Raw genomic sequence first — 56,073 nt, 5'->3', positions numbered from 1 at the left:
GCGACAGCCACAAGGATGATCCCATGACCGCGCTGCGGATCAGCGTGGAGGCCCAGCGGCAGGCCGCCCTGACCATCAGCGACCTGGCCGGCCGGCTGTGCGAAGGCCGCTGGATCGCCACCGGCGGAGGCGGCTACAACGTGGCCTCCGTGGTGCCGCGGTCCTGGGCGCTGCTGATGTCGGTGGCCGCCAACGGGCGGGTCCGTCCCGCCACCCCGCTGCCCGAGGCCTGGCGGGACTATGTGCTGGAAAAGCACGGAGTGAAAACCGGCGAGACGCTGGGCGACGGAGCTGACCTCTGGTGGCGGTCCTGGGAAGTGGGCTACGACCCGAACGACGAGATTGACCGGACCGTCATGGCCACCCGCAAGGAACTGTTCCCGCTGCACGGACTCGATCCGTGGTTCGACTAGCCGGTTGCTGGCCGGAGGCTGCCGGCGGGGCAACAGCGAAAATCTTTTCTTGACTGTTCGTTCTTGAATGATTATTCTCAAACCATGGGTCGTCCACGGATGTTTGAGGAAACGGGTGCAGTGGATGCCGCCGCGGCGGTGTTCCGGCAGCGGGGATATGCGTCTACCTCGGTAGACCATCTTGTCGAAGCAACGGGAGTGCATCGGGGCAGCCTGTATGGGGTCTTCGGGAGCAAGCACGGGCTGTTTCTGCGGGTTCTCGATGCGGTCGACCCGGCAAGCGGCTCGGATGAAAGTCTCGACGTGATCCTGGTCGGATTGCTCGAACTCGCCCCCACCGACCAGCGTGTCCGCGAGCGGATCGCGGGTCTTCTCGAAGCGCACGGCATTACCGGAGAGCAACTAGGCAGGCGCCTGCTGACCCGCGCAGGGCTGCACAAGGAGAAGGATTCGGCATGAGCAGCAACAAAGTCACCGTCACCCCCGGGTACCTCGTAATCGAGCCGGTCGGATTGAACAAGATGTGGTCATTCAAGCGCCGCCTGCGGTTTCCGCTTGAGCACGTCCGGGGAGCGACCTTCGATCCAGGTATGCGAGCCGAACCGAAGGGCTGGCGCGGTCCCGGTCTGGGCCTTCCCGGAAAGCTGTCCGGTACCTTCCACTCCGGCGGAAAAAAGCAGTTCTGGAATATCTCCGGATACGACCGCGCCGTCGTCATCACACTCGATCCGGCGGAGGGGTATGACCGTCTCGTGATCACGGTCGAAGACCCGCACCAGGTAGTGGACGCCATCAACAACGTGGTCGGCGTGCGCTAGAGCAGCAGAACTGCGCAAAGCATTCCCGAGGTCCCCGCCCCGTGCGGCCAGCCGGCGTTCCTCCGGGATGCTCCGGGGTCCGGATCCGCTAGGGTAAATGCCATGGTGTTTGACGATGTGTTTGCAGTAATCGCGGAAGGTACGCGGCGGGAAATCCTGGGCGCCCTGCGTACCGGCGACAAGTCCGTAGGGACGCTGGTGGAGGAGCTTGAGGTCAGCCAACCCACGGTTTCCAAACACCTCAAGGTGCTGCGTGAAGCCGGGCTCGTCTCCATGCGCGCCGAAGGCCAGCGCCGGTTCTACTCCCTGGAGACTGCTCCGCTGGAGGAAATGGTCCTGTGGCTGCGGGCCTTCGACCTCCCGTCCCTCACGGATACGACGCCGATCCTTGCCTCCGTTCCGGCCACGCCGCCGCGCGCCACGGCTGCTGCCGTTGCCGCCGGTGCGCTGGTGCCCGGTGCCGCCGAAACCCGGCCGCCGCTGCCTGCGGATGCGGGCGTGCAGAACCTCGGCCGTACCGTGGGCCGTGCAGCGGAACGGGCAGCGGACCTGTTCGGCCAGCTGCCCAAGTTCCGCCGCCGCCGGCCCTAGGGGCGAGGCCGCCGGACCATTGGGCCTGTCCTGTATCGCTTCGCCAGTGCCCGCGGGGCTAGCGTAGTCCTTAGCGGGGGAGCCCTACCTCTAAGGAGCACACATGGAACGTGTACTGACACGCGTACGCGACGACGTTTTCCGCCGCAATCCGGGTGAGACGGAATTCCATCAGGCAGTGGTGGAAGTATTCGATTCCCTCGCACCCGTGCTGCGCAAGCATCCCGAGTTCGCCGAAGCAGCGGTCCTCCAGCGGATCTGTGAACCTGAACGGCAGATCATCTTCCGGGTGCCCTGGGTGGATGACAAGGGCCAGGTGCAGATCAACCGGGGTTTCCGGGTGGAGTTCAATTCCGCGCTGGGCCCGTACAAGGGCGGACTGCGGTTCCACCCCTCGGTGTATCTGGGCATCATCAAGTTCCTCGGGTTCGAGCAGATCTTCAAGAACGCCTTGACCGGCATGCCCATCGGCGGCGGCAAGGGCGGCTCCGACTTTGATCCGCGTGGCAAATCCAATGCCGAGGTAATGCGCTTCTGCCAGTCCTTCATGACCGAGCTGTACCGGCACATCGGTGAGTACACGGACGTTCCCGCCGGGGACATCGGCGTCGGCGGCCGCGAAATCGGTTTCCTTTTCGGACAGTACAAACGGATCACGAACCGCTACGAATCGGGCGTCCTTACCGGCAAGGGCGTGAGCTGGGGCGGGTCACTGGTCCGTCCCGAGGCTACCGGCTACGGCGCGGTGATGTTTGTCGAGGAAATGCTCAAGACCAAGGGCATGAGCCTGGACGGGCAGCGCGTGATCGTCTCCGGCTCGGGCAACGTGGCCATCAACGCGATAGACAAGGCCCAGATGCTCGGTGCCACGGTGGTGGCCTGCTCGGATTCCTCGGGGTATGTCGTGGATGAAAAGGGCATCGATGTTCCGCTGCTGCGGCAGATCAAGGAAGTGGAGCGGGGAAGGATCGCGGAGTACGCCGAGCGCCGCGGACATTCCGTGAGCTACGTGGCGGACGGATCCATCTGGAACGCGGGTGCCGGCGTCGCACTTCCCTGCGCCACCCAGAATGAACTGGACGAAACGGACGCGCTGGCACTGATCAAGTCCGGGGTCCGGGCCGTGGCCGAGGGCGCGAACATGCCGTGCACCCCGGCGGCCATTGCTGCCTTCCAAAGCGCCGGTGTGCTGTTCGGTCCGGGCAAAGCCGCAAACGCGGGAGGCGTCGCAACCTCCGCCCTGGAGATGCAGCAGAATGCGAGCCGGGACTCCTGGTCCTTCGAGCATACGGAACGCCGGCTGAGCGAAATTATGGTCAATATCCATGAGCGGTGTGCCGGGACGGCCGAGGAATACGGTGCGCCCGGTGACTACGTGGTGGGTGCCAATATCAGCGGCTTCGTGAAGGTTGCCGATGCCATGCTTGCCCAGGGAGTGATCTAGGGCCGGCTTGCTCCGTCCCTGCCTGCGGCTGCCGAAAGAACTTCCACTATGGTTACTCCTGCCACTACAGTAGGGACCATACGGGGCCATCAGTGACGCACGTCGCAACAGGCCGGTAAGGCGATGTCCTTCAGCCACAGGTGCTCCCATTGGCTTGCTGCGGGGAGCAGCGGCAATGAGCAAAGGAACGGGACTAAATGGCAGACGAGGGAAACTTCTCGGATGTGCGGTTTCTGACGGTATCGGAAGTCGCCGGTGTTATGCGCGTCTCCAAGATGACCGTGTACCGCCTGGTGCATTCCGGCGAACTGCCGGCAGTCCGTTTCGGCCGGTCTTACCGTGTACCGGAATCGGCCGTTCAGAAGGTGCTGCGCGACGCCGTCATTGACCGCCGTTCGGACTCGGCCTAGCGCTGCTTCCGGTGGGCGGCGCCGATGAACAGTGCGGGAACGGCTGTTTCCGGCTGCAGTTGCCGGCTGTCAAATTCCACAGCGTCGAAGCTGTACCCTGTTAAGGAACGTTTTAATCGTCGCCAGTAACTACCGGCATTTAGCCCCTGCGCCCACGGCAGCAGGGGATGGAGGCCGGTGACTCCTAATAAGTTTGTGAGGACTCTGTGGGTTCAGTAATCAAGAAGCGCCGCAAGCGTATGGCCAAGAAGAAGCACCGCAAGCTGCTTCGCAAGACCCGTCACCAGCGTCGCAATAAGAAGTAGACCCTTCTCAGCGACCGCTGTAACGGTTCCGCGGCTGCAAATGCAGTCTCGGATCCGCTACGGCAGAGCCCGCCAGTCCTCACGGATAGGCGGGCTCCGGTTTTTAACGCGTGATGCGTAACGGTCAGCGGTCCCGGACCCAGGAGAATCCCCGCCACAGGCCGTAGCCGGCCCCTGCGACGGTGGCCGACTTCAGGCCCAGCGTCGCCGCCCTGCGGCCGGAGCGGAAGTCATACACGGGCCAGTTGCGGTCGCGGGCATGACGGCGAAGACGGGCATCCGGATTGATCGCCACCGGATGCCCCACCATGCTCAGCATCGGAACGTCGTTGTAGGAATCGCTGTACGCCCAGCAGCTCTGCAGGTCCAGGCCTTCCTTTTCCGCCAGCGCCCGGACGCCGGCCGCCTTGGCCGGTCCGTGGAGGAATTCGCCGACCAGGCGTCCGGTGTACATGCCGTCGGTGACCTCGCTGACGGTGCCGAGGGCGCCGGTGAGGTTGAGCCGGCTGGCGATGACGGAGGCAACTTCAATGGGAGTTCCAGTCACCAGCCAGACGGGCCGGCCGGATTCCATGTGCTGCTGGGTCAGCGCCCGCGTGCCGGGCCAGATCTTGGACACGATCATCTCGTCGTAGACTTCTTCGCCGAGCGTGCGGACATCCTCCGAGGAGAGTCCGGTGGCGAAAGCCAGTGCAGCATCCCGGACGGAGTGGACGTCTTTGAGGTTTTCCCCCTGCAGCATGAATCTCAGCTGCTTGCTCGCGAATCCGGCCGCTTCACGAATCGTGAAGACTTTTCGCTGGTACATTTTCCGGCCCACGTGGAACAGGCTCGCGCCCCGCATCAGCGTATTGTCGACGTCGAAAAAGGCGGCCTCGCCGGGTTTGCCCGCAGCATGAGTAGTTCCGGTGGCTCGGACTACAGTGGCTCGGGGCATGGTTCGAGTCTACGCAAAACCCGTACCGGGCGCGGTAATAGGACGATATGGGGCTATTTTGGAGGTATGAGCGAATCCGCCGGACCGCAAGTCGTCCTCCTTACCCGACCGGGATGCCACCTGTGTGAAGATGCCAGGCTGGTGCTCAAGCGCGTGGGGGAGGACCTTGGTGTTGCGTGGCAGGAACGCAGTGCCGAAGACGAACCGGAACTGGCCGCACGCTTCGGCGAGGAGATCCCTGTGCTGTTTATCGACGGAGTCCAGCGGGACTTCTGGACAATCGACGAATCACGGCTGCGGCGTCTGCTGGGAGCGTAATGGTACCCGACGAGATCCGTTCAAAGCCCACGGAGCTGGAGCGGGAAACCGAGAACGGCGAATCACCTGCCGGAACCCCGGCGGCAGGTGCCGCTGCCCAGCGGCATATACCGCCGGCGTCGTTGGCCCGCCTGCCCATATACCTCCGTGCGCTGACCGCCATGCTCAGTGACGGCAGAGAGCGGGTGTCCTCGGAGGAGCTTGCCGAAGCCGCCGGCGTGAATTCGCCCAAACTCCGGAAGGACCTGTCCTACCTGGGGTCGTACGGGACCCGGGGGGTGGGGTATGACGTCCTGTATCTCAGCGGACAGATTTCCGCCGCGCTTGGCCTGACCTTGAACTGGCGGGTGGCCATAGTCGGTGCAGGCAACCTGGGCCGGGCGCTGGCAGGCTATCCCGGTTTCGGCTCCCGGGGCTTCGAGGTGGTGGCACTGTTGGACGCCGACCCGATGGTGATCGGCCAGGAGGTGGGCTGGCTGAGGATCAGCCCGGCGGACTCGCTGGAGGATGTACTGGCAAAGACGAGGGCGAACATGGCTGTGCTCTCGGTGCCTGCCGAGGTGGCCCAGGACCTATGCGACCGACTCGTGGAGTGTGGCATAACCAGCATCCTGAACTTTGCCCCCGTGGTGCTCCAGGCGCCGGAGGATGTCCAGATCCGCAAGGTGGACATGGCAACCGAACTCCAGATCCTGGCGTACCACGCACAGCGTGCCCAGGCGTCGCAGATTGCCGCCCGGGCACGCCTGGCTCGCTAGGACCGATCTGCCCGGAGCAGCTCGGCCGGGATCTGATCCGTCTGGAAAGGCTCGTCCGGGACCGGCTCGTCCGGGACCGGTTCGCTTTCGTAGGTCCGCCGGCGGAACCACGGCGCTGCTCCCTTGGTAAAGGTGATGCCGGCTCCTGCCGCGGCGAGGGCTGCAGCCGCTGCCTGGGTCCCCGTTCCCGCATTGAGCGCATAGAAGAGGGCTGCTCCCGCAAGCAGTGCCGAGACGATCCGCGCCCAGCGGCGCTTGTCCCGGAGGGTAACCGCAAGCAGTAGTGCAATTCCGAGGATCACCAGGGCATACGCGATCTCGATGGCGGCGATGGTCCTGGCATAGTGGGTGCCGGTGACTCCGTATCGTTCGAGGAGCACCAGCATCGGCGGCAGCGACTCGGGTACGGCCATGCGGGAAACCGTAGAGAGAGTGCCGCCAAGATTGACCAGCCCGGAACCTGCGATCAAGGCACAAGCGGCAGCTATGGCAGGAACGGGATTGCCGGTGTTTGCCGGCAGATGACGCTGGACAGCGCGGACCAGCATAGTGGCGGCGCGTGCACTGATACGAACAGTAAATGCAATGATGCGGGCGACAGTGCGAACTACGACCCATACGAAGTGTGCCGTGCTGCGGGCCGCGATGAATACGGCGTGCGCGGTGGCTTGGGCGGAGACTGAAACGGCGTGGGCTGTGGTGCGGGTTCCGACGGCGGTGGCGTGCGCGGTCGTTTGGGCGGAGATGACGACGGCGTGGGCTGTGGTGCGGGTCCCGACGGCGGTGGCGTGTGCGGTGGCCTGGGCGGAGATAACGACGGCGTGCGCCACGGTCCGCGCAGCTTTCGATACGGCGTGCGCGACAGCTTGAGCGGAAACTGAAACGGCGTGCGCTGTGGTGCGGGCTGCGACGGCGGTGGCGTGTGCGGTGGCCTGGGCGGAGATAACGACGGCGTGCGCCACGGTCCGCGCAGCTTTCGATACGGCGTGTGCGGCGGCCTGGATCCAACTCCAGACGGTGCGGGTCGCTGTGCGGACCCAGTTGGTAACCCTGTTGGCTCCGGCATGAGCTGCGGCGGAGGTTGTGCGGGCTCCGGCCTGGACCCCTAGCGAGACGGCGTGCGCCCCGCTGCGTACCCGAACAGCGCCGGTGTGTGCTGCCGCTGTCGTCGCGGAAGCTCCGGCCTGGACCTGCAGCGAGACGGCATGCGCCCCGGATTGGACGTGATCGGACGTACGGTGAGCGAGACTGCGGACCCAGACATAGGTGCCCAGCGCCCCTGCACGGACCCAGGCGAAGACGCCGCGTGCCCCGCTGCCCAGCCAGGCGAAGGCACCTCGCAGTCCTGTCCCCAGCCAGGCGAAGGCACCTCGCAGTCCTGTCCCCAGCCAGGCGAAGGCACCTCGCAGCCCCGTCTGAAGCCAAAGGTAGGCGGCATGCCTGCTGCTGTCCGGCCCGGCGCCGGTAGCAGGCGCGCTGGCTTCGTCTGAACCGCCGGATGCTGTAGTACTCCCGGATATTGCCGGGGGATACGCCGGCGGTTCGGGAATCAAAATGCCGGCATTGCCCGGAGCACCGGCTGATGGGTGCAGATAGCGCAGCGGCAGACGCTTCTTCTGGTGTGGCGGGTTGGGAAGCAGTGCGGCCATGGTCCTCCCCTTCACGGCGGAACGGCATCCTCCGGCGCGCCCTGCGGAAGCAACCCATCGCCGGAAGAGAACACAACGCTACGCGGGCAAGACCGGCCTGTGACCCCTACTCCGCAGAACCCGGCCCGGCAGGGGAGAAGTCCCGGCGGATACCGCCGGGACTTCTCAGTAGGCCTGCTTAGTAGGGGTACAGCGGAGCCTTGCGGAAGTACGGATTGGACGGCTGCAGGTACAGCATCACAATGCCCGCAATTCCCAGCAGGCTGGAAGCCAGCGAGATCAGGCTCAGCGGTGAGGTGAAGTAGGCGCCGAGCATAGTGAAGATGCCAATCAGCGAGAAGGCGGCAAACACGGTGCCGAGGATACGCGCCCAGTTCTTGCCCCGCCGGACAAAGAGCGCGATCAGTACGTAGATTCCGAAGCTGATCAGGGCTACGACAATGCCGAAGGCAATAAGGAAGGTGGTCACGCTCCGTTCATCCAATCCGGCGTCGTTGAATGTCTGCTGCTCCTGGGACGTCAGCAGGGAGGGAAGGCTGAACGACGTGATCACGTTGTTGATAAGGCTCAACACACCTGCCGCGATGATCAGCCACGAACCGGTGACGACCTCGCGCGGAGGGGCGCCCTTTGCAGGGTTGACGGGCGGCGTCGGATATCCGTATCCGGAGCCAGAGGCCTGGCCGGAGGTGTAGGGGCCTGGAGCGTACTGGCCGTACTGGGGGACCGGTCGAGGCGCGGGATCAGCAGGGCCGCCGGGAGCCCCGGAACCACCGGGAGCCCCGGAACCTCCGGGAGCCCCGGAACCTCCGGGAGCCCCGGGGCCGCCGGGCACCGGGGGATTATTCGGGTAATTCGGGTCGCGGCCTGGCTCGGGAGTGTTCTCTGGTGTACTCATGTCCGCCTGCCTGCTGGTTGGTGGCTTGAAGAGGCTGGACGGGTGTGCCGTCGGCAGGAAATGGCCGGGGGCGCCCCCCGCAGCCAAGTAACCAGCGTAGCGCCGCAGGCTTCGGAGGGTGAGGGGTCCCGGAAAGATGGCTGCAAAAATACAGCCCCGGACCGAGAGGTCCGGGGCTGCCCTGTGGGGGGGAATGGGGAGGTTGCTAGGCAGCTACGAAGGCTGCGTCAACGTTGATGGTGACCTTGTCGCCTACCAGCACGCCGCCGGTTTCCAGCGCGGCGTTCCACGTCAGGCCGAAGTCCTTGCGGCTGATCACGGTGCTGGCGGAGAAGCCGGAGCGGGTGGCGCCGAAGGGGTCCACGGCCACACCGTTGAACTCGGCATCCATGACTACCGAGCGGGTGATGCCCTTGATCGTCAGGTCGCCGGTGACCTTGAAATCGGAGTCGGAGCCCTCGATGCCGGTGGAGGTGAAGGTCAGTTCCGGGAACTGCTCGACGTCGAAGAAGTCTGCGCCCTTGACATGGCCATCACGGTTCGCATCGTTGGAGTTGAAGGAATCAGCGGCAATTACGGCCGTGACCGTGGTTTCCGCCAGGGTTTCGCCGACTGTGAGGGTAGCCTCAACCTTGTCGAAGTTGCCGCGGACCTTGCTGATGCCGGCATGGCGGACGGTGAAGCCGACTTCGCTGTGGGAGGCGTCGAAATTCCAGGTTCCGGTGGTGAGGCCGCTGGGGATCATGGAGAGCTCCTTATGGTTGCTGTGCCGGCGGGAGGATCCCGGGCGGCATATTCATGCATTTGCATACAGTGTTGCACGGTTTGGTTAAAGGTTCAAGTGAAATGTGCGGCGAGATCCAATGATTTAGCCGCTGGCCCCAACTCTGCGAAACTGGGACACATGTCCCGCTCATCCATACACCTCGTGCGCCACGGTGAAGTCTTCAATCCCGACAAGGTTCTGTACGGCCGCCTCCCGGAGTTCCATCTGTCGGACCTGGGACGCCAGATGGCGGACCGGGTTGCGGAGCACTTCGTCGAACAACGCAGTCAGGGTGCCAATCTCGTCTACCTGGTCGCGTCTCCGCTGACCCGTGCCCAGGAAACGGCGGCGCCGCTGGCAGCTGCACTGAACCTCGAAATCGTCACTGATGAGCGGATCCTCGAAGCGGAGAACCGCTTTGAAGGTATGTCCCGCATCAAGAGCCAGCTGCGAAATCCGCGGTACTGGCCGCTCCTGCGCAATCCCATGCGTCCGTCCTGGGGTGAGCCGTATGCCAAGCAGGTGGCCCGCGTGATGTCCGCCGTCGACGACGCACGACTGCGCGCCGTGGAACTTGGCGGAGACAACGCCGAAGCTGTTCTGGTCAGCCACCAGCTGCCCATCTGGGTCACCCGGCTGGCAGCTGAGGGTAAAAAGCTCTGGCACGATCCCCGCCAGCGCGAGTGCACCCTCACCTCCGTCACCACCCTGGAGTTCGACGGCGCCGTGCTCACCGGCGTGCGCTACGCAGAGCCGAGCGAGGACCTCCTCCCCGGTGCAGCGAATGTTCCGGGAGCATAATAGAATTACTACGCGTTGTAGAAGTGGCTTCTCCCTGCCGCGATGAAAGCTGGAAATCCTTGAAGAACCGCCCACGCCCTGCTGAACCGGAGTCCTTAGGCCGCCGCTCCTTCCTCCGGCTCGGTGCCGGACTGGCCCTCGCCGTCCCCTTTGCCGCAACCGCTGCCGGCTGCTCCACGGATGACCCGCTGGCCGAGCAGGCAAACGCAGGAGACAACAAGAACTACATTGCCGGAGACGGCTCGGTGACCGAATACGATCCCTCCGAGCGCGGCGAAGCCGTGCAGCTCACGGGAACCCTGTTCGACGGCACCGAGGTGGCATCGTCCGACTGGGCCGGCGACGTCGTCGTGCTCAATTTCTGGTACGCCGCGTGCGCTCCCTGCCGGAAGGAAGCCCCGGACCTGGTGGAGCTGCATGATGACTTTGCCGGCGACGGCGCGCGCTTCTACGGCGTGAACATCCGGGACGAGAAGGCAACCGCCGAAGCGTTCGAACGGAACTTCAACATTCCGTACCCGAGCTTCCGGGACAAGGACGGCGGCGTGCTGCTGGCCATGACCAACTTCGTTCCGCCGTCGGCCGTACCCACAACCCTCGTGCTGGACAGGCAGGGCCGCGTGGCTGCCCGAATCCTCGGGCTGGCGGACAAAGGCACCTTGAAGGCCCTCATCACCGACGCGCTGGCAGCGTAGGGACAGTGTCCTTCCTCCCCGCCGTCGTGGCCCCGGTGGCCGAGTCCACTGCCAATACGTTTGCCGACACCGTGCTCAACGGCTCCGTGCTGCTGGCCATCCCGGTGGCGGCCCTGGCCGGGCTCGTATCCTTCCTTTCCCCCTGTGTGCTGCCCCTGGTGCCGGGCTACCTCGGTTACGTCACGGGACTGACCGGTGTTGACCTGCAGAAGCAGCGCCGGGGCCGGATGTTCGCGGGTATCGGCCTGTTCGTGCTGGGGTTCTCCGTGGTCTTCGTTGCGCTCGGCGCCGGAATCGGGCAGCTGGGCGCATGGCTGAAAGGTTCCGAACAGGCCTGGATCTCGCAGGCCCTCGGCCTCGTCGTGATCCTGCTCGGCATCGTTTTTATGGGCGGCATGAGCTGGTTCCAGCGGGACCGCAAGATCGAAGCCAAGCCTCCGGCCGGACTGTGGGGTGCCCCGGTGCTGGGCATCACCTTCGGCCTGGGCTGGGCGCCGTGCATCGGCCCCACACTCTCCGCCGTCCAACTGCTTTCCTTTTCCGGCAGCGACGCCAGCGCCGCCAAGGGCGCACTGCTGACCTTCGTGTACTGCCTCGGGCTGGGGCTGCCGTTCCTGCTCATCGCCATCGGGTTCCGCCGGGGAATGGGTGCCCTGGGCATCTTCCGCCGCCATCGGCTGGCACTGCAGCGTTTCGGCGGAGGCATGCTGATTGCCCTCGGCCTGCTGATGGTCAGCGGAGTCTGGAACCTGTGGATCAACCAGCTCCAAGGTTGGTTGGGTAACGTGACCCTGCCGATCTGATGCCGAAACCAGTGAAGAACACACGACCAATGAGAAAACTTTGACCCCGGAACCGGATGACGTGACAGACAAAGCAACTAAGCCCCGCCCGTCCAACCCCCGCCCCGCCAAGGGACGCCGGGACGACGTTGCGCTGCCCGCTCTGGGGCTGCTTGGCACGCTGCGCTGGGCCTGGAACCAGCTGACCAGCATGAAGACGGCGCTGTTCCTGCTGCTGCTGCTCGCCGTCGCCGCCGTGCCGGGATCACTGTTTCCGCAGCGCCCCGCCGATCCCTCGGTGGTGACGCAGTACCTCAAGGACAATCCCGAAACAGGACCGTGGCTGGACCGCTTCCAGCTCTTCGACGTGTACTCGTCCGTCTGGTTCTCGGCCATCTACCTGCTGCTGTTCATCTCACTGATCGGCTGCGTTATTCCCCGGGCAAAGGCGCACTACAAGGCCATGCGCTCCAAGCCGCCGCGCACGCCGAGCCGCCTTTCCCGGATGCCCGAATACGGCACGCTGGCAGTTCCGGCACACGCGTCGCTGAGCCCGGCGGACGCCGTGCGGGACGCCGCGAAGATCCTGCGCCGCCGCGGCTACCGTGTGGATATCAGGGATGTGGACAGTGACCGCCCCTCCGTCGGCGCCGAGCGCGGGTTCGCCAAGGAACTGGGCAACCTGGTCTTCCACACCAGCCTTATCGGTGTCCTGGCCTGCGTGGCCCTGGGCGGGCTGTTCGGCTACAGCGGGCAGAAGATCGTGGTGGAGGGGGAGTCCTTCGTCAACACCCTGGTCAGCTATGACACCTTCACTCCCGGCTCCAACTTCTCCGAAAGCCAGCTGAGCCCGTACTCGCTGACACTGGATAAATTCGACATTGAATTCGACCGCGAATCCGAAACCCACTACGGCCAGCCCCTGGACTTCACCGCCAATGTGACGGTGAAGGAAGACCCGGACGCCGAGCCGGAGGAACAGGTCCTGAAGGTCAACTCACCCCTGACCCTGGGCGGCACCCGGGTGTACCTGGTCGGCAACGGCTACGCCCCGGTAGTGACCGTGCGCGACGGCGAGGGCAACGTCGCCCTGGAAGGCCCGGTTGTAGCGGTGCCCACCGATGCCATGTACACCTCCCTCGCCGTGATCAAGGCGCCGGACGCCAAGCCCGACCAGCTGGGGTTCGTCGGATTCTTCCTGCCCACCGCCATGATCGACGACGCCGGGGTCAGCTACTCCGGTGATCCCGATCCGATCAACCCCCAGCTGAACCTCAACTCCTACTTCGGAGACCTGGGGCTGGACGAAGGCGTGCCCTCCAACGTCTATGTGCTGGAGACCGAAGACCTGACGCCGCTGAACAACCGCGACCTCGACGCCGGCGGCATTGTCCTGGGTGCCAACGAGACCTACGAACTGCCGGACGGCAAGGGCTCAATCACCTTCGACGGCCTCAAGCGGTACGCCGCACTGGACATCCACTACGACCCGGCGAAAACCGGTGTCCTCGTGTTTGCGGTGCTTGCCCTCTCCGGCCTCGCGGCGTCGCTGTTCCTGGCGCGCCGGCGGGTCTGGGTCCGGGCAGGCCAGCATCCGGACGGCCGGGTCATGGTTGAATACGGGCTCCTGGCCCGGGGCGAAGATCCCCGGCTCACCAGTGAAGCCGCTGCCCTCCGCGGGCTGTTTGCCGCGAAGTGGTTGGCACCTCAGGACCCGCAGGCACACAATGTTGGGCGGGTCAGCGTACCCGCAAACGCATCGGCGGACAGCAGCGCCGCAGAAGAACCACGTAAGGACCGGTAATGCCCTCCATCGATTACACCCTCGCCAGTTACAGCGAGCTCTTTATGCTGCTGGCGGCCTTTGCCTACACGATTGCCTTCCTGGCCTTCTCGTGGGACCTCGCCAAGAGCAGCAAAACCATCCGTGCGGTGGAGAGCCGGCTCGAAGAAAAGACCGCCGTACGGGAAACCGTCCCCGCCGGAGCCGGCAACGGCTCGGCCCGGGACTGGGACGCGGACGGCAGCCGGGAAGCACAGACCGCCGACAGCGCCATGGGCTACACGGGTCCGCGCCGCAACGCAGCACGGGTGGGTGTGGCCCTGACCGTGCTCGCCGCCGCTATCCACGCGGCGGGCGTCATCACCCGCGGCATGGCCGCCCACCGGGTTCCGTGGGGCAACATGTACGAGTTCTGCACCACCGGCGCCCTCGTTGTCGCCGTGGTGTTCCTGCTGGTGCTGACCCGCCGCGACCTCCGGTTCCTCGGCACCGTGGTGCTCGGCCTGGTGCTGGTTATGATGATGGCCGCCACCATCGGGTTCCCGACGCCGGTGGCCCACCTGGTTCCCGCGCTCCAGAGCTACTGGCTGATCATCCACGTCTCCGTGGCCGTGATCGCCTCGGCACTGTTCACCCTGACGTTCGCCATGTCCGTGCTGCAGCTCCTGCAGGCGGACCGGGAGACCCGGATCCGCTCCGGCCGCAAGGAACGGCTGCCGTTCATGCGCATCGTGCCCTCTGCACAGAGCCTGGAGAACCTGTCCTACCGGATCAACGCCGTGGCGTTCGTGCTGTGGACCTTCACCCTCATGGCCGGAGCAATCTGGGCCGAACAGGCCTGGGGCCGGTACTGGGGCTGGGACACCAAGGAAGTGTGGACCTTCGTCATCTGGGTGGTCTACGCCGGCTACCTGCACGCCCGTGCCACCCGCGGCTGGACGGGCACCCGTTCCGCCTGGCTTTCGATCGTCGGCTACCTCTGCGTGGTCTTCAACTTCACGATCGTAAACATGTTCTTCTCCGGTCTGCACAGCTACTCCGGCGTCTAAACCGCGGGGCAGAGCCGCCCGCAGCAGTACAAAGAAAAGACCCGTTCCGGAACCATCCGGAACGGGTCTTTTTACGGGCTGATCGGCTGCAGAGGCGGTGCGCCGGAAGCGGCAAGGCCCGCCGTTGAACAGGCCCCTACGTACCGGGCTTGTCGTCGTCGTTCTGTGTGCCGCGGCCTTCCTTCGCCCGCAGCTCGGCCTCACGGGCCCGCAGTTCGGCTTCCTTCTGTTCCTGGCGGCGCCGGATCTCCAGGTTGCGCAGGAACTCGGGATCGTCGTCGGGGGCCGATGGGCGCCGCGGCTCACGCGGGCCGGAACCTCCGTTGGAACCGCCGGAGGGGCGGCCGAACAGGAACCAGAGGAGCGCGCCCAGGACCGGAATCAGGATGATGGTGAACAGCCAGGACACTTTGGAGATGCTGCGCACCTCATCGGCGCGGGACATGATGCAGTCGATGACGGCGTAAATGATCACAGCAGCGACGATGATGACGCCGAACAAGACTAGACGGGGCATACGGACATTGTAGTGGAGCCCGCCACCGGCGGCGCCGGATGAACCGAAGGAACGCTCAGGACGCAGAGCGCCTAGAATGAAGGCGTGGCTTTCTGGAAATTTACTGCTCTCCGCCTGGGTTTGGTGGCCGTCTTCTTTGTGATCTGCATGCTGCTGCAGCTGGGGGTCCTGCTCTCGGCGCTTGCCGCCGCAGTTCTGGCCTGGTGCGTGACCTACCTCTTTGCCCGCGATATGCGGGACGAAGCAGCCCGTACCGTGCAGCGGCGCTTCACTGAGGAACGCGCACCCAAGCGCAACCGCGGCGAACTGGACGATTCGGCGGCCGAGGACACCCTGGTGGCCGAAAACCCGGACGTCCGGATCGACAACGACCGCCGCCGCGAGGCGTAGAGCGTCCGCGGGGCTTAGCCCGCCGGCGGAAGCTAGGCCAGCAGCCGCGTGATGACGAGCCCGGCGCCGTAGAGCACGCTGAAGCCGAGGTTGATCAATCCGGTGTGTTTCAGGACCGGGATCAGGCTGGAGCCCTTCTTGCCGGTGAGCATCAGCCCGCAGGGCAGGATGCACGCCGGAATGAGCAGCAGCACCAGCAGGATCCACGGGTAGCTGCCCGCGATGAAGAGCGGCAGCAGCAGCGCCAGGGCCAGCATCATCACGTAGCTGATCCGTGCTCCGCCGTCACCCAGCCGTACCGCGAGGGTCCGTTTTCCGGCCACCCGGTCTGTGGGAATATCGCGGACGTTGTTGGCCATCAGCAGGGCCATGGCGATTAGGCCGGTACCGACGGCGCCGAGCACCGCGGCCGTGTTGATTTCCAGCGCCTGCGTGTAGGTGGTGCCCAGTGTGGCCACCAGCCCGAAGAAGATAAAGACGAACACATCGCCCAGCCCCCGGTAGCCGTAGGGGTTCTTGCCTCCGGTGTACCCCCAGGCGGCCGCGACGCAGCCCACACCCACGAGGATCAGGAACGGCGTACCGGCCAGGAGCACCAGGGCCACTCCGGCCAGCATGGCCGCGGCGAAGCAGCCGAACGCCGCGTACTTGACCTGTTTCGGGGACGCCAGCCGGGCGCCGGTCAGCCGCAGCGGGCCCACCCGGTTGTCGTCGGTACCGCGGATGCCGTCGGAATAGTCATTGGCGTAGTTCACGCCTATCTGCAGCAGCACGGCGATCAGGGCCGCCAGGACGGCCCGGACGGGGTGGAAGTCCCCGAGATCGTAGGCGGCGGCGGATCCGATGATGACCGGCGCGATCGCCATCGGCAGCGTCCTGGGGCGGGCGCCTTCTAACCATTGGGCGGCTGTAGCCACGGTGTTGTTCCTTAGTTCTTGAGTTGAGACAGGTGGGGAAAACTGCGGTTCAGTGCTGCGCCGCGGCAAGCAGCCGCAGCAGGGTCATCCGGTCCGCCTTGCCGTTGGGCAGCAGGGGCAGGGATTCAAGCAGGAGGACCACCTTCGGGACCGCGGCGGCGCCGAGCCTGGAGCGGACGGCGTTGCGGACCAGTTCCGGATCCACGCTGCCGACGACGGCGGCGCCCACACGGGAGCCCCACTCGGCGTCGTCCAGGCCCAGCACAAACGCCTGTTCGACGCCGTCCACCGTCTCCACGGCTTCGGCCACGGCCTGCGCGGAGATCTTGATCCCGCCGCTGACAATAACGTCGTCCAGCCGGCCGGAGACGGTGACCTTGCCGGCCTCGTCCACTGTGCCGGTGTCATCCGTGCGGAACCAGCGGCGGCCGGAGTTGAACCGGAAACGGTCCTCGGTCAGGTCCGGCCGGCCCATGTACCCGTCCGAAAGGACGTCACCGGCAATCCAGAGGCGCCCCTCCCATCGGATGACGTCGACGCCGGGCAGCGGCACGCCGTCGTAAACGCACCCGCCGCACGTTTCGCTCATTCCGTAGGTGGTCACGATGTTCAGCCCGTAGCCTCGGGCCTTTTCCAGCAGGGGAGCGCCGGCCGGCGCGCCGCCGAGCAGGATGGCATTGAACCGGCGCAGCACGCGCAGGGTTTCCGGCGCCGGATCCTGCAGCAGGCGGTGGAGCTGGGTGGGTACCAGCGAGGTGAAGCGGTTACGGTCCGTCATGTCCTCCGCGGCCCGGGTGAAGACCTCGGCACTGAACGGCACGGACAGGTCCATGAAGACCGGCTGCGTCCCCGCATACAGGGAGCGGACCAGGACCTGGATGCCGGCAATGTAGTTGACCGGCAGGGCAGCCAGCCACTGGCCGTCGGCCTTCAGAGCCATGGCGGTGGCCATCGAGGATGCCGCCAGCGCGTCCGTGCTGAGCATGGTCTGCTTCGGGGTGCCTGTAGAGCCGGAGGTGCTGACCACCAGGGCAATGTCGTCATTGGGCAGTTCACCGGTGAAGGTCTGGGCCGGATCGGTGTGCGGTGCCACCGCGGGGCCTTCCCCGGCCAGCGCGTCGGCCAGCGGGGAGAGCAGCATGCCGGCGTCGAAGCCGGGGGTAATCAGGACTGGGAGCAGTTCCAAGGAGGTCCTAAAAGTAGTAGGGGAACGAGGACCAGTCCGGGTCGCGTTTGGCCAGGAATGCCTCCTTGCCCTCCACAGCCTCGTCCGTCATGTAGGCGAGCCGCGTCGCTTCGCCCGCAAAGACCTGCTGCCCGGCCAGGCCGTCGTCGGCCAGGTTGAACGCGAACTTGAGCATGCGGATCGCCTGCGGCGACTGCCGGGCAATGTCCGCGGCGTATTCCAGGGCGACCTTCTCCAGGTCTTGGTGGTCCACTGCTTCGTTGACGGCGCCCATGGCCACCATGTCCTCGGCGGAGTACTCCCGGGCCAGGAAGAAGATCTCGCGGGCCTTCTTCTGGCCGATCTGCCGGGCCAGCAGCGCCGAGCCGTAGCCGGCGTCGAAACTGCCCACGGTTGCATCGGTCTGCTTGAACTTGCCGTGCTGGCGCGAGGCGATGGTCAGGTCCGAGACCACGTGCAGGCTGTGCCCGCCGCCGGCGGCCCAGCCGTTGACGACGGCGATGACCACCTTGGGCATGGTGCGCATCAGGCGCTGCACCTCCAGGATGTGCAGCCGGCCGGCGCGTGCCGGGTCGATGGTTTCCTTTGTCTCACCCTCGGCGTACCGGTACCCGTCCCGGCCGCGGATCCGCTGGTCCCCGCCGGAGCAGAACGAGTGGCCGCCGTCCTTGGGGGAGGGGCCGTTGCCGGTGAGCAGCACGGTGGCAACATCGGGTGTCATTCGGGCGTGGTCCATGGCCCGGTACAGTTCGTCGACGGTACCGGGGCGGAAGGCGTTGCGGACTTCCGGACGGTTGAACGCGATGCGCACGGTCGGCAGATCACGGACGACGCCGCCGTCGGCGTCGCGCTCCACCTGGCGGTGGTACGTCATGTCCTGCAGGTCCTCGAACCCGGAAACGAGACGCCACTGCTGCGGGTCGAAGATATCGGACACCTGTGTTGGAAGTTCTGTGCTCACAAACCGAGTTTATCGCCAGTGGACAAAACCGCCGGACGGCGGGCTCCCGCTCGCCAAAAGCACCCGCCGGACGCCGGTCTGCCCCCGTCCGGAGGCAGTTCTCCGCTTACCCCTGTCGGCTCCGGGCACCCCTGCCTCAAGCTTGGAGGTATGGCTGGCTCCGTTTCGGGGATCGATGGCCCCGCATCCGATGTAATGCTCTCTCTCGGCAGGTTCTTCACCCGGTGGGATGAAACGGGTGACGGCCGGGCCGTGTTCCGGGAAGGCGGCCGTGAGGGAGACGCCTTCTACCGGAACCGGTGGAGTCACGACAAGGTGGTGCGCTCCACCCACGGCGTGAACTGCACGGGGTCCTGTTCATGGAAGGTGTACGTCAAGGACGGCATCATCACCTGGGAGGCGCAGGAAACCGACTATCCGTCGGTGGGGCCGGACCGGCCGGAGTATGAGCCCCGCGGCTGCCCCCGCGGTGCGGCCTTTTCCTGGTACACCTATTCCCCCACCAGGGTCCGGTTCCCCTACATCCGCGGGGTGCTGCTGGAAATGTACCGTGAGGCCAGGCGGCGTACGGGGGACCCGGTGCTGGCCTGGGAAGAGATTGTCAGCGACCCGCAGCGCCGCCGGACGTACCAGCAGGCCCGCGGCAAGGGCGGGCTGGTGCGCTCCAGCTGGGCCGAAGCCCTGGAGATGACGGCCGCAGCGCACATTTCGACGATCAAGAACTACGGACCGGACCGCTGCACGGGCTTCTCGCCGATTCCGGCCATGTCCATGGTGTCGCACGCGGCCGGAGCGCGGTTCATCAACCTCATCGGCGGGGTGATGAACAGCTTCTACGACTGGTATGCGGACCTCCCCGTGGCCAGCCCGCAGGTTTTCGGCGACCAGACGGACGTCCCGGAATCCGGAGACTGGTGGGATGCCACCTACCTGATGATGTGGGGATCCAACATCCCGGTGACCCGCACCCCGGATGCGCACTGGATGGTGGAAGGGCGCTACCGCGGAACCAAGGTGGTCTCCGTCAGCCCCGACTATGCGGACAACACGAAGTTCGCGGACGAATGGCTGCCTGCCGCCGCCGGCTCCGACGGTGCGCTCGCCATGGCCATGGGACACGTGATCCTCAAGGAAAACTTCGTGGACCGGCGCGTGACGTTCTTCGAAGGCTACGTGCTGCAGTACACCGACCTGCCGTTCCTCGTCACGCTCGAGGAGCGGGCCGACGGCACCGTGGTGCCCGGGAAGTTCCTCACCGCCGCGGACCTGGGACGCCGCGAAGCCAAAACCTCCGACTCCGCGTTCAAGACGGTCCTGCTGGACCGCGGTTCCGGCACCCCGGTAGTGCCCAACGGATCGGTGGGATTCCGGTACAACGAGGCTGACGCCGGCAAATGGAACCTGGACCTGCAGGGTGTGGTGCCGGCACTGTCCATCGCGGATGCCGCTTCCGTCCGGCAGGGGACCAGCCGGGTGGACCTGCCCGCCTTTACGGACCCCGGAGGCACGGGGTCCGTGCTGCGACGCGGCGTGCCGGTGACCACCGTGGCGGGGAAAACCGTGACCACCGTGTTCGATCTGATGCTGGCCCAGTACGGACTCGGGCGGAACGGCCTGCCGGGGGACTGGTCGGCGGGCTACGACGACGCCGGGACCCCCTACACTCCGGCGTGGCAGCAGGAGATCACCAACGTGGCCCCGGAAGCCGTGATCCGCACGGCCCGGGACTTCGCAGCCAACGCGGAAAAGTCGAACGGCCGGTCCATGATCATCCTCGGCGCCGGCATCTGTCAGTGGTACCACGGGGACGTGACCTACCGGGCCATCCTGGCGCTGCTGATGCTCTGCGGCTGCCAGGGCCGCAACGGCGGCGGCTGGGCCCACTACGTGGGCCAGGAAAAATGCCGGCCCATCACCGGCTGGGCGGCCATGGCCTCGGCCGGGGACTGGAACCGGCCGCCGCGCTTCATGATCGGCACCGCGTTCTGGTACATGCATACCGATCAGTTCCGTTCCGACGGCTACTCCTCCGACTCGATGCAGTCACCCCTGGCCAGCGGACACCTGCGCGGACTGCACACCGCCGATGTCATCGCGAAGTCCACCCGGATGGGCTGGATGCCTTTCTTCCCCCAGTTCGATGCGAAGAACTCCCTCGACGTCGCCGACGAGGCGGCTGCCGGGGTGGCCCGGGGCGAGGCGACCGACGAGCCGGGGTGGGTGGCGCAGCAACTCAAGGACGGGCGGCTGCGGTTCGCGGTGGAGGACGTGGACGCCCCGGAAAACTGGCCGCGGACGCTGATCCTGTGGCGTTCAAACCTGCTGGGCTCCTCCGCCAAGGGGGAGGAGTATTTCCAGAAACACCTGCTCGGCACGCTGAACAACGTGATGGGTGCGGATCACAGCGAGTCCCGGCCGCACGACGTCGTCTGGCGCGACGAAGCACCGCAGGGCAAGCTCGACCTGCTGGTCTCCGCCGACTTCCGGATGACGAGCTCCACGCTGCTGTCCGACGTCGTGTTCCCCGCTGCCACTTGGTACGAGAAATACGACCTTTCCTCCACGGACATGCACCCCTACGTCCACGCGTTCACGCCCGCCATCCCGCCCCCGTGGGAAGCGAAGACGGATTACGACCTGTTCCGCCTGCTCTCGGAGGAGTTCTCCCGGCAGGCCGCGACGCACCTGGGCGTGCGGAAGGACATGGTGGCCACGGCGCTGACCCATGACACTCCCGGGGAGATCGCGCAGCCCGGCGGGCACGCCCCGGATTGGAAGGGCACGGACATCCCCGCGGTCCCCGGAAAAAACCTTCCCTCCCTCGCCGTGGTGGAGCGGGACTATACGGCCATCGCCGAGAAGTTCGCCGCCGTCGGGCCGCTGGCGGACAAACTGGGATTCACCACCAAATACGTCAAGTACGACGTATCCCGGCCCCTGGCGCAGCTGGCCCGCAAGCACGGGGTCTTTGACCGGGGCGCCGCTGCGGGCCGCCCGGCGGTGAATACCGATGCCCGCATGGCCGAAGCGATCCTGCTGCTTTCCGGTACCACCAACGGGGAACTGGCACTGCAGGGCTTCCGGACCCTGGAGAAACGGACCGGCACCCCGCTGGCGGATCTGGCCGAGGGTGCCGAGGACCGGCAGATCACCTTCCGGGACACCCAGGACCGGCCGACGCCGGTGCTGACCTCCCCGGAATGGTCCGGCTCCGAGACCGGAGGCAGGCGCTACGCACCGTTCACGATCAACATCGAACGGCTCAAACCCTTCCACACCCTCACCGGTCGGATGCATTTCTTCCTCGACCATGACTGGATCCTGGACATGGGCGAGGCCCTGCCGATCTACCGGCCGCCGCTGGACATGCACCGCCTGTTCGGTGAACCGCAGCTGGGCACCCGCGGGGAGCTCTCCGTGGCCGTGCGCTACCTGACCCCGCACAACAAGTGGTCCATCCACTCCGAATACCAGGACAACCTGCTGATGCTCTCCCTGTCCCGCGGCGGAACATCGGTATGGATGAGCCCCCAGGACGCCGCGCTGATCGAGGTGTCGGACAACGAGTGGGTGGAATGCGTGTCCAACTCCGGGGTGCTGGTGGGCCGGGCGATTGTCAGCAGCCGGATGCCGGCCGGAGTGATTTACGTCTACCACGCGCAGGAACGCATCATCGACGTGCCCAAGTCCGAGGCCACCGGCCGGCGCGGCGGCATCCACAATTCGGTGACCCGGATCCTGGTCAAACCCACCCACATGATCGGCGGGTATGCCCAGCTGTCCTGGGCCTTCAACTATCTCGGCCCCACCGGCAACCAGCGGGACATCGTGTCCGTGGTGCGCAAACGTTCCCAGGAGGTGCAGTACTGATGCGGATCATGGCGCAGACAGCAATGGTGATGGCGCTGGACAAGTGCATCGGCTGCCACACCTGTTCGGTGACCTGCAAACAGGCCTGGACCAACCGGGCCGGCACCGAGTACGTGTGGTTCAACAACGTGGAGACCCGGCCGGGGCAGGGGTATCCGCGCAGGTACGAAGACCAGGAGCGGTGGAAGGGCGGCTGGGAGCTGAACAGCCGCGGCAGGCTGAAGCTCAAAGCCGGCGGGAGGCTCGCCAAACTCTTCGGCATTTTTGCCAGCCCGGTCCAGCCGGAGCTGAACGACTACTACGAGCCCTGGACCTACGACTACGAAAACCTGATCAACGCACCGGCCGGCAACGACTTTCCGGTGGCCAAGCCCAAGTCCCTGATCACCGGCAAGGACATGAAAATCACCTGGTCGGCCAACTGGGACGATGACCTGGGCGGATCCGAGCGGACCGGCGGGCAGGACCCGGTGCTGGAGAAAATGCGCCGGGACGCGGAGGAGAAGGTGAAGCTGGAGTTCGATTCCACCTTCATGTTCTATCTGCCGAGGATCTGCGAGCACTGCCTGAATCCCTCCTGCATGGCCTCCTGCCCTTCGGGCGCAATCTACAAGCGCGAAGAGGACGGCATTGTGCTGGTGGACCAGGACCGCTGCCGGGGCTGGCGGCAGTGCATCACCGGCTGCCCGTATAAGAAGATGTACTTCAACCACCGCTCCGGCAAGGCGGAGAAGTGCACGTTCTGCTATCCGCGCATCGAGGTGGGCATCCCCACGGTCTGCGCCGAAACGTGTGTGGGCCGGCTGCGGTATATCGGGATCTTCCTGTACGACGCCGACCGCGTCACTGCCGCCGCGTCCGTGCCCAACGAGCAGGACCTGTACCAGGCCCAGCTGGACTTGATGATGGACCCCAACGATCCGGAGGTCATTGCCGGCGCCCGGGCCGAAGGCATCCCGGAGGACTGGCTGGACGCAGCCCGGCGCTCGCCGGTCTACGCCCTGGCCAAGGAAATGCGGGTGGCGCTGCCGCTGCACCCCGAATACCGGACGATGCCGATGGTCTGGTACGTGCCGCCGCTGTCCCCGATCGTGGACGTGCTGAAGGAGCAGGGGCACGACGGCGAAGCGGCGGAGAATCTCTTCGGCGCCATCGAGGCCCTGCGGATTCCGGTGGAATACCTCGCCGAACTGTTCACTGCCGGAGACACGGATCTGGTCACCGCAGTGCTGCGGAAGCTTGCCGCCATGCGCGCCTACATGCGGAACATCACCCTGGGCGATGAGCCTGACGAGCAGATCGCGGCCGACGTCGGTATGACCGGCGCGCAGATTGTTGCGATGTACCGGCTGATGGCCATTGCGAAGTACGAGGAGCGGTACGTGATTCCCGCCGCGCACGCGGAGGATGCGCACAACCTCGAGGAGATCGGCTGTTCGCTGGACGTGGAGGGCGGCCCCGGGATGGGACAGACAGGGGTTTTCGGTGAGGCTTCCGGGCGGCCGATGCCCGTGGCGGTGGAGAACTTCGAAGCCCTGCAGGCCCGGCAGCGCGGGGAGGACCCGACGGGCAACGGCAACCTGGGCGGGCGGGTGAACCTGCTCAACTGGGACGGGCGGGGCTCCCCGCAGGGGCTGTTTCCTGCCAATAACAACCGCGGCGCACCCGATGAAGGTGCCGCTGAGGGCCTGGGTGCGGGATACGACCAGGCAGAGGGCGACGGGCCTGGCTCGGATCAAGGCAGGGCGGATAAATGAGCCTGCTGGAGAAGCTGCTCGGCAAACCCGGGAAGGGCACCCTCGCGCCCGAGCCCTACGCCGATGCCCGGCCCGGCCGGAGCCGGGTGATCCGGCAGGCCGCGGCCCTGCTGCTCGAGTACCCCGACGAGCAGCTGGTGGAACTGATCCCGGGAATCCGCGCGGCCCTGGCCGAAGCCGGGGCGCCGGCCGGGGAGCTGGAACCTCTCTTCGCCTGGTTGTCGTCCCGGCCGCTGCCGGACGTGCAGGCGGCCTATGTGCAGGAATTCGACCTGTCCAAACGGCACAGCCTGCACCTGACCTACTGGACCGACGGTGATACCCGCCGCCGGGGCGAGGCGCTCGCTGCCTTCAAGGAGATCTACCGCTCCCACGGCGTGCTGCCGGAAGGCACCGAGCTGCCGGACTACCTTCCCCTGGTGCTGGAGTTCGCCGCCAAGGTGTCTCCGGAGGACGGGTACGAACTGCTGCAGCGCTACCGTCCGTCTGTGGAACTGCTCCGGCTGGCCCTGCGGGACGACAGCCTGCCCTACGAGGGCGTCCTGACCCTTGTCTGCTCCACCCTTCCCGGTGTATCGCCCGAGACCCAGGCCGCCGTGATGCGAACGGCGGGCTACGGCCCGCCCACCGAAACCGTGGGCCTGGAACCGTACAGCTCGCGGCTGCTCCCGGTGAGTGAAAGGAGCCACCCATGACTGCCGTATCTGCACCTCGGGACGTGCCGCCGCCGGGGGACGTGCAGGTGGGCGTGGACGACGTCATGCTGTGGGGAGTGCTGCCGTATCTGGTGCTGGCCATCCTGGTGCTCGGCTCCATCTGGCGGTACCGGTATGACCAGTTCGGTTGGACCACCCGGTCATCCCAGCTCTACGAGTCAAGGCTGCTGCGCATCGCTTCCCCGCTCTTCCACTTCGGGATCCTGGCGGTGATTGTGGGGCATTTCGTCGGATTGGTGATTCCGAAAACCTGGATGGACGCGATCGGACTCAACGAGGACACCTACCATTTCTTCGCCCTGAGCGTGGGCATCCTGGCCGGCGTAGCCACGCTGGTGGGGATAGTGCTGTTGATTTACCGCCGCCGGGCCACGGGACCGGTCTTCATGGCCACCACCCGGAACGACAAGGGGATGTACATCTTCCTGCTGGCGGCGATCCTGACCGGACTGGCGACCACGGTCTTTTCCGTTTTCGACACGAACATCGTCAACTACCGGGACACTGTGGCGCCGTGGTTCCGTTCTGTCTTCATCCTGCAGCCCGACATCACGGGAATGACGGCTGCGTCCATGTCCTTCAAGATCCATACGGTCTTCGGGCTGGTGCTCTTTGCCATCTGGCCCTTCACCCGCCTGGTCCATGCGTTTACCGCGCCCGTGCACTACTTGTTCCGGCCCTACATCGTGTACCGCTCACGGGGCCGGCGGCCGGTTCCGGGGTCGAGGACGCCGCGCGGCGGCTGGGACCCCGTGGGGACCCCCGATCGGGACCGTCCGGGCGGTCCTTAGGAACTGAGTTCATCTGGCGGAAGGCAGGCAGCCCATGTCTACAGCATCTTTTCCTCCGGCCGCAGGCGCGGACCTCCGGGCCGGCCAGCTGCGGAACCTGATCGTGGCAACCATTGCCTCCACAGTGGGGTTCTGGGCGTGGACGATCATCGGACCGCTGTCCAGCCGCTACGCCGCAGACATGGACCTAGGTGCCGGACAGACCTCGGTCCTTGTGGCCATGCCCATCCTGGTGGGCTCGGTGGCCCGGATCCCCGTCGGCGCCCTGACGGACCGCTACGGCGGCCGGGTCATGTTCACCGTGATCCTGGGCGTGACGGCGCCGCTGGTGCTGCTCACCGGAATCGTCGGCCAGCAGGGCAACTTCCCGTTCCTGGTGGTCATCGCGTTCTTCCTCGGCATCGCCGGGACCGTTTTCGCCATCGGCATCCCCTTCTGCTCCGCCTGGTACGAACGCAGCCGGAAGGGCTTCGCGACCGGGGTGTTCGGGGCCGGCATGGTGGGGACGGCCGTGTCGGCGTTCTTCACCCCGCGGCTGGTGGCCGCCGTCGGCTACATGGGCACCCACATCACCATCGCCGTCGTCGTCGCAGCCATGGCAGTGCTGAGCTGGCTGATCCTCCGTGAATCCCCGGCCTGGTCAAAACCCACGGAACCGGTGCTGCCGAAGATCACCCACGCCTTCACCCTGCGCGTCACCTGGCAGCTGTGCTTCCTGTACGGGGTGGTGTTCGGTGCGTTTGTGGCGTTCTCCAATTACCTGCCCACGTATCTGGGCAATGTCTACGATTACGACGCGACCGCGGCAGGAACCCGGACCGCAGGCTTCGCCGTGGCCGCTGTCATCGCCCGCCCGATCGGCGGAACCATCGCGGACAAGGTGGGGCCGAAGCTGGTCACGCTCGCGTCCTTTGCCGGCACGGCGGTCCTGGCCGTCATTGTTGCCCTCCGGCCCGAGGAGGAGGAGGTCTACGGTACGGCGTTCATCCTGATGGCCTTGTTCCTGGGGCTCGGCACCGGCGGAGTGTTCGCCTGGGTGGGCCGTGCCGCTCCGGCGCAGGACGTGGGTACCGTCGGCGGGATTATTGCCGCCGCCGGCGGGCTCGGCGGCTACTTCCCGCCGCTGGTCATGGGGGCAACCTATGATCCGGCGAACCGCAGCTATTTCGTGGGCCTCATGCTGCTCGCAGCCTTGGCCGCCGTCGCCCTGCTGCTGACCTTCACGGTGCGCAACGGCGGCCGGGTGGACACTCGCTCCGGTACCTGAGCCCTTGGCCTCCGGGGCCCGGCGGGTAGAGTCGGAGCATGGGTGCAACTGAACTGATTCTGGTCCGCCACGGCGAATCTGCCGGCAATGTGGCCGCTACCCGCGCCGGCCGCGAGGGCGCCGAACGTATAGACCTTTCCTGGCGTGACCCCGATGTCCCGCTGAGCGCCGACGGCGAGCAGCAGGCTGCGGCGCTTGGCCGCTGGATTGCCGGGCTGCCTGCCGACGAGCTGCCCGATTCTGTCTGGTGCTCGCCCTACCTGCGGGCCCGGCAAACGGCCGAACTGGCGGGGCTGCCCGGCGTCGCCGGCGGCATGCGCGTCGATGAACGCCTTCGGGACCGGGAACTGGGGATCCTGGACCTGCTGACTTCCGCCGGCGTTGCGGCACGTTTCCCCGAGGAAGCCGAACGACGGTCCTGGCTGGGTAAATTCGCGTACCGGCCGCCGGGCGGCGAATCATGGGCCGACGTCGCACTCCGGCTGCGCTCCGTGTTCCGTGACCTCGACGACGACGAAGACGGCAAAAGGGTGGCCGTGGTCTGCCACGACGCCGTGATCCTGCTGATCCGCTACGTGCTGGAGCGGATGAGCGAGCAGGAACTGCTGGACACCGCAGCCGCGAACAGCGTGCGCAACGGCTCCGTGACCCGACTGGTGCGTCCGGACGGCACCGGACCCTGGAAGCTGCACACCTTCAACAGCGTGCTCCACCTGCAGGACGGCGGAGCACCCGTAACCGAACACGCAGGAGAAACTGATGACATCCACCCCCGCTGAGCTCGTTACCCCCGCGCTGCTGCGCGGCTGGCGGCTTTCCACGGAAGCCTCCGGCAAGGAGGACCGCGGCACCGTGCTGGTGATCGGCGGAGCCCGCAGCACTCCGGGAGCGGTGATGCTGACCGGGCTTGCCGGGCTGCGCGTCGGCGCCGGCCGCCTGACCATGGCCTTGGCGGATTCGGCGGCCATCGCCGTCGCCGTGGCCATCCCCGAATCCGGGGTGGTGGGACTGCCCGAGGAAGACGGCGGGATTGACGGCGGCGCGGCCGGCAAAGTGCTCGAATCCGAACTTTCGACGGCGTCAGCGGTGGTGATCGGCCCGGGCCTGGACGACGCCGAACAGGCCGCAGCACTCCTGCAGTCAGTGGTTCCGCTGCTCGGGGAGAAGACCCAGGTGGTACTGGATGCCTTTGCTCTCGGCGTGCTGCCCGGGCTGCCGGAACTTTACGATGCCCTGGCCGGACGGCTGGTTCTGACCCCGAACGGCGCCGAAATCCTTCGGCTCCTCGAGGATGAGGACGCCGACGAGGACTCCCTGGACCTGCCGAAAGCGTCCCTGGAGGTGGCCCGGAAATATTCCGCGGTGGTCAGCGCGCACAACGTCATTACCGCTCCCGACGGAAGGAGCTGGGAGGTGCCTGCCGGGAACTCCGGTCTGGGAACGTCCGGTTCCGGAGACGTGCTGGCCGGTGCGGTGGGTGGGTTCCTGGCCCGCGGGGCGACGCCGGAACAGGCCGCCTGCTGGGGCACGTACCTGCATGCCGTGAGCGGGGACCGGCTCTCCGCCTCGCGGGGTCCGCTCAGCTTCCTGGCACGGGAACTGCTCGAGGCGATGCCGCCGGTGATCGCGGAGCTGAACTAGCGCGGGGTGTAACCCGGGGGAATGGCCCATATCCTGAGGTAATGACTGCCAACGAATACCGGACCGGCCCCTCGGGGCGCCCTGCGGCGCAGATCCCCTGGCTTTCCTACCGTTACACCCGGCGCGACGCCGTGGCAGCGGGCTTCTACGTAGTGTTCCTGCTGGTCTTGAGCTTTGCGCCCGGACTCGTCATGCCTGTCCTGGTGATGCTGGTGCCCGAGCCGGTGGCAGCCGCCTACGTCCTGAACCTGGCGTTTTACGGGGTTGCCGGACTGCTGGCCTTTGTTGCGGCCCGGCCCTATGTGGTGCGGGAAACGAAGATACTTGCCACTCGGCCGGTGCTGTCCCTCTCCCTGATTCCCACCGGCGTCATCGCCATGCTCATTGTCACCATGATCGGGGCATTGCTGACCGGACAGATGGAAACGGCTGTGAACCAGCAAGCCGTGGAGGGATTCGTAGGATCCGTTTCGCCCTGGCTTGTCGTTCCGCTGCTGGTGGTCCTGGCCCCCTTTGTGGAGGAATACATTTTCCGCCACCTGCTGATCGGCAAGCTCAGCCGGTACTGGAACCTCTGGGGCTGCTGCATCCTGTCGGTCCTGCTGTTCGCCTCCATCCACATTGTGGGCAAGGAATCCCTGTCCCTTCCGGTGCTGATGCCCTACCTGGCGATGGGTGCCACTCTCGTGGGCATCTACGTCTGGGCCGGCAACAACTTCATGCTGTCCTACGGCGTACACGCCGCGAAGAACTTGTTGGGTGTCATCCTCATCTACACCGTGCCGCCGGAGCTGCTGCTGCAGCAGTAGCTGCCGTGCCGCGAGGCGCCTGCAGGGCTGGCTCCGCCCCGGAATGCGTCGGGATTCCAGGGCGGGGCAGCAGCTAGGAGCCGGCCTTTTCGATCCGCTCAGTTTCCGGTGCCCGCACCAGGGAGCCGTTGCACGGAACCACCCGCTCCGGCCGGGCCAAGTAGAAAAAAGAGCTCCGGGCATCGGAATCGAATCCGCCCGGCACCATCAGTGTGGAATAGCGCTGGCACCACTGCGGGGTGTCGACGGCGGCCGCGAGCGCAGTGGCGACTGCCCCAACATTATGGAACCACATCAGCTGCTGGGTTCCCTCGGACACGAGATAGATGAGGTCCAGCTGCGGATCGGCCGTGACTTCGACGTCCGACCACTGCTCCCACCCCTCGAGGCGGCGGCCGTGGATCCAATGGATGTTGTGGCCCGGGGCGAAGCCGCTGCAGTTGCTGAGACCGGATTTGCTGACACTGGAAATGCTCACAGTGGGTTCCTTTGCAGGTTGTCCTTGCCAGCGACGAATGACGCAGGCCGCTTCGTCATCCGAACCACCCGCCGAACAGTGGGGTTGGTGTGGGGCCAGTCGGAGCTTTTGTGCCCGGGCTACCGGGCGAAGGCCACATCTCGTGAAGCTGAAAACTACTCTAGCGGAGGCTGCTGACATTTCGACAGTGGGCTGTTTCCCGACCACCTCGTGGACGTTCGGCGGTCAAGCGGGTGGGTGTGCGCCGGGCGGACCGGAACGGCGGCAACGAAAATCCCTGCTCGCCGGGGATTTCGTTGCCGCCGGATCCAGGCCTGCAGGTGTCGACGTTCCGGCGTCCGGAGCTACAAGCGATGATTTCCAGCAGACGCGCGTTGAACGTGAACAACCAACCGGCGCCCGGTCCGGCGGGTCGAATGAGGCACATAACGCGGGTTAGGGCATTCTGGACGGCATGACACAGAACACGATCTACCGCACCGAGCCGATGGCGACTCGGGCGCTGGCCGCAGAGATTCGCCACGATCACCGCCGCTTTGTGAGTTTCCTCGAGGACGTCAGCGGTAAGTCCTTGGGTACCTTTCGGGAAGTGCTGTGCGAAGTGAAGTATCCCGTGGGAGCTGCCTCGCAGAGTACCGTCCGGATCGATGTCCAACTCAACTTCGAAGATAATATCGTCGGCATCGAAGCGAAGTTGGATCATGAGCTGACGAGGGAGCAGGTCAGGGATCAAATCAAGGCTCTCGGTGGAGACGCGACGATCTTTGTCCTGGTGCCGAGTAAGGACTTCTTACCCGCATGGCTCTCCGAGTTTCCCGGCGTGAGCATTATCGGCTGGGAAGACGCCCTTGCCTGTTTCAATGGCTCCAGACTCACGATGGAAGACATCCACGGCGAAGGGCGGCTCCTGAAGACCACCGTAGAGGCTTGGCTTGCAGCGCTTGAGGTTGGGGAAAGACTCCCCGGATGGAGCGTCGATATACGCCGGGGCGGCAGCGGAATGCCATCCATCGAGATTCAGTCCCCAGCGCTCGCCTGCGGACGAACAATCCGCGGACAACTGGAGGTCGCCGGCCGGGGCATGCCTGAGAGCTTGGACGCTGTGCGTTTTATTAGCCATGTGGGGATCGCAGTTCCAGAGAACGGGGATAACTACTTCGACCCGGATACGTCCGATGTAATTCCCGGCTGGGTTGAGCACCTCCGCGTACTTCAGAGAGATGTGCTTCAAGGCGAAGAGGAACAGCTACTCGTGAGTTTTCATGCGCCGGGCAACAGTAACCGGAAACTTGGAAAGTGGAAAAATGCCCTCGCGAAACGATACCTCGGAGAACATTTGCACCTTGCCAAGGGATATACGGACGGATGGGCAATCGGTCCAAAAACAACGACAGTGCCACGGGACCAACTCGGACGTCTCGCTGAAGTCACGGTTGAGATCTTCGCGCGCTGGTACAAGGCCGAGACCGTTTAGCACTCTGGTGCTCTCGCCGTCGATGAGGAGCTAATAAAGCGGGTTTCGGTCAACCTGCATGGAAAAACAGCATCCCGGCATCAACGAAGGGGCCTGGACGAGGCGGCTTTAATGTTCTCCGCGAGCTCTGCGAGCGGGGAATATCGTTGCCGCCGGATCCAGGCCCCGAAGGGTGCCAAGGTTCCTTACCGCCAGCCGGCCCCCGGAGCCACAAGCTTCACGATGCTCTCCAGCAGATGCGCGTTGTAGTCCACGCCCAGCTGGTTCGGCACGGTCACCAGAACGGTATCGGCCTCCTGCACCGCTGCATCGGCGGCCAGCTCCGCGGCAATAACGTCCGGTTCACCGATGTAGCTCTTCCCAAACCGGGCCAGTCCGCCGTCGAGGTGCCCCACCTGGTCCCGGCCCTCGGCCTGCGCCCGCACCCCGAAGTAGTGCCGGTCCTGCCCGGTCACCAGCGGAATGATGCTGCGGCTGACGGACACCCGCGGGGTGCCCTGATGTCCGGCATCGACCCATGCCTTCCGGTACACCGCTATCTGCTCAGCCTGCAGCTGATCGAACGGCACGCCGGTGTCCTCGGTCAGGAGGGTGGAGCTCATCAGGTTCATGCCCTGTTCGCCGGTCCACTTGGCTGTGGCCCGCGTTCCGGAACCCCACCAGATACGCTCCGGCAGACCGGGGGAGAGGGGATCGACAGCCATGGTGCCGGTGCTGCCGGTCATCGCCGGATCCGCCTGCGCCACGCCGGCTCCGGCAATGGCTGCCCGGAAGACTTCCGTGTGCTGGCGGGCCATCTCAGCGTCGGAGGAATCCGGCCCCGGAACGTAACCGAAGGACTCATATCCGCGCAGGGCGGGCTCGGGGGATCCCCGGCTGATGCCGAGCTGCAGCCTGCCACCGCTGATCAGATCGGCGGCGGCAGCATCTTCGGCCATCCCGATCGGATTCATGTAACGCATATCAATCACGCCCGTACCCAGCTCGATCCTGCTGGTCCGCGCCGCCATGGCTGCCAGCAGCGGGAACGGTGCGGAGAACTGCGGGGCGAAATGGTGGACCCGCAGGTACGCGCCGTCGACGCCGATCTCTTCCGCCGCCACGGTCAGGTCGACCTGCTGGCGCAGCGCGTCCCCGGCGGAAGGGGTCAGGGACCCGATGGCATTCCGGTAATGTCCGAAGGACAGGAACCCTATTTTCTTCATAAAAGCTCCAGCGCCTGAGGGGCCGGCAGTATTCCCGCCCACATGCGCCGAACCAGTGAAAGGATGCAGCTCCAGTGCATATCACCATGATCCCGGGCTATCAGGGCTCGCCGCCGGAGCAGTGGCAGAGCCGTTGGGAGGCGGACCTGCCGGACGTCACCCGCATAGCGCCGTCGTCGTGGGATGAACCCGAACTGGAGGACTGGATGGCGGCACTGGACCGGGTAGCCGGAGCCCGGAACGGGCAGACAGTCCTGGTGGCCCACAGCCTGGGCTGCCTGGCTGCGGCCGAGTGGCTGCTGCGGAACCCCGACGGCGTCCGCGGGGTGTTCCTGGTCAGCCCGCCGGATCCCGTTGCCGCATCGTTTCCGCAGGCCGCCGCAACATTCCGGAATCCGCGGCTGCAGGAGCTGCCCGTGCCCGGTCTGCTGATTGCCAGCGAGAGCGATCCGTACTGTGCCCTGCCGGCAGCGGGAGCCATCGCCGCCGCCTGGAAACTGCCCGTCATCAACGCCGGCGAGCTCGCCCACATCAACGAGGAAAGCGGTGTGGGCTACTGGCAGCAGGGCCGCGACCTGCTCACCGCGTTCACCGCAGGGCTGGGGGAACCGGCCGCCATCGGATAAGAATGGGCACATGGACCTTCCAGTGATGCCCCCGGTTGCCCCGATGCTGGCCAAATCCGTCAGCGCCCTGCCCCGCGGGGACTACCTGTACGAACCCAAATGGGACGGATTCCGGTCCATCATTTTCCGGGACGGCGACGACGTCGAGATCGGCTCCCGGAACGAGAAGCCGATGACGCGGTACTTCCCCGAACTCGTCGATGCCCTTCGGCAGAACCTGCCGGAGCGGTGCGTGCTGGACGGCGAGATCGTTATGGTGGTCCCGGACGGCAAACGGCTGGACTTCGAACTGCTGCAGCAGCGGATTCATCCCGCCGCCAGCCGGGTGAAACTGCTCGCGGAGGAAACCCCGGTCCGGTTCGTGGCCTTCGACCTGCTGGCCCTGGGCGACGTCGACTACCGGGACCGGCCGTTCTCCGAACGCCGGGAGGCCTTGGTCGAGGCGTTGAAAACGGCGCAGGCACCGGTGTCCGTCACCGCAGCCACCGACAACGCCGACCTGGCGCAGGACTGGTTCGGCCGTTTTGAGGGTGCAGGCCTGGACGGCTTGGTGGCCAAACCCCTGGCCGGCCCGTACGCACCGAACAAGCGCACCATGGCCAAGCTCAAGCACGAACGCACGGCGGACTGCGTGCTCGCCGGCTACCGGGTCCACAAGTCCGGCCCCGATCTGATCGGCTCCCTGCTGCTGGGGCTCTACAACGACGACGGCGTGCTCGTGAATGTGGGCGCGGCCAGTTCGTTCTCCATGGACCGCCGTCGGGAGCTGTTCGAGGAACTCCAGCCGCTGGTCGCCGTCGAGGACGGACATCCCTGGGCCGAGGGGGAGCAGGAGAACGGGACCCGCACCCCGCGCAACTCCGAGGGCAGCCGCTGGAGCGGTAAGAAGGACTTCTCGTTTGTGCCGCTGCGCCCCGAACGAGTGGTGGAGGTCCGCTACGACCACATGGAGGGGGAGCGGTTCCGCCATGTGGCCCAGTTTTCCCGCTGGCGGCAGGACCGCACGCCCGAATCCTGCACTTATGAGCAGCTGGAGGAACCGGTGAAGTTCGACCTGGCGGAGGTGCTCGGCAGCTAGCGGAAGTTTTTCGGCGGGGCTAGGCAGGGCAGCACTTCGATGCCTAGCATTTTTTGACAGCATCTCCGGTCCGCGGGACCGGCGGCCGCGGACACCTGCCCACAAGGAGCCGAAGATGATCCAGGAAGCCGACCTCGAAACCCTCCGCAAGGTTGTCCACGGCCCGCTGAACAGTCCCGGGGAACCCGGGTACGCCGTCGACACCGCCGGCTTCAACCCCTCGGTGATCCACCGTCCCGACGCGGTGCTCGGTGCAGCCGCCGTTGAGGATGTACAGAACGCCGTCCGCTGGGCAGCTGAGCGCGGCATTCCTGTCGGGATCCAGGCGACCGGCCACGGTGCCGCGGCCGCGATGGACGAGGGCCTGCTGATCAACACGTCCCGGCTGCGGGACCTGGCGGTGGACCCCGACGCCGGCACGGTCACCGTGGGGGCCGGTGTCCGCTGGCGCGCGGTGCTGGAGGAGACCGTGCTGCTCGGGCTTACAGGCCCGCATGGCTCCTCCGGAACGGTAGGAGTGGCGGGTTACGCGTCCGGCGGAGGGTTGCCGCTGATGGGCCGGGCGCTGGGATTCGCCAGCGACCATGTGCAGGCGATTGATGTTGTGACTCCCGACGGCAGCCTGAGGCACCTCGAGGCAGGCAGTGCCGAAGACACCGGGCTGTTCGCGGCGCTGCGCGGCGGCAAGGGCAATTTCGGCGTCATCACGTCCATGACGCTCGGGTTGACCCCGTTCCGGGAATTTTACGGCGGCGGCATCATGTACCCGGAAGATGCCGGCACGGAGGTCCTGACTGCGTTCCGCGCCTGGACACCCCAGCTGCCGACGGATGTTTCAGCGTCCCTGGCGTTCCTGCACCTGCCGGACGTCCCGTTCCTGCCTGAGGAACTGCGCGGTACCTCGCCGGTGCACCTGCGGTTCGCGGTGTTCGGTGGCCGGGAAGAGGGCGACACTCTGCTGGAACCCATGCGGCATGTATCCGCGCCCTTCATGGATACCGCCGGACCGATGGACTACGGGGCAGTAGGCAGCATCCACATGGATCCGGACGAACCGGTGCCCAGCCTGGACCGCGGGACCCTGCTGGCCGAGCTGCCCGATGAACTGGCGGCCGGTTTGCTGGGCCAGGTGGGGCCGGGATCGCATACTCCGCTGATGATGACGGAACTCCGGTTGATGGGCGGATCACTGGCCCTGGATCCTCCGTTCGAGGATGCTGTGTCCGGCCGGGAGGCAGCCTACAACCTCTACTCCGTGGGACTCAATGTTCCGCCGGCTGCGGAAGCCACAGCAGCGGCCCTGGATCGGCTCGACGTCGTCGTCGGCCCCTACACAGCGGGTGCGCTGATCAACCTTCGCGGACCGGCACGCACGGCGGCGGGCGCCCAGCCTGCGTGGGATCCGGAGGTTTTCGGGCGGCTGCAGGCAGCCAAGGCCGCCTACGATCCGCAAAACCTCTTCCGGTTCGGCCACGCGGTTCCGCTGCCGGTCTAGCGCCGTCCGCGGCAGCCGGCTCCGAACTCGCTGCCCGCGTCCTCGAGGATGGCGGCGGCGTAGCCCTCGCGGTACCCCGTTTCCGTGGGGTGCAGGTCGAACTGGCCGCCCTCGAAGATGATCCACGAATCGGCGGAACCGACACCGTGCCCGGCAAACTCGTCCACCACGTCCACGAACACCCCGCTGTCCGGAACCTGACCGGCGATGACCGCGTTCAAGGCATCGGTTCCCTCATTCAGGAGGATCTGCCCCTCGGTACTGATCGGGCCGGGGGTTCCGGCTTCAAACAGGTACGGATACCCGGTCACCACCAGGGTTGCCTTCGGAGCCAGTTCAGTGATGCGGGCAAACTCCGCTGCCAGCTGCGGTGCCAGGACGGTCTGTGCATAGGCGACAGCGGAGTCGATGGCCGGGGCACAGGTGGCCGGCAGCTGCGGCCCGGCACAGGCGAGGATCACGGAAGCGAACCGGACGTCATCGCCGCCGATGGTCACCGTGACGGTGTCCGTCCTTCGATTCAGCAGACCCCGGGCAGCGGCGTCGTCGATCTGCTCGGGAAGGTCCACCGGCGCGTCGGCCGGGGTTGGAAGGGCAGTGGCGCCCGAACAGGTGACATTACCGTCCAGCTCCACCCGGTCCAGGGCATCCAGAAGCGCGGGGTAGCCCTGCGCGGTGCGGCCGCAGGTGTCCAGTACGGGGCCGCCGCCGAAGCCGGAGGCATAGGAGTCACCGAACGCCACGTAATCGACCCTGCCATTCCCCTTGCCATGCCCGCCGCCGTGCTCGTGGCCGCCGGGTTTGCCGCCGTGTCCGTGTCCGCCGCGGTGCTCAAGGGAATGCCCGCCGCGCGAGTCAGGTCCATGGGCGCCGCCGGCGCTCGCCGGGACAGCGCCTCCGGCCAGGAGGGCAGCGGTAGTCAGGGTCAGGACAGCCAGACGGCGGAGAGGCAGCGGTTTGGGGCTCATCATCGTGCTCCTTGGCGGGGGTACTGCAAACGTTCGAGGGCATGAGTCTGTCGCAGCGGATTTTCCGCGGCAACCGCAGACCCGGCTATTGGGTTGCGGGGGAGGCTATCTGCCGCAGCAGGGCGCCAACGGGTGTGTTCCTCCTTGCTTTCGGCTACGCTGGCGATATACCGACCGCATGGTCAGTAATCCGATGGCAAGGATGCCAGCCGGAGGACGGCTGCGGTTTCTCCCCGTTTCGAAAGGTACCGAAATGACGGCAACCGCCATCGACGTCGAAACCGTTCCCAGCTACGTCAGGGACGCCTGGTGGATGCCGGATCCCGCCGGCGCCCGCGGCACCGAGGTGCATGATGCCAGCACCGGCGAACTGCTGGCCCTGGTCAGCAGCGAAGGCCTGGACACCGCCGCCGCCGTCGAACATGCCAGAACCGTGGGCCAGGCCGAACTGGGGAAGTCCACCTTCCATCTGCGGGCGCTGCTGCTCAAGGAACTCGCCATGCACCTCAATGCGCAGCGTGAGGAGCTGTACGCCGTCTCCGCCCGCAGCGGCGCCACCCGGACCGATTCCCTGGTGGACATTGACGGCGGGATCGGCGTCCTGTTTGCCTACGGCTCCAAGGGCCGCCGCGAACTGCCGAACTCCACCGTGATCATCGACGGCGCCGTGGAACAGCTCGCCAAGGACGGCTCGTTCCTCGGCGAGCACATCTACACCCGCATTCCCGGCGTCGCCGTACAGATCAACGCCTTCAACTTTCCGGTCTGGGGCATGCTGGAAAAACTGGCCCCGGCGTTCCTCGCCGGAGTGCCCAGCATCGTCAAGCCTGCCAGCCCCACCGGATACATCACGGCAGCGGCCGTGCGGATGATCGTTGACTCGGGCATCCTTCCGGCCGGATCCCTGCAGCTGATCTCCGGCTCCGCTCGGGACCTGCCGGACCACCTTGACTACCGGGATATGGTCTCGTTCACCGGTTCGGCCTCCACCGCCGAACGCCTGCGTGCGCATCCGCAGATCGCCGTCGGAGGTGTCCGCTTCACTGCCGAGACCGATTCCCTGAATGCCGCCATTCTGGGTCCGGACGCCGTTCCCGGCACCCCCGAGTTCGACGCTTTCATCCGCTCCCTGGTCACCGAAATCACGGCCAAGGCCGGCCAGAAATGCACCGCCATCCGTCGGGCCATCGTCCCTGCCGGGCTGGTCGATGAAGTGGTTGCCGCCGCCGCGGACCGCATCCGCGCGCGCGTGGTCCTGGGCGATCCCCGCGCTGGGAACGTGACCATGGGCGCCCTCGCCTCCCGGGAACAGCTCGACGGCGTCCGGGAAGCAGTGCAGCGGATGCTGGCCGCCGGCGCGCAGCTGTCGCTGGGGTCCCTGGAGGCTCCCGACGTCGTCCGTGCCGACGGAAGCACGGGACCGGCAGAGGACGGTGCCTTTATGGAGCCGCTGCTGCTTTCCTGGCCGGACAGCGACGCCGATGCCCTGCACAGCATCGAAGCCTTCGGACCCGTGGCCTCGGTGGTGGGCTACACCGACGTCGCCGATGCCGTCCGGCTGGCCGCCCGCGGAGGAGGTTCACTGGTCGCCACGGTCTGCACCAATGACCCGGATACCGCCCGGGAGATCCTCACCGGCATCGCCGGACACCACGGCCGCGTGCTGATCCTGAACCGTGAAGACGCCCGGAGTTCCACGGGGCACGGGTCGCCGGTGCCGCACCTGGTGCACGGCGGGCCGGGCCGCGCCGGCGGCGGCGAGGAGCTGGGCGGCATCCGTGCGGTGCGGCACTACATGCAGCGGACCGCGGTGCAGGGTTCACCGAATATGCTCACCGCCCTCACCGGTATCTGGCATTCGGGGGCGGACCGCCGGTTCGACGCCGGCCATCCGTTCCGCAAGCCGCTGCGGGAACTGCGGGTGGGTGACGCCGTGCGGTCGGACCTGAGGGAAGTGACCCTTGAGGACATCGCTGCCTTTGCGGAGACCACGGGGGACACGTTCTACGCCCACACGGATGCTGCAGCCGCGGAGGCGAATCCGTTCTTCCCGGGCATCGTGGCGCACGGCTACCTGCTGCTGTCCTGGGGTGCGGGCCTGTTCGTGGATCCCGCGCCGGGTCCGGTGCTGGCCAACTACGGGCTGGAGAACCTGCGGTTCCTCACGCCGGTGGCCGCGGGGGACTCCATCCGCGTCACCTTGACCGCCAAGAAGATCACGCCGCGTGAAACGGACGAGTATGGCGAGGTGGCCTGGGACGCCGTGCTGACTAACCAGAACGACGAACTGGTGGCCACTTACGACGTGCTGACCCTGGTGGAGAAGTAAGTCCCGGAGGGGGGGCAGGGCTAGGCGGTCGGGCTAGGCCTTCCGCTTCCGGTAGGCCTGCATCTTTGTGCGGGCGCCGCAGATCTCCATGGCGCACCAGGTTCCGCCCCGGTTGCGGGAGGTATCGAAGAAGACCCAGCGGCAGACATCCCGCCGGCACGCTTTCAGGCGCTGAAGCTGGGCCGGATCGGCGTGGACGAGGACCGCGCCGATCCGGGCGAGTGCCTCGCGGACGGCAGTCCGGGGCACGGGTTCGACGCGCGGAACCCCTCCGGAGACCACGACCCGAACGGGAAGCTGCTCCAGGGCACGGTCCAGGCGCTGCAGGCCGACGACGACGTCGGGAGCCGGCATGCCGTGCGGGTGCCCGCCGTCGTGGTGCGCAGCCTCGCTGTACCCGTTGGCGTCGTGCGCGCCCTCGCTGCGCCCGCCGTCGTGGTGCGTAAGGAAGAGGGAGCGCAGCCCCTCCCGAAGATCGATCGCCAGGGCAAGATCCTCGTCAGTAGCCTGCGTGCCTGCCCTGACAAGCCCATAGCCGGCCAGCCATGCGGCCAGTCCGCCGGGGCTGTCCAGGGCGTCCTTTCCGGCTTCCCGGTCAGCAGTATTGACGAACACCTGGAGGAGCCGCAGAGGAGCAGGGGCCGGTGCGCGCCCGCCCGGCTCCGGGTATCCGCTGTCCGCGGGAACGTTTTGTTCCGAAGTGTTACCACTCATAGTTGATTGCCGGTAACGTATGCCGAAGCAGCGGAAAGGACGAGCCGGCAGGAGACCCAGCGATGCACTCATCAGCTCGATTGTGGATGGCTCGTCGTCCCAACGGCCAGGCTCGATTCCACGTCGCAGCGGGTCTCCATATCCGGCACATACCTTCATTATTGCCCGTCACGCCCGCAGCCGCCGTACAGCCGAGGGCCGCGGCGTGAAGGACCCAAGCTGGGTGCTGCTGCGCACCGACCGCAGTTTCCGCCGCTACTGGCTGGGGCAGGGCGCTGCCAGTGCCGGGGCCCAGGTTACGGGTATCGCTCTTCCGCTGGTGACAGCCATCGCCCTCGATGCCGGCCCGGCGGCGGTCAGCCTTGTGGCCGCGGCCGGCACCCTGCCGTACCTGCTGTTCTCGCTGCTGGCCGGCCATCTCCTGCAGGGACGGGACCAGCGGCGCTCCATGGTGGCGGCCGATCTTGCCCAGGTTGTCCTCCTGGCCCAGATCCCGCTTGCCTGGGCCGGAGGATGGCTCAGTGTCCCCCTGCTCGCAGCCATTACCTTCCTCAGCGGCTGCTGCGCGCTGATCTTCGGGTTAACGGCCTTCGCCTTTGTGCCCGCGCTCGTTGCGGACCAGGACCTCGCGCCGGCCAACCGTGCCGTCCAGGCCACTCGAACCGTCACGGAGATCAGCGGCCCGGGGCTTGCCGGTCTGCTGGTCTCGGCGGTGGGTGCTCCCGGCGCCGTGATTGCCACCATGCTCGGGCATCTGGCTTCCGCTGCGGGAGTGGCCTCCAGCCGCCCGCGGAAACAACGTTCCGTTACGGCGGCTCCGGCGTCAGAGGCCTCGATACCCGCGGGGGAGGAGAACCGGAACCCGGTTCTCCAGAAGCGGCCTACCCTCCTCACCGGACTGCGGATCCTGTTCGGTGACCGCCACCTGCGCGCCTTGACCGTCCATGCGGCCGCCTATAACGCGGCGGAACAGATCCTGATGCTGAACCTGATTCTCTGGGCCGTGCAACAGCAGGACGTCGATGTTGGCGCGTACGGTCTGGCCCTGGCCGGAGCCGGAGTCGGAGGTCTGCTCGGGACGCTGACCGCACTTCGCCTGGCCGACAAAGCAGGCCTGGGAACGGCATTCGCCGTTTCCCTGCTGCTGTCCTGCGCGGTGCCGCTGCTGCTGCCGGTCTGGCCGGTTACCGGGTGGACCCTGGCGGCTGTCATTGCTGCGGTCATGCTGCTGCGGGGCATAGGCGAGGGCAACGCCAATATCTACTCACTCACGATGCGCCAGCAGCTCATTCCACGGAACGAGCTCACGCGCTCCGCCGGCGCCTATACCCAGGTGATGTACGGCTCGATTCCGCTGGGCGCCCTGCTGGCCGGCGTCGTCGGCGAAACACTGGGCGTCCGCGCCGGAGTCCTGATCGGCGCCCTCGGCCTCATGCTCTCCGCGGTGCCGATGCTCACCCCCGCCTTCCTGCGGCTGCGCACCATCCCCGTTCCCGCCACAGCCTGAAAGCGCGCCGTCCCGCCGCCGCCTGACATCAGGCGTGCGGAGGCCGGGCGGCCCGCCCCAGGGCTACCTGGCACGAAACAACTGGTCTGCGGAGCGCCTCCAGATCTGCCTCGGCCCTTCAATTTCACGGACGCGGTCGGTGAGCCAGAGAATGCTGTCCGGATCCCAGCCGGCAATCACGGATGCCGTGCCGGCATCGACCGCGAGCGCACGCCCTGCGCTACGAAGGTAGCCCAGGACCGTCAGGTGCACGGCGTCCCATCGCTCTGCTGCCTGTTCCCAGTCCGGGATCACCCATCGGCCAATGCGTCCCGTGGTTTGGAACCAGTTATGCCTGCGGGACGCTGTGACCTCCAGCGGATAGGCGCGGCACAGTGCTATCCAGTCTTCAGGGGAGCGGATGCGGAGGGTTCTGCCGGTGCCGCTGACCGGGATGACCGTCGCCTCCTCCAGGCCGGCCGAGTCCTCAACGAGGCTCAGCCCCGCGGGAATCTGCCCCACGGTGCGGACCAGCCCGAGCGGGGCGGACCACCAGGTTCCGCTGAAAGGTGCCCGCGGATCCTGCGGGCGGTCCCGGTGAGCCTGCTCTTCCTCGGTGCGGACGGCCGCACCCCACCTGCGCAGGGTGCCGCGGGGATCCCGGGGCAGGGGCGCCGGGTCCTCCGCCGGCCGCCAGTCGATGGCCCACTGTTGCGGCGGGCCGGGCTCCCCCCCACCGTTGTGCCGCGCGTGTCTCCAGCACCCGTTCAGCCAGGGGCCGAAGGGCCCTGCGGATCACCGGAAGCGCCGCCAGCGCATCCTCCCCGTCGGGTTCCTGCCAGTACTGGGCCGTGTCGACGGACCGCTGGAGCGCCGCCTGGATCTGTTCGCCATCCAGGCGGCGGAGATCCAGGGACAGAATTCCGGCGGCGAGGTGTTCGGGCGAAGGCAGATCATCGGGGCCGGCGGAGCCGAACAATACCGTTGAAGTTCCTTTGCCCGGGTCGAGTTCGTAGCCCAGCCAGAACACCGCGGAGCGGACGTCCTGGTTCAGCTCGGCTGCAAGCTCAAGGCACAGGCGCCGTCCGCGCGGTCCCTCAAGGAGCTGTTCTGCCGGCGACATCATGGGCTCATCCTTGCACGCCGCACCGGCTCAGCAGCTGCCGTGCCGGGGAGCCCGGTCGCAGATCAAAGCCGGCCTGATGAAGTCAGAGCCGCTGTGGGGGACACATGCTCAGGCCCGGCGGGTATGCAGCCCGTCAAAGACCATGGTTATGATGTTGTCCGCGAGTTTCTGTGCGGGCAGGGGCCCGCCGGGTCGATACCATTCCACGATCGAGTTGATGGTGCCGAACAACAGGCGCGTGGTGGTGCGCGGATCGATGTCGCTGCGTACCGATCCCTCGCTGCGCGCCGCGTCCACGAGCCCTGCCACCCGGTGGTCGAACTCCCGGCGGCGGGCCAGGGCACTGCGTTCAATCTCCGTGTTGCCGCGCAGGCGCAGCAACAGCGTCACGAACGGGAGCCGCTCCGTCAGCACCTTGATGGTGCCGCGCAGGACAAATTCCAGCCGGGCATCCGCAGCACCGGACGAGGCCCGCGGATCATCCAGCACCGCCTCAAGCCCGTCCAGCGCGTGGTCCAGGGCCAGCCGGAGCAGATCGCCCTTGGAGGTTACGTGGTGGTAGATCGCGGACTTCGTAATGCCCAGGTTCTCGGCCAGGATACCCATCGATGTGGCTTCGTAGCCGTGCCGGTTGAAGACGTCCACGGCCACGTTAAGTACTGTCTGCTGGTCATATCCCGGCCGGCCCCGGCGTGGGCCGGACACCGGGTCGACGGCGGCTGCAGACCCAGCGGCGGCCGCGGGCTCAACGGTTGCTGCAGACTCGGCGGGTCCGGCGTCAACAGCGGGAACGGGGGCAGGGTCGGAGGACGACGCGGAAGAGACAGCAGGCATGGCGCCATTTTCCCACGTCAACTGGCGCTTCCCTGCGCCGGCGCAGGATCGGTGCTGCGGCGCAGGTCGTAAATCCGGCGCAGCTTGCCGCTGGAGCGTGCCAGCGTTCCGGGCTCGACTATCTGAACGGTGCAGGTGGAGCCGACGTGCATTTTGATCTGGGCCGACAGCTCCAACGCAGCCGCCGCCGAGTCCGGTGCGGAGGAGTCCTCCCGGCGCTCGATCCGCACCGTGAGCTCATCCAGGCGTTCCGGCCGGGTGATTTCGAGCTGGAAGTGCGGGCTCAGGGCCGGAATACGGAGCGCGATTTCCTCGATCTGCGTGGGGAAAAGGTTCACTCCGCGCAGGATGATCATGTCGTCGCTGCGGCCGGTGATACGTCCCATCCTGCGCATGGACGGCCGGGCGGTGCCGGGCAGCAGGCGGGTGAGGTCATGCGTCCGGTAGCGGATGATCGGCAGGGCCTCCTTGGTCAGGGAGGTAAAGACCAACTCGCCGGGTTCGCCGTCGCCCAGAACCCGGGTGTCATCGAACGGGTCGATGATTTCGGGCCGGAAGTGGTCCTCCCAGATATGTGCGCCGTCCTTGCTTTCCACGCATTCGCCGGCCACGCCCGGGCCCATGACCTCCGAGAGGCCGTAAATGTCGCACGCGTCCAGGTCCATCAATGTTTCGAGTTCGTGCCGCATTTCCTCGGTCCACGGCTCGGCCCCGAGCACGGCGTTCTTCAGCGAAGTGGAGCGCGGATCGATGCCCGCTGCAGTCATTGCGTCCGCGATGGCCAGCAGATAGGTCGGAGTGCAGAGGATGGTGTCCGGTTCGAAGTCCAGAATCAGCTGGATCTGCCGTTCCGTCTGCCCGCCCGACACGGGAATCACCGTGCAGCCGAGTTTCTCCGCGCCGAAATGCGCTCCGAGCCCGCCCGTGAAGAGCCCGTAGCCGTAGGCATTGTGCACCTTGGAGCCCGGCTGTACTCCCGAGGCGCGCAGCGAACGGGCCACGAGCGTCGCCCAACGGTCCACGTCGCCGGAGGTGTAGCCGACGACGGTGGGCCGCCCGGTGGTTCCGGAGGAGGCATGGATGCGGGCCACCTGCTGCTGCGGAACGGCGAACATGCCAAATGGATAGGTTGAGCGCAGGTCTTCCTTCGTGGTGTACGGGAACCGGGCCAGATCGCCCAGCTCGTGCAGGTCGGAGGGGTGCACGCCGGCGTCGTCGAACTTGCTCCGGTACAGGGGAACCCGTTCGTAGGCGTAGGCGAGGGTCTGCTTCAGGCGCGTCAGCTGGAGGGCCTCCAGCTCGTCACGGCTCATGCGTTCCTCCGGGTCCCACGTGGAGGGGTCTGCGGCGGTGGACTTGATCGGAGCGGCTGTGGCTTTCATGCGCGGCTTTCTGTCGGGTTCTCAGACGGTGTCCGGGCGGGGTTGCGGATGGTGCGCGAACGTCCGCGGAAGAGGGCGACGACGGCGGCGGTGCCGTCGGGGCGTTCGGACCGGACCTCAATGTCGTAGACGCCGCTGCGGCCGTTGCCGGCACGGTGCTCGGCGGAAGCGGTCAGCAGGTCGCCGGCCATGGCGGGGGCCATGAAGGTGACGTCGGCGCCGGCAGCGACCGTGATGGTTTCCCGTTCCAGGGAAGAACCGCCGCCTTTCGGATTGCAGGCCAGCGCGAACGCGGTATCGGCGAACGCGAAGACCATCCCGCCGTGGCCCATACCGAACCCGTTCAGCATCTCGGGACGGAGGCGCATGGAAATGCGCGCCGTCCCCGGTCCGGTGTCCAAAACGACGATTCCCAGCCAGGCCGAAGCGGCGTCGTCAACCAGGATGGGGTGGGCAGGGGCCGTGCCCCGGGTGACGTCGGTGTCAGCCATGGGACCTCTTTTCTTTACCGAATGTTCATTAGGTAATCCGGATACTGTCCGGCTGTCAAGGACCGCCGCGTCGCGCCGGCTCCGCCCATGGACCGTTCTGGTCCGGGCTCCGGCGAGGGGCAGGACTTGCGGATCAGCCGGAGGCAACCGGGGGCCATGACGTACCCTAGTGGGGTGACTCTATCTGCGGCCACAGCCGTCTCCGGTCCTGTCCGCCCTCCAACATCTTCCCTTTTGCCTGAGTGGCTGGACCCCCAGGTATTCCTCGCCGACCCGGCCCTCGGACCGTGGGTGGTCCTGATGGTCTGCGGCATCGTGTTTGCGGAGACCGGGCTCCTGATCGGCTTCTTCCTGCCGGGGGATTCCCTGCTGTTCACTGCCGGGCTCTTGGTGGCTACGGGCACCATCGACATCAACGTGTGGCTGCTTGCAGTCCTGGTCTTCATCAGCGCCTTCGTGGGCGACCAGACCGGCTATTACATCGGCAGGAAGGCCGGCCCCGCCGTCTTCAACCGGCCGGACAGCAGGCTCTTCAAGCGCGAGAACGTCAAGCGCGCCCAGGTGTTCTTTGATCGCCACGGCGGCAAAGCCGTGATCCTGGCCCGGTTCGTACCTGTGGTCCGGACCTTCACGCCGGTGGTGGCCGGCGTTGCAGAGATGAACTACAAGGCGTTCGTTTCCTTCAACGCGGTAGGTGCCTTCGTCTGGGGTGTGGGGGTGACCCTGCTGGGCTACGTGCTCGGTGACCGGGTGCCCTTTGTCCGCGAGAACCTCGACCTGATCTTCGTGGCCGTGGTGGTGCTCTCCGTGATCCCGATCGTCATTGAGGTGGTGCGCCAGTCCCACAAAGCCGTGACCAAAGATGACTCCGACGAGGACGGCGCGGCCGCGGACGGCACCGCGGAACCGGCTGCCCCCGCAGCCGATGCCGGACCCGTCCGCAGTTCCGATGCCGGACATGCCGCCGGCGCCGGACGCACCGCTGATGCCGGACGCGCTCCCAACGGTGTCGAGGGTGCAGGCCGCTCCACGGCGCCGGCGGAGGGCCGCCGCATTGCTCCGGCGGACGGTCGCCGTTTTGTCACGCCGAAGCCAAAGGCCGAAGGCGCGGCCGAATAGTCCTCCCCCCGGCGGATTCGCCACAGAACCCGCATTGAAAAACGAGCAGGTCCGGACCCCGAAAGGTCCGGACCTGCTCGCGCTAAGCTTCGTCCCGACATGCCCGCCGGAACCCGTCCAGCGGCCGTCCGCCCGGACGGCTGCCTAGGCGGCGTCCTCCCGGCTGGCGGCCGGAAGCAGTTCCCGTGCGCCGAGTGCGGACAGGATGAAGGCGTAGTCCCACGCCCGGTCCTTCCAGGCTTCGTACCGGCCCGACGCCCCGCCGTGGCCGCCGTCCATCTCGATCTTCAGTACGATCGGCTCGCTGCCGGTAGTGGTCTCACGCAGCTGCGCCACCCACTTGGCCGGTTCCACGTACAGCACCCGGGTGTCATTGAAGCTGGTGACCGCGGCAATCTGCGGGTACTGAACGGCCCGGACGTTTTCGTACGGGCTGTACTCCTTCATGTACCGGTAGACCTCGGGATCGGTGATGGGGTTGCCCCATTCCTCCCATTCCAGGGCCGAGAGCGGCAGGTCCGGATCCAGGATGGTGGTCAGCGCATCCACGAAGGGCACCTGCGCCACAATCGCCCGGTACTTCTCCGGGGCCAGGTTCGCGACGGCGCCCATCAGCAGACCGCCGGCGGAGCCGCCCATGGCCGCGATCCGGTCCGGATCCGCCCACCCGGAGGAGGCTACCCAGTCCGTGGCATCCACGAAGTCGGTGAACGTGTTTTTCTTGTTCAGTTTCTTGCCGTCGTCGTACCAGGCACGGCCCATCTCGCCGCCACCGCGGATGTGCGCCACCACATAGACCACGCCGCGGTCCAGCAGGGACAGCCGGGCAACATTGAATCCCGGGTCCATGCTCAGTTCGTAGCTGCCGTAGGCATAGACCAGGGCGGGGTTGCTGCCGTCCTTCTGCAGGTCTGCCCGCCGGATGACCGAGAGCGGAATACGGGTGCCGTCCGCCGCCGTCGCCCATTCCCGTTCCGCCACGTAATCCTCGGAACGGTAGCCGCCCTTCACCGGGGTTTCCTTCCGCAGCTCCAGCTCACCGGTGGCCAGCACATAGTCGTAGACCCGGGGAGGCGTGAGGAAGGAGGTGTAACTGAGCCGGATGATCGGGGAATCGAACTCGGCATTGGCCAGGTTGGCCGTGTAGAGCTCTTCGTCGAAGGCCGGTTCCACGGGAGTGCCCTGCGCCGGGGTGCCGAGACCGTCCACGGGAAGGATCTGCACCCGCTCGGTGGTGTCCTTGCGGACCGAGACGAGCACATGGGACCGGGTTACTGCGGCTCCGTTAACGCGCACGGTGTCGTCATGCGCAATGACGGTCTGCCAGTGCTGCTCCTCGAGCGGCTTGGAGAATTCCTCCTCGGCGACGAGCGACAGCATCGAATTCAGGGCGTTGCGGTTGTGCGTCAGCAGGTAGTGGCGCGTCCCGTCGACTGTCAGCGGCTCGGCTTCGTAAAGGATGCGTTCGCTGCGGGGGATCAGGGTGCGGACGGTGTCCGCGGGGTCGTCGAAGTCCAGGACACGGAATTCGCTGTACTCGGAACTGCTGATGCCGATCAGCAGCTGCCGGCGGTCGGCCGAGAGGTCGAAGCCGGTCCACATGGCAATGTCGTCCTCCTGATAGATGACGACGTCGTCCTGAACCGGGGTGCCGAGCGTGTGGGCCTTGACCTGGTACGGGCGCCAGGAATCGTCCACCACTGTGTAGAACACGCGGCGGCCGTCGGGGGAGAAGGCCAGGGAGTAAAAGACATTGGAAATGACATCCGGAAGCAGGTCCCCGGTGCGCAGGTCCTTGATCCGCACGGTGAAGCGCTCGTCTCCGGCGTTGTCCTCGGAGTACGCCAGCAGGTTGCCGTCTTCGGTGACAGCAAGTCCGCCGAGCGAGAAGAACGGCTTGCCTTCGGCCTCAGCGTTGCCGTCCACAAGGATCTGTTCGCCCGGAACCGGAACGCCGGGGACGACGGCGGGCGGTGTCCAGTCGGCGTCGAGGTTCCCGGTGTCCTGCGCCGCCGTGCGGCAGTGGATGGCGTACTGCTTGCCTTCCTCGGTGCGGGTGTAATACCACCAGCCCTTTTTGCGTGCCGGGACGGACAGGTCCGTTTCCTCGGTGCGGTTCTTGATTTCGTTGAAGATCTCCCCGCGCAGCTCTTCCTGATCCGCGGTCATTGCTGCGGCGTAGGCGTTCTCCGCCTTGAGGTGTTCCACGACCTCCGGGTTTTCCTTCTCCCGGAGCCACTCGTAGTTGTCAATGAACGTGTCGCCGTGGCGGGTACGTTCGGTGGGGACCTTCTTGGCAACCGGGGGCTGAGGAGTAGTCATACTTCGAATATATCGATCCGGGCGACGGCGTCGAAGGACCTCGCTGGCGTTATGCTCGCGGCTTAGTGCGTCCTAGTCTCCGAGCAGCAGCCACGCGCAGAAAGCTCCGGCGGCAAGGAAGAGCGCCCAGTTCACCGCCACCACCAGCAGGGTGGAGGCGAAGGGACGGGCCGCCGCGTCGCGGCGGGGGAGCAGAACCGGTTCCGGGACGGGGCCTCTGCGGAACTGGCCCCACAGGCTGGTGGACATCAGGACCGCTCCTCCGCCCAGGGCCAGGGGCAATGCGGGAACGGAGAACAGGATCAGCCGCGGAGCGAAGAGGAACAGTGCGGCTTCCGCCGCCAGGCACATGGCCAGCAAGAAGACCGGCCGCCGCAGGGACGCCCAGGTGGGATTCCCTGCATAGAGGGGGCTGATTCCGGCCACCACCAGTGCGGTGAGGGCCAGGAGCAGTCCGGGGACGGTGACGCTGACCGTGGCAGCATCAGCGGTCACGGCGGCCGCCACGGCAACGAAGCCCAGCAGGCCCAGGAGTGTGGGCACGATGACGGCGGCAACAGACGGCCGCTCTGCCTGACCCGGTTCTGCCTGCTCTGTTCCTGCCTGCCGGGCCCGGGGACCGCTGCTGCCGGAAGCCGCGCCGGAAGCCCTGCCGGAAGCTGCGCCGGAAGGCGTGCCGGAAGGCTTGCCGGAGGGGAAAGCCCGGCTGCCGGCGTCGGGCTGGGGATTGCCCATGACCCTCCTTTCGAACCGTTACTGCTCTCCAGTTTTCCATAGCAGGGCCCTTGACCTGCACGCACGGCCTCCATATCCTGAACGAACGGTCGGTAAATATTTGAGGCGGCCCGACAAGCAGTGATGAGGCAGGTAACCGATGAGTGGAGAAACCGTGAACGGGCAGGAGCATTTTGACGCGCTGATAGCGGCGGATGCCCGCGTGGAGCCGCGCGACTGGATGCCGGAGGGGTACCGCAAGACCCTGGTCCGGCAGATCTCGCAGCACGCGCACTCGGAAATCATCGGCATGCAGCCCGAAGCGAACTGGATTACCCGTGCGCCCTCCCTGAAGCGCAAAGCCATCCTGATGGCCAAGGTTCAGGACGAGGCGGGCCACGGACTCTATCTGTATTCCGCCGCCGAGACCCTGGGCACTCCCCGGGACCGGATGACGGCCGACCTCATTGCCGGCAAGGCGCGGTACTCAAGCATCTTCAACTACCCCACGCTCACGTGGGCGGATATGGGCGCCATCGGCTGGCTCGTGGACGGCGCCGCTATCTGCAACCAGGTCCCGCTCTGCCGTGCGTCCTACGGCCCGTACGGTCGGGCCATGGTGCGGGTCTGCAAGGAGGAGTCCTTCCACCAGCGGCAGGGCTTCGAAATCCTGCTGGAACTGGCCAACGGGACCCCGGCACAGCGGGAGATGGCCCAGGATTCGATTAACCGCTGGTACGCACCGTCGCTTATGATGTTCGGCCCGCCCGACGACGACTCGCCCAACTCCAAGCAGTCCATGGCCTGGAACATCAAACGCTTCTCCAATGACGAACTGCGTTCCCGGTTTGTCGGCATGATCGTGGAGCAGGTGAAGGTCCTCGGACTGACCCTCCCCGATGCCGGGATCCGATACAACGAAGAGACGGAACGCTGGGAACACGGGCCCCTGGACTGGAACGAATTCTCCGAGGTCCTCGCCGGACGAGGGCCCTGCAACTCACAGCGTCTGGCCCGTCGGCGGGAAGCCCACGAAGACGGCGCCTGGGTGCGCGAAGCGGCGGCAGCCTATGCCGCGCGGCAGGCCGCCCGTGACAACGCACTTTCGACTGAGGAAGCGGGGGCGGCGTAGCCATGACGGGTGGATCAACAACGGGTGACGACGGTTCCGTGCCCGTCACGGCAGGCACGGCGACAGACGCCGGTACGACGCTGGACGCCGGCACAACGCCGGATGCCGGTACAACGCCCGACGCCGGCACAACACCTGCCGCCGACACAACACCGGCGGCCCCCGCTCCCGCCCCGGCTGCATCCTGGCCGCTGTGGGAAGTGTTCGTCCGTTCCTCCCGCGGCCTCTCCCACGTACATGCCGGATCCCTGCACGCGCCGGATGCGGACATGGCCGTACGCAATGCCCGTGACCTCTACACCCGGCGCAACGAAGGCGTGTCGCTCTGGGTGGTGCCGGCGTCGGCCATCATCGCCAGCGACCCCGATGCCAAGGGACAGTTCTTCGAATCCCCGCAGGGCAAGGACTACCGGCACGCCACCTACTACACCAAGTCGGAAGGGGTGAAGCACCTGTGAGTTCGGACAGTGCCACCCGCATTACGCCCGGCAACGCGCTGCGGCCTGAGGACATTGCCGCTGCCGGAACGCGTGCCGATCCGGACGTTGCCGCCTATGCCCTGCGACTGGGGGACGACGCGCTGGTCCTGGCGCAGCGGCTCGGCTGGTGGATTTCCCGTGCCCCGGAGCTGGAAGAGGACGTGGCGCTGGGGAACATCGCCCTGGACCTGATCGGTCATGCCCGCTCCTTCCTCAGCTATGCAGGCAGTGCGGACGGCCGCACTGAGGACGATCTCGCGTACTGGCGGAAGGAAACCGAATTCCGGTCCGCGCACCTGATGGAACAGCCCAACGGCGACTTTGCCCGGACCATCGCAAGGCAGCTGGCCGTCTCGTTCTACTCCTTCGAGCTGTACACCGCGCTGCAGCACTCCGCCGACCCGACCCTTGCCGCGATCGCTGCGAAGGCGGTCAAGGAAGTGGATTACCACCGGGACCACAGCGCCCAGTGGGTGCTCCGGCTCGGCCTGGGCACTGACGAATCCCGACGCCGCATGATCCGGGCGCTGGAACTGACCTGGCCGTATGTGGGTGAACTGTTCGACGACGACGAGCTGGTGCTCTCGCTCGGCGGCCGGGCGGTCCTGCCCTCGGCCCTGAAGCCGCCCTTCGACCGCGGCATCACCGCCGTGCTGCGCAAGGCCGAGCTGGAGGTGCCTGCGGTGCCGGCTGCCCCCGGCGGCGGCCGGAGGGGGCAGCACAGCGAGCACCTCGGGTACCTGCTGGCCGAAATGCAGGTCCTGGCCCGCGAACACCCCGGTGCCACGTGGTGACGGCCGTGACGTCCCCGTTCCGTTCCGTGGACCATTCGGCGGGGCGTGCCGCCGAGCGTTTTGAACATCCCGGTGAACATTCTGGTGAACGTCCGCCGGGCCACGCCGCCGAGCACGCCGGGGAGTATCCGGTGGAACATCCGGCGAAGCACGCGGCAGAACGTCCGGCGGACCCCGCGGCTGCCGCGGCATGGGACGTCGCCGCCACGGTGTGTGATCCGGAGATTCCCGTGCTGACCATCGAGGACCTCGGTGTGCTGCGGCGGGTGGAACTTTCCGATGCCGGAGTGCACGTGGCCATCACCCCCACCTATTCGGGCTGCCCCGCCATGGACGCCATCCGGCAGGACGTCACCTCGGCGCTGGGCGCTGCCGGCTATCCCCGCGTGCAGGTTTCCCTGGAGCTGGCGCCGGCGTGGACCACCGACTGGATGAGCAGTGCCGGCAAAGCCAAGCTGGACGCCTACGGCATCGCGCCGCCGTCGGGCCGGGCTGCCGCCGGTCCGGTCCGGGTGGGCCTGAGCGTGAAATGCCCCCAGTGCTCCTCCCTGAATACCCGTGAGCTGACCCGGTTCGGATCCACGTCCTGCAAGGCGCTGTGGGTGTGCGGCGACTGCCGGGAACCGTTCGACTACTTCAAGGTGCTCTGAAGCCATGACCGCTCTTCCCGATGCCCCGCCCCGCCGCGGAGCCTTCCATCCCCTGACCGTTGCCGCCGTCCGCCGGCTAACCGGCGACGCCGTGGAGGTCACCTTCGCGGTGCCGTCCGGGCTGGTGGAGGCCTACTCCTATCTCCCGGGACAGTATGTTGCCCTCCGCACGGTGCTGGATGGGACGGAACTGAGGCGCAGCTACTCCATCTGCGCGGAGCCGAGGCCCGGCGAACTGCGGGTGGCCGTCAAGCGGGACCTGGGCGGGCTGTTTTCCTCCTGGGTGAATGAACACCTGAAGGCAGGGGATGTGCTGGACGTGATGAGCCCGGCCGGCAGTTTCACCTCCCGGCATGCGCCCGGCACCCCGGATCCGGGTCCGGCCTCGGGGCAGGTGTTTGCCGCGGTGGCCGCAGGATCCGGCATCACCCCGGTGATTGCGATTGCCCGCACCGTCCTGGCTTCCTCCACCACAACGCGCTTCGATCTGGTCTACGCCAACAAGGCGGCCATGGACGTGATGTTCCTGGAGGAGCTTGCGGACCTGAAGGACCGTTATCCGTCCCGGTTCGCCCTGCACCATGTCCTCTCCCGTGAGCAGCGGATCTCGCCGCTGCTCAGCGGACGGCTCGACGCCGGCAAACTCACCACCCTGATCGACTCCGTGCTGCCGGCCGCCACGGTGGATGAATGGTTCCTCTGCGGCCCGTTCGATCTGGTCCAGCTCTGCCGCGATGCCCTGGCCGAACGCGGCGTCGACCCGGCCCGGGTGCGCTTTGAACTGTTCACCACCGGGCGTCCCGACCGGCCGGAAGGCTCCGCCGGGCGGCCGGTCCTCCCCGACAGCTCGGGGGAGAACTACGACATCACCTTCCGGCTGGACGGACTCCAGGGCAAGGTGGCCAGCCCCGTCCATGCCCGTGAATCCGTGCTCAATGCGGCCCTCCGCGTACGCCCTGATGTGCCCTTCGCCTGCGCCGGCGGGGTCTGCGGAACCTGCCGGGCCAAACTGGTCTCCGGCACGGTGGACATGGAGGAAAACTATGCGCTGGAACCCGAGGAACTGGAACGCGGCTACGTCCTGACCTGCCAGAGCCGGCCCACCAGCCCGCAGGTGACCGTTGACTACGACGCCTAGGAGCACCCAATGATCGACCTGACCATCTCCGGCGGCGTGGCCGAAGTTGTCCTCAACGCGCCGAAAAAACTCAACGCACTGGACGGTTCCGCCCTGGCGGAGCTGGGATCGGCCTACGACGACGCCGCGGCCGCCGGGGTGCGGGCCCTCCTGCTGCGCGGGGAGGGCAGGAGCTTTTGTGCAGGGCGGGACCTTTCCACCGTCTCCCCGGAACACGACGACGCCCGCGGCTACCTCGTGGATGACCTGCTGCCGTTGCTGCAGAAGATGTCCGGCTTCCCGGCGCCGACCTTCGCCGCAGCCCAGGGTGCGTGCCTGGGAGTAGGGCTGGGACTGTTGGTGGCCACCGACGTCGTTTATGTGGCTGCCGACGCGAAGATCGGCTCGCCGTTCGCCAACCTGGGCGCTGCGCTGGATTCGGGCGGGCACTGGCTGTTCACCGAACGGCTGGGACCGCACCGCACCCTGGACCTGATCTACACCGCGGACCTGATGACCGGCGCCGAGGCCGTAGCCGGCGGCCTGTTCAGCCGTGCCCTGGACCCGGCAGATCTGCTGGAGAGCACCCGGGCGACGGCAGAGCGCGTCGCGTCGGGACCCACCCAGGCTTTCACGGCGTCCCGGGAACTGGTGGCACAGATCCGGGACCGGCGGCTGGGCTTCTGGGAGGCGCTGGATGCCGAGAACACCGTGCAGGAAAAACTCAGCGGCACCCCCGACTATGCGGAGGGGATCAACGCCTTCCTGGGCAAGCGCAGGCCGGTTTTCCAGGGTTGACCGGACGGCCGACCGGATAGCTGACCGGCCGTCTCACTGGGTAGCCGTCCGGACAGCTGGCCGGACGGCTGGAAAGCCGGGCCCCGTTCCGGACCGGCTTGTGATGCGGCGGACCCCGGGCTAGGTTGGAGCTAACCCGTAAGCATGCTTACAACAGGTGCTTGCCTGCGCTAGAGAACCCTGAGACATCGAGGAGGCGGAACATGGCCGACAGCTACAATCCGAACAATGACCCGGCGAACCCGGATAAGCCGAAGGATGCGCAAAAGGGCTCCGATACGCAGGAGGGCACCGGCAACCACGCCCACAGCGAGGCCAAGGCCGGAAGTACCAATCCTGATCCGATGGACGGCAACATCACCGGCCTCGAGCCCGGCGGCGGTGTTCCTCCGGGAGAGACCCCTCCGGCAGAGGACCAGATGAGCACCGATCAGGGCCACGACGAAAACTAAGCTGCCGAACACCGGCGCCCGGCGGTGGTTGCCCACCCGCCCGATCGCTGAAGCAGGGCCTGCAGCCGCAGGCCCTGCTTTTTTGTCTTTCCGCCGCGCGGCTAGCGGGTATCGCGCTCCTCAAACACCAGGAACGTCTGGGTGTCCAGGACTCCCGGCATGGACTGCAGCTGGTCGAAGATGACGCGGCGGAGGTGAATGTTGTCCTCGGCGCGGACCAGTAGAATAACGTCGAAGGATCCGCCCACCAGGGCGATGTGGTGGATCTCCGGAACCTCGCTGAGTCGGTCCTTCAGCTCCCGCCAGGCATGCTGGCGGACCTTCATCGTCACATAGGCGGAGGAGCCCAGGCCGGCCTTCTCCGGATCCACCAGTGCGGTAAAGCGGCTGAGTACACCGGACTCGGTGAGCCGGGCAATCCGTGAATAGGCATGCGCCCGGGAAATGTGGACTGCCTGCGCGACGGCGGTGAACGAGGCCCTGCCGTCGGCCCGCAGGACGGCGAGGATCTTCCGGTCAACATCATCAAGAGGCTGTACCTGCGTTGTCGTCATAATGTCCACGCTCTCCCCAAGTAATCTGCGTCACATCTGCAAGGTGTCCATCAGATTACTCCCGCACGCCGCAGTCGTCCAAGATTTGCCGGAATGCTGGTAACGATTCAGCGCCCGAAAGCATACTGGCAAGACAGAAGTTCCGCGTGCAACGATGCCGCGGGCACTGCGGACGGAGGCTCATGATGACCATCTCTACCGGCAGGACGCCGCAGGCTGCCGTGGGCGCCGAAAGCGGTTCGAGTGCCGTGAGTGCCCTGCTGCCCTCGGACGTTCCCGTCCGGTTGATAGATGCCGACGGCGCCGCCCACCGGGATTCCCGGTACCCGCTTCCCGCCGGGGACCTGCTGCTGAAGGCGTATGCCCGTCTGGTGGCCGGACGGCGGATCAACGACCAGGCCAACGCCCTGGTGCGGCAGGGACGGCTGGCCGTCTACCCCTCTTCCCACGGTCAGGAAGCATGCCAGGTGGCCGCCGCTGCGGTGCTGGAAACCCGGGACTGGCTGTTTCCCACGTACCGGGACAGCGTTGCCGTCATATCCCGCGGAGTGGACCCGCTGCAGGTGCTGACGCTGCTGCGCGGAGACTGGCACAGCGGATATGACCCCTACGAGCACCGGGTGGCTCCGCAGGCCACCCCGCTGGCCACCCAGCTGCTGCACGCCGTCGGCGTCGCGCACGCCGCCAAGCTCAAGGGAGAGGACACCGTGGTGCTGGCCCTGTGCGGTGACGGTGCCACCAGCGAGGGCGACTTCCATGAGGCACTCAATTTCGCTGCGGTGTTCCATGTTCCCGTGGTGTTTTTCATCCAGAACAACGAGTACGCCATCTCGGTGCCGTTGAAGAACCAGTCGGTGGCTCCGTCGCTGGCCCACAAGGCCGTCGGTTACGGGATGCCGGGGGAGCGGGTGGACGGTAACGACGTCGCCGCCCTCCTCTCCGTCCTCGGAGCGGCTGTCCAGCGTGCGCGGGAAGGCGGCGGCCCTGCCCTGGTCGAAGCGCATACCTACCGCATGC

At 66.5% G+C, this 56,073-nt stretch carries 57 protein-coding genes, 1 pseudogene and 1 riboswitch (2 of these 59 only partly in view); of the genes and pseudogenes, 38 read left to right on the top strand and 20 right to left on the bottom strand.

Going from position 1 to position 56,073, the window contains the following annotated elements; translation table 11 throughout:
* From NNX37_RS02955 to NNX37_RS02925, 7 genes are all read left to right on the top strand, one after another.
* A protein-coding gene (locus NNX37_RS02955; RefSeq protein ID WP_255790773.1) for an acetoin utilization protein AcuC crosses the window boundary here: on the top strand, positions 1-413 show its 3' portion. Its footprint begins 796 nt before the window's first position; 413 of the gene's 1,209 nt are visible here — the last part of the coding sequence; its start codon lies off the left edge, out of view; it ends in the stop codon at positions 411-413.
* A gap of 63 nt (positions 414-476) precedes the next feature.
* Positions 477-872 (top strand): helix-turn-helix domain-containing protein, encoded by a 396-nt coding sequence (locus NNX37_RS02950; protein WP_255790772.1) that lies wholly within the window; start codon positions 477-479, stop codon positions 870-872.
* Complete coding sequence (locus tag NNX37_RS02945) at positions 869-1,231, top strand: hypothetical protein (protein WP_255790771.1); 363 nt, start codon at positions 869-871, stop codon at positions 1,229-1,231. The genes NNX37_RS02950 and NNX37_RS02945 overlap by 4 nt, the downstream gene beginning before the upstream one ends.
* 102 nt (positions 1,232-1,333) lie before the next feature.
* Positions 1,334-1,822, top strand: a complete 489-nt coding sequence (locus NNX37_RS02940; RefSeq protein WP_255790770.1) for an ArsR/SmtB family transcription factor — start codon at positions 1,334-1,336, stop codon at positions 1,820-1,822.
* A gap of 103 nt (positions 1,823-1,925) precedes the next feature.
* Entirely contained in the window at positions 1,926-3,266 is a 1,341-nt protein-coding gene (gene gdhA / locus NNX37_RS02935) for an NADP-specific glutamate dehydrogenase (RefSeq protein WP_255790769.1), read from the top strand.
* Positions 3,267-3,463: 197 nt separating this feature from the next.
* Positions 3,464-3,676 carry a helix-turn-helix domain-containing protein gene (locus NNX37_RS02930; protein WP_255790768.1) on the top strand — a complete coding sequence of 71 codons (213 nt, stop codon included), beginning with the start codon at positions 3,464-3,466 and terminating at the stop codon, positions 3,674-3,676.
* Positions 3,677-3,882: 206 nt separating this feature from the next.
* On the top strand, positions 3,883-3,981 hold the full coding sequence (locus NNX37_RS02925) for a 30S ribosomal protein bS22 (protein WP_003792170.1): 99 nt from the start codon (positions 3,883-3,885) through the stop codon (positions 3,979-3,981).
* A gap of 124 nt (positions 3,982-4,105) precedes the next feature.
* Here the strand turns inward: NNX37_RS02925 and NNX37_RS02920 are convergent, their stop codons facing one another.
* A complete protein-coding gene (locus NNX37_RS02920; RefSeq protein ID WP_255790767.1) occupies positions 4,106-4,918 on the bottom strand; it encodes an HAD family hydrolase in 813 nt (270 codons plus the stop codon).
* A gap of 66 nt (positions 4,919-4,984) precedes the next feature.
* Between NNX37_RS02920 and NNX37_RS02915 the strand changes: the two genes are divergently transcribed.
* Complete coding sequence (locus NNX37_RS02915) at positions 4,985-5,236, top strand: glutaredoxin family protein (protein WP_255790764.1); 252 nt, start codon at positions 4,985-4,987, stop codon at positions 5,234-5,236.
* Complete coding sequence (locus NNX37_RS02910; RefSeq protein WP_255790763.1) at positions 5,236-5,994, top strand: redox-sensing transcriptional repressor Rex; 759 nt, start codon at positions 5,236-5,238, stop codon at positions 5,992-5,994. The genes NNX37_RS02915 and NNX37_RS02910 overlap by 1 nt, the downstream gene beginning before the upstream one ends.
* Here the strand turns inward: NNX37_RS02910 and NNX37_RS02905 are convergent.
* From NNX37_RS02905 to NNX37_RS02895, 3 genes are all read right to left on the bottom strand, one after another.
* Complete coding sequence (locus tag NNX37_RS02905) at positions 5,991-7,643, bottom strand: hypothetical protein (protein WP_255790762.1); 1,653 nt, start codon at positions 7,641-7,643, stop codon at positions 5,991-5,993. The two genes, NNX37_RS02910 and NNX37_RS02905, sit on opposite strands and share 4 nt — an antisense overlap.
* A 178-nt stretch (positions 7,644-7,821) precedes the next feature.
* Positions 7,822-8,541, bottom strand: coding sequence for a hypothetical protein (locus NNX37_RS02900; RefSeq protein WP_255790761.1), 720 nt, complete (start codon positions 8,539-8,541; stop codon positions 7,822-7,824).
* A gap of 205 nt (positions 8,542-8,746) precedes the next feature.
* Positions 8,747-9,286, bottom strand: coding sequence for a YceI family protein (locus NNX37_RS02895; protein WP_255790760.1), 540 nt, complete (start codon positions 9,284-9,286; stop codon positions 8,747-8,749).
* Positions 9,287-9,445: 159 nt separating this feature from the next.
* Here NNX37_RS02895 and NNX37_RS02890 point away from each other — a divergent pair, with 159 nt between their 5' ends.
* The 5 genes from NNX37_RS02890 to ccsB all read left to right on the top strand — a co-directional run bounded on the left by NNX37_RS02890 (position 9,446) and on the right by ccsB (position 14,417).
* A complete protein-coding gene (locus NNX37_RS02890) occupies positions 9,446-10,108 on the top strand; it encodes a histidine phosphatase family protein (protein WP_255790759.1) in 663 nt (220 codons plus the stop codon).
* 59 nt (positions 10,109-10,167) lie between these two features.
* The gene (locus NNX37_RS02885) at positions 10,168-10,803 is read left to right on the top strand and encodes a TlpA family protein disulfide reductase (RefSeq protein ID WP_407079908.1); all 636 of its coding nucleotides are present in this window, start codon (positions 10,168-10,170) and stop codon (positions 10,801-10,803) included.
* Positions 10,804-10,808: 5 nt separating this feature from the next.
* On the top strand, positions 10,809-11,606 hold the full coding sequence (locus NNX37_RS02880) for a cytochrome c biogenesis CcdA family protein (protein ID WP_255790758.1): 798 nt from the start codon (positions 10,809-10,811) through the stop codon (positions 11,604-11,606).
* Between the two features lie 61 nt (positions 11,607-11,667).
* Positions 11,668-13,389 carry a cytochrome c biogenesis protein ResB gene (gene resB, locus NNX37_RS02875; RefSeq protein WP_407079907.1) on the top strand — a complete coding sequence of 574 codons (1,722 nt, stop codon included), beginning with the start codon at positions 11,668-11,670 and terminating at the stop codon, positions 13,387-13,389.
* A complete protein-coding gene (gene ccsB / locus NNX37_RS02870) occupies positions 13,389-14,417 on the top strand; it encodes a c-type cytochrome biogenesis protein CcsB (RefSeq protein WP_255790756.1) in 1,029 nt (342 codons plus the stop codon). The genes resB and ccsB overlap by 1 nt, the downstream gene beginning before the upstream one ends.
* A 136-nt stretch (positions 14,418-14,553) precedes the next feature.
* Here the strand turns inward: ccsB and NNX37_RS02865 are convergent, their stop codons facing one another.
* Complete coding sequence (locus NNX37_RS02865; protein ID WP_255790755.1) at positions 14,554-14,934, bottom strand: PLD nuclease N-terminal domain-containing protein; 381 nt, start codon at positions 14,932-14,934, stop codon at positions 14,554-14,556.
* A gap of 84 nt (positions 14,935-15,018) precedes the next feature.
* On the opposite strand from NNX37_RS02865, the gene NNX37_RS02860 reads away from it, so the two are divergent.
* Entirely contained in the window at positions 15,019-15,324 is a 306-nt protein-coding gene (locus NNX37_RS02860) for a DUF4229 domain-containing protein (protein WP_255790754.1), read from the top strand.
* A 32-nt stretch (positions 15,325-15,356) separates the two neighbouring features.
* Here NNX37_RS02860 and NNX37_RS02855 read toward each other — a convergent pair whose 3' ends face one another.
* From NNX37_RS02855 to NNX37_RS02845, 3 genes are read right to left on the bottom strand one after another with little or no spacing between them, the layout of a single operon-like run.
* Positions 15,357-16,241, bottom strand: a complete 885-nt coding sequence (locus NNX37_RS02855) for a 1,4-dihydroxy-2-naphthoate polyprenyltransferase (RefSeq protein ID WP_255790753.1) — start codon at positions 16,239-16,241, stop codon at positions 15,357-15,359.
* Between the two features lie 49 nt (positions 16,242-16,290).
* Entirely contained in the window at positions 16,291-17,427 is a 1,137-nt protein-coding gene (locus NNX37_RS02850; protein ID WP_255790752.1) for an AMP-binding protein, read from the bottom strand.
* Between the two features lie 7 nt (positions 17,428-17,434).
* A complete protein-coding gene (locus tag NNX37_RS02845) occupies positions 17,435-18,388 on the bottom strand; it encodes a 1,4-dihydroxy-2-naphthoyl-CoA synthase (RefSeq protein WP_255790751.1) in 954 nt (317 codons plus the stop codon).
* 150 nt (positions 18,389-18,538) lie between these two features.
* On the opposite strand from NNX37_RS02845, the gene NNX37_RS02840 reads away from it, so the two are divergent.
* From NNX37_RS02840 to NNX37_RS02805, 8 genes are read left to right on the top strand one after another with little or no spacing between them, the layout of a single operon-like run.
* Positions 18,539-22,258, top strand: a complete 3,720-nt coding sequence (locus NNX37_RS02840; RefSeq protein ID WP_255790750.1) for a nitrate reductase subunit alpha — start codon at positions 18,539-18,541, stop codon at positions 22,256-22,258.
* Positions 22,258-24,015, top strand: coding sequence for a nitrate reductase subunit beta (gene narH / locus NNX37_RS02835; RefSeq protein ID WP_255790749.1), 1,758 nt, complete (start codon positions 22,258-22,260; stop codon positions 24,013-24,015). Before NNX37_RS02840 ends, narH begins: the two co-directional genes overlap by 1 nt.
* Positions 24,012-24,710 (top strand): nitrate reductase molybdenum cofactor assembly chaperone, encoded by a 699-nt coding sequence (gene narJ, locus NNX37_RS02830; protein WP_255790748.1) that lies wholly within the window; start codon positions 24,012-24,014, stop codon positions 24,708-24,710. The genes narH and narJ overlap by 4 nt, the downstream gene beginning before the upstream one ends.
* On the top strand, positions 24,707-25,522 hold the full coding sequence (gene narI / locus NNX37_RS02825) for a respiratory nitrate reductase subunit gamma (RefSeq protein ID WP_255790747.1): 816 nt from the start codon (positions 24,707-24,709) through the stop codon (positions 25,520-25,522). The genes narJ and narI overlap by 4 nt, the downstream gene beginning before the upstream one ends.
* A gap of 34 nt (positions 25,523-25,556) precedes the next feature.
* Entirely contained in the window at positions 25,557-26,789 is a 1,233-nt protein-coding gene (locus tag NNX37_RS02820) for an MFS transporter (RefSeq protein ID WP_255790746.1), read from the top strand.
* A gap of 38 nt (positions 26,790-26,827) precedes the next feature.
* Positions 26,828-27,568, top strand: coding sequence for a histidine phosphatase family protein (locus NNX37_RS02815; RefSeq protein WP_255790745.1), 741 nt, complete (start codon positions 26,828-26,830; stop codon positions 27,566-27,568).
* On the top strand, positions 27,549-28,430 hold the full coding sequence (locus NNX37_RS02810) for an NAD(P)H-hydrate dehydratase (RefSeq protein ID WP_255790744.1): 882 nt from the start codon (positions 27,549-27,551) through the stop codon (positions 28,428-28,430). The genes NNX37_RS02815 and NNX37_RS02810 overlap by 20 nt, the downstream gene beginning before the upstream one ends.
* A gap of 41 nt (positions 28,431-28,471) precedes the next feature.
* On the top strand, positions 28,472-29,239 hold the full coding sequence (locus NNX37_RS02805; RefSeq protein ID WP_255790743.1) for a CPBP family intramembrane glutamic endopeptidase: 768 nt from the start codon (positions 28,472-28,474) through the stop codon (positions 29,237-29,239).
* A gap of 73 nt (positions 29,240-29,312) precedes the next feature.
* On the opposite strand, the gene NNX37_RS02800 is transcribed toward NNX37_RS02805, so the two are convergent.
* A complete protein-coding gene (locus tag NNX37_RS02800) occupies positions 29,313-29,717 on the bottom strand; it encodes a hypothetical protein (protein WP_255790742.1) in 405 nt (134 codons plus the stop codon).
* 15 nt (positions 29,718-29,732) lie between these two features.
* A riboswitch (SAM riboswitch) is annotated at positions 29,733-29,865 on the bottom strand.
* Positions 29,866-30,171: 306 nt separating this feature from the next.
* Here NNX37_RS02800 and NNX37_RS02795 point away from each other — a divergent pair.
* Entirely contained in the window at positions 30,172-31,191 is a 1,020-nt protein-coding gene (locus NNX37_RS02795) for a hypothetical protein (RefSeq protein ID WP_255790740.1), read from the top strand.
* A 185-nt stretch (positions 31,192-31,376) separates the two neighbouring features.
* Here the strand turns inward: NNX37_RS02795 and NNX37_RS02790 are convergent, their stop codons facing one another.
* A complete protein-coding gene (locus tag NNX37_RS02790; protein WP_255790739.1) occupies positions 31,377-32,396 on the bottom strand; it encodes an LLM class flavin-dependent oxidoreductase in 1,020 nt (339 codons plus the stop codon).
* A 74-nt stretch (positions 32,397-32,470) separates the two neighbouring features.
* Between NNX37_RS02790 and NNX37_RS02785 the strand changes: the two genes are divergently transcribed.
* From NNX37_RS02785 to NNX37_RS02775, 3 genes are all read left to right on the top strand, one after another.
* The gene (locus NNX37_RS02785) at positions 32,471-33,022 is read left to right on the top strand and encodes an RBBP9/YdeN family alpha/beta hydrolase (protein WP_255790738.1); all 552 of its coding nucleotides are present in this window, start codon (positions 32,471-32,473) and stop codon (positions 33,020-33,022) included.
* A gap of 10 nt (positions 33,023-33,032) precedes the next feature.
* The gene (locus NNX37_RS02780; RefSeq protein ID WP_255790736.1) at positions 33,033-34,100 is read left to right on the top strand and encodes an ATP-dependent DNA ligase; all 1,068 of its coding nucleotides are present in this window, start codon (positions 33,033-33,035) and stop codon (positions 34,098-34,100) included.
* A 115-nt stretch (positions 34,101-34,215) separates the two neighbouring features.
* Entirely contained in the window at positions 34,216-35,595 is a 1,380-nt protein-coding gene (locus NNX37_RS02775) for an FAD-binding oxidoreductase (protein WP_255790735.1), read from the top strand.
* On the opposite strand, the gene NNX37_RS02770 is transcribed toward NNX37_RS02775, so the two are convergent.
* The gene (locus NNX37_RS02770; protein ID WP_255790733.1) at positions 35,592-36,563 is read right to left on the bottom strand and encodes an SGNH/GDSL hydrolase family protein; all 972 of its coding nucleotides are present in this window, start codon (positions 36,561-36,563) and stop codon (positions 35,592-35,594) included. The genes NNX37_RS02775 and NNX37_RS02770 overlap by 4 nt on opposite strands.
* Positions 36,564-36,816: 253 nt before the next feature.
* Here NNX37_RS02770 and paaZ point away from each other — a divergent pair, with 253 nt between their 5' ends.
* On the top strand, positions 36,817-38,892 hold the full coding sequence (gene paaZ, locus NNX37_RS02765) for a phenylacetic acid degradation bifunctional protein PaaZ (RefSeq protein ID WP_255790732.1): 2,076 nt from the start codon (positions 36,817-36,819) through the stop codon (positions 38,890-38,892).
* A 33-nt stretch (positions 38,893-38,925) separates the two neighbouring features.
* Here paaZ and NNX37_RS02760 read toward each other — a convergent pair whose 3' ends face one another.
* Complete coding sequence (locus NNX37_RS02760) at positions 38,926-39,606, bottom strand: CGNR zinc finger domain-containing protein (protein ID WP_255790727.1); 681 nt, start codon at positions 39,604-39,606, stop codon at positions 38,926-38,928.
* A gap of 205 nt (positions 39,607-39,811) precedes the next feature.
* On the opposite strand from NNX37_RS02760, the gene NNX37_RS02755 reads away from it, so the two are divergent.
* On the top strand, positions 39,812-41,113 hold the full coding sequence (locus tag NNX37_RS02755) for an MFS transporter (RefSeq protein ID WP_255790726.1): 1,302 nt from the start codon (positions 39,812-39,814) through the stop codon (positions 41,111-41,113).
* A 63-nt stretch (positions 41,114-41,176) separates the two neighbouring features.
* Here NNX37_RS02755 and NNX37_RS02750 read toward each other — a convergent pair whose 3' ends face one another.
* The 5 genes from NNX37_RS02750 to NNX37_RS02730 all read right to left on the bottom strand — a co-directional run bounded on the left by NNX37_RS02750 (position 41,177) and on the right by NNX37_RS02730 (position 44,925).
* The gene (locus tag NNX37_RS02750) at positions 41,177-41,614 is read right to left on the bottom strand and encodes a hypothetical protein (protein WP_255790725.1); all 438 of its coding nucleotides are present in this window, start codon (positions 41,612-41,614) and stop codon (positions 41,177-41,179) included.
* Positions 41,580-42,218 (bottom strand): hypothetical protein, encoded by a 639-nt coding sequence (locus tag NNX37_RS02745; RefSeq protein WP_255790722.1) that lies wholly within the window; start codon positions 42,216-42,218, stop codon positions 41,580-41,582. Before NNX37_RS02745 ends, NNX37_RS02750 begins: the two co-directional genes overlap by 35 nt.
* A gap of 108 nt (positions 42,219-42,326) precedes the next feature.
* A complete protein-coding gene (locus NNX37_RS02740; protein WP_255790721.1) occupies positions 42,327-43,052 on the bottom strand; it encodes a TetR/AcrR family transcriptional regulator in 726 nt (241 codons plus the stop codon).
* A gap of 17 nt (positions 43,053-43,069) precedes the next feature.
* Entirely contained in the window at positions 43,070-44,434 is a 1,365-nt protein-coding gene (gene paaK, locus NNX37_RS02735; RefSeq protein WP_255790718.1) for a phenylacetate--CoA ligase PaaK, read from the bottom strand.
* Positions 44,431-44,925, bottom strand: a complete 495-nt coding sequence (locus NNX37_RS02730) for a hotdog fold thioesterase (protein WP_255790717.1) — start codon at positions 44,923-44,925, stop codon at positions 44,431-44,433. The genes paaK and NNX37_RS02730 overlap by 4 nt, the downstream gene beginning before the upstream one ends.
* A 156-nt stretch (positions 44,926-45,081) precedes the next feature.
* Between NNX37_RS02730 and NNX37_RS02725 the strand changes: the two are divergent.
* Positions 45,082-45,762 (top strand): annotated as a pseudogene (locus NNX37_RS02725) (VTT domain-containing protein); the annotation flags it as partial.
* Positions 45,763-46,188: 426 nt separating this feature from the next.
* Here the strand turns inward: NNX37_RS02725 and NNX37_RS02720 are convergent.
* Positions 46,189-48,366, bottom strand: a complete 2,178-nt coding sequence (locus NNX37_RS02720) for a S9 family peptidase (RefSeq protein ID WP_255790716.1) — start codon at positions 48,364-48,366, stop codon at positions 46,189-46,191.
* Positions 48,367-48,438: 72 nt separating this feature from the next.
* Positions 48,439-49,101, bottom strand: a complete 663-nt coding sequence (locus NNX37_RS02715) for a hypothetical protein (protein ID WP_255790715.1) — start codon at positions 49,099-49,101, stop codon at positions 48,439-48,441.
* 139 nt (positions 49,102-49,240) lie between these two features.
* Here NNX37_RS02715 and paaA point away from each other — a divergent pair, with 139 nt between their 5' ends.
* From paaA to NNX37_RS02680, 7 genes are all read left to right on the top strand, one after another.
* A complete protein-coding gene (gene paaA, locus NNX37_RS02710; protein WP_255790714.1) occupies positions 49,241-50,212 on the top strand; it encodes a 1,2-phenylacetyl-CoA epoxidase subunit PaaA in 972 nt (323 codons plus the stop codon).
* A 2-nt stretch (positions 50,213-50,214) separates the two neighbouring features.
* Entirely contained in the window at positions 50,215-50,670 is a 456-nt protein-coding gene (gene paaB / locus NNX37_RS16475; protein ID WP_308206299.1) for a 1,2-phenylacetyl-CoA epoxidase subunit PaaB, read from the top strand.
* Positions 50,667-51,485, top strand: coding sequence for a 1,2-phenylacetyl-CoA epoxidase subunit PaaC (gene paaC / locus NNX37_RS02700; RefSeq protein ID WP_255790713.1), 819 nt, complete (start codon positions 50,667-50,669; stop codon positions 51,483-51,485). Before paaB ends, paaC begins: the two co-directional genes overlap by 4 nt.
* A gap of 131 nt (positions 51,486-51,616) precedes the next feature.
* Complete coding sequence (paaD, locus tag NNX37_RS02695) at positions 51,617-52,135, top strand: 1,2-phenylacetyl-CoA epoxidase subunit PaaD (RefSeq protein ID WP_255790909.1); 519 nt, start codon at positions 51,617-51,619, stop codon at positions 52,133-52,135.
* A 4-nt stretch (positions 52,136-52,139) separates the two neighbouring features.
* On the top strand, positions 52,140-53,273 hold the full coding sequence (gene paaE, locus NNX37_RS02690; RefSeq protein WP_255790712.1) for a 1,2-phenylacetyl-CoA epoxidase subunit PaaE: 1,134 nt from the start codon (positions 52,140-52,142) through the stop codon (positions 53,271-53,273).
* 9 nt (positions 53,274-53,282) lie between these two features.
* Positions 53,283-54,050: an enoyl-CoA hydratase/isomerase family protein gene (locus NNX37_RS02685; RefSeq protein WP_255790711.1), complete on the top strand. Its 768-nt coding sequence runs from the start codon at positions 53,283-53,285 to the stop codon at positions 54,048-54,050.
* 203 nt (positions 54,051-54,253) lie between these two features.
* Positions 54,254-54,502: a DUF6480 family protein gene (locus NNX37_RS02680; protein WP_227918970.1), complete on the top strand. Its 249-nt coding sequence runs from the start codon at positions 54,254-54,256 to the stop codon at positions 54,500-54,502.
* A gap of 101 nt (positions 54,503-54,603) precedes the next feature.
* Here NNX37_RS02680 and NNX37_RS02675 read toward each other — a convergent pair whose 3' ends face one another.
* Positions 54,604-55,056, bottom strand: a complete 453-nt coding sequence (locus NNX37_RS02675; RefSeq protein ID WP_255790710.1) for an Lrp/AsnC family transcriptional regulator — start codon at positions 55,054-55,056, stop codon at positions 54,604-54,606.
* 185 nt (positions 55,057-55,241) lie between these two features.
* Between NNX37_RS02675 and pdhA the strand changes: the two genes are divergently transcribed.
* Positions 55,242-56,073, top strand: partial view of a pyruvate dehydrogenase (acetyl-transferring) E1 component subunit alpha gene (pdhA, locus tag NNX37_RS02670; protein WP_255790709.1) — the 5' portion only. Its footprint extends 395 nt past the window's final position; 832 of the gene's 1,227 nt are visible here — the first part of the coding sequence; the start codon lies at positions 55,242-55,244; its stop codon lies off the right edge, out of view.

The sequence above is a fragment of the Arthrobacter zhaoxinii genome (assembly GCF_024385505.1).
GTDB lineage: Bacteria > Actinomycetota > Actinomycetes > Actinomycetales > Micrococcaceae > Arthrobacter_B > Arthrobacter_B zhaoxinii.
Note: the sequence above shows the minus strand (reverse complement) of the source record. Positions and strands in the feature narration are given on the sequence as shown.

Coding starts and splice junctions, on each gene's coding strand:
- NNX37_RS02945 (WP_255790771.1), top strand. CDS start 869: ATGAGCAGCAACAAAGTCACCGTCACCCCCGGGTACCTCGTAATCGAG.
- NNX37_RS02940 (WP_255790770.1), top strand. CDS start 1,334: ATGGTGTTTGACGATGTGTTTGCAGTAATCGCGGAAGGTACGCGGCGG.
- gdhA (WP_255790769.1), top strand. CDS start 1,926: ATGGAACGTGTACTGACACGCGTACGCGACGACGTTTTCCGCCGCAAT.
- NNX37_RS02930 (WP_255790768.1), top strand. CDS start 3,464: ATGGCAGACGAGGGAAACTTCTCGGATGTGCGGTTTCTGACGGTATCG.
- NNX37_RS02920 (WP_255790767.1), bottom strand. CDS start 4,918: ATGCCCCGAGCCACTGTAGTCCGAGCCACCGGAACTACTCATGCTGCG.
- NNX37_RS02915 (WP_255790764.1), top strand. CDS start 4,985: ATGAGCGAATCCGCCGGACCGCAAGTCGTCCTCCTTACCCGACCGGGA.
- NNX37_RS02910 (WP_255790763.1), top strand. CDS start 5,236: ATGGTACCCGACGAGATCCGTTCAAAGCCCACGGAGCTGGAGCGGGAA.
- NNX37_RS02905 (WP_255790762.1), bottom strand. CDS start 7,643: ATGGCCGCACTGCTTCCCAACCCGCCACACCAGAAGAAGCGTCTGCCG.
- NNX37_RS02900 (WP_255790761.1), bottom strand. CDS start 8,541: ATGAGTACACCAGAGAACACTCCCGAGCCAGGCCGCGACCCGAATTAC.
- NNX37_RS02895 (WP_255790760.1), bottom strand. CDS start 9,286: ATGATCCCCAGCGGCCTCACCACCGGAACCTGGAATTTCGACGCCTCC.
- NNX37_RS02890 (WP_255790759.1), top strand. CDS start 9,446: ATGTCCCGCTCATCCATACACCTCGTGCGCCACGGTGAAGTCTTCAAT.
- ccsB (WP_255790756.1), top strand. CDS start 13,389: ATGCCCTCCATCGATTACACCCTCGCCAGTTACAGCGAGCTCTTTATG.
- NNX37_RS02865 (WP_255790755.1), bottom strand. CDS start 14,934: ATGCCCCGTCTAGTCTTGTTCGGCGTCATCATCGTCGCTGCTGTGATC.
- NNX37_RS02840 (WP_255790750.1), top strand. CDS start 18,539: ATGGCTGGCTCCGTTTCGGGGATCGATGGCCCCGCATCCGATGTAATG.
- narH (WP_255790749.1), top strand. CDS start 22,258: ATGCGGATCATGGCGCAGACAGCAATGGTGATGGCGCTGGACAAGTGC.
- narJ (WP_255790748.1), top strand. CDS start 24,012: ATGAGCCTGCTGGAGAAGCTGCTCGGCAAACCCGGGAAGGGCACCCTC.
- narI (WP_255790747.1), top strand. CDS start 24,707: ATGACTGCCGTATCTGCACCTCGGGACGTGCCGCCGCCGGGGGACGTG.
- NNX37_RS02820 (WP_255790746.1), top strand. CDS start 25,557: ATGTCTACAGCATCTTTTCCTCCGGCCGCAGGCGCGGACCTCCGGGCC.
- NNX37_RS02815 (WP_255790745.1), top strand. CDS start 26,828: ATGGGTGCAACTGAACTGATTCTGGTCCGCCACGGCGAATCTGCCGGC.
- NNX37_RS02810 (WP_255790744.1), top strand. CDS start 27,549: ATGACATCCACCCCCGCTGAGCTCGTTACCCCCGCGCTGCTGCGCGGC.
- NNX37_RS02805 (WP_255790743.1), top strand. CDS start 28,472: ATGACTGCCAACGAATACCGGACCGGCCCCTCGGGGCGCCCTGCGGCG.
- NNX37_RS02795 (WP_255790740.1), top strand. CDS start 30,172: ATGACACAGAACACGATCTACCGCACCGAGCCGATGGCGACTCGGGCG.
- NNX37_RS02790 (WP_255790739.1), bottom strand. CDS start 32,396: ATGAAGAAAATAGGGTTCCTGTCCTTCGGACATTACCGGAATGCCATC.
- NNX37_RS02780 (WP_255790736.1), top strand. CDS start 33,033: ATGGACCTTCCAGTGATGCCCCCGGTTGCCCCGATGCTGGCCAAATCC.
- NNX37_RS02775 (WP_255790735.1), top strand. CDS start 34,216: ATGATCCAGGAAGCCGACCTCGAAACCCTCCGCAAGGTTGTCCACGGC.
- NNX37_RS02770 (WP_255790733.1), bottom strand. CDS start 36,563: ATGAGCCCCAAACCGCTGCCTCTCCGCCGTCTGGCTGTCCTGACCCTG.
- paaZ (WP_255790732.1), top strand. CDS start 36,817: ATGACGGCAACCGCCATCGACGTCGAAACCGTTCCCAGCTACGTCAGG.
- NNX37_RS02760 (WP_255790727.1), bottom strand. CDS start 39,606: ATGAGTGGTAACACTTCGGAACAAAACGTTCCCGCGGACAGCGGATAC.
- NNX37_RS02745 (WP_255790722.1), bottom strand. CDS start 42,218: ATGATGTCGCCGGCAGAACAGCTCCTTGAGGGACCGCGCGGACGGCGC.
- NNX37_RS02740 (WP_255790721.1), bottom strand. CDS start 43,052: ATGCCTGCTGTCTCTTCCGCGTCGTCCTCCGACCCTGCCCCCGTTCCC.
- paaK (WP_255790718.1), bottom strand. CDS start 44,434: ATGAAAGCCACAGCCGCTCCGATCAAGTCCACCGCCGCAGACCCCTCC.
- NNX37_RS02730 (WP_255790717.1), bottom strand. CDS start 44,925: ATGGCTGACACCGACGTCACCCGGGGCACGGCCCCTGCCCACCCCATC.
- NNX37_RS02720 (WP_255790716.1), bottom strand. CDS start 48,366: ATGACTACTCCTCAGCCCCCGGTTGCCAAGAAGGTCCCCACCGAACGT.
- NNX37_RS02715 (WP_255790715.1), bottom strand. CDS start 49,101: ATGGGCAATCCCCAGCCCGACGCCGGCAGCCGGGCTTTCCCCTCCGGC.
- paaA (WP_255790714.1), top strand. CDS start 49,241: ATGAGTGGAGAAACCGTGAACGGGCAGGAGCATTTTGACGCGCTGATA.
- paaB (WP_308206299.1), top strand. CDS start 50,215: ATGACGGGTGGATCAACAACGGGTGACGACGGTTCCGTGCCCGTCACG.
- paaE (WP_255790712.1), top strand. CDS start 52,140: ATGACCGCTCTTCCCGATGCCCCGCCCCGCCGCGGAGCCTTCCATCCC.
- NNX37_RS02685 (WP_255790711.1), top strand. CDS start 53,283: ATGATCGACCTGACCATCTCCGGCGGCGTGGCCGAAGTTGTCCTCAAC.
- NNX37_RS02680 (WP_227918970.1), top strand. CDS start 54,254: ATGGCCGACAGCTACAATCCGAACAATGACCCGGCGAACCCGGATAAG.
- NNX37_RS02675 (WP_255790710.1), bottom strand. CDS start 55,056: ATGACGACAACGCAGGTACAGCCTCTTGATGATGTTGACCGGAAGATC.